Source organism: Stenotrophomonas sp. YJH_SMC_43 (assembly GCF_059372535.1).
The window spans coordinates 169,593-227,263 of sequence record NZ_JCAFVQ010000001.1; the positions used below are offsets into that span (position 1 = coordinate 169,593).

Here is a 57,671-nt window from a genome sequence, read left to right on the forward strand (position 1 = left end):
GCGCTGTGCGCGAACGGCCGGCAGGTCCGTATGATCGAGCGGGGACGCGTGGGTGCGGCGACTTCGCATGGCAACTGCGGCACCATCACCCCCAGCCACGCGCCACCGCTGGCAGCGCCTGGTGTGCCGTTACGGGCGCTGCGCTGGATGCTCGATCCGCGTGCGCCGCTGTACGTCCGTACACGCCTGGACCCTGCATTGTGGCGCTGGCTGCTGCAGTTCGGGGCGCGCTGCAACGCGCATGACTGGCTGCACTCCACGCGGGCACGCGGCGCACTGTTGAATGATTCACGGCTGCGCCTGGCGCAGTGGGTGCGGACGCATGCGCTGGACTGCGAGTTCGAGGCGCGCGGTCTGGACTATGTGTTCGGTGACGCCCGCAATTTCGATCACCATGCAGCCGAGTGTGAGGCGCTGAACGCGCAGGGCATCGCCACGGTGCGCATCGATGGGGCCGACTACGCGCGCGACAATCCAGCGTTCCATGATCGCCTTGCCGGTGCGATCCACTTCCCCGGCGATGCGCAGCTGCGTCCGGACCGCTACACCGCCGAACTGGCGCGCGTGCTGCGCGCACAGGGCGTGGTGATCGAAGAGCACTCGGACATGCGGGATTTCAGCGCCGACGCGCAGGGTGTGCGCGTGCACGTCGGCGAACGCACGCTGCACGCACGCGAGCTGGTGCTGGCGACCGGGCCGTGGTCACCGCGCTGGGCACGGCAACTGGATCTGCGCGTGCCGATCCAGCCCGGCAAGGGCTATTCGCTGACCTGGTCGCGACCGGCGCAGGTGCCGCAGCGCCCAGTCGTGCTGAAGGACCATTCCGTGTTCGTGATTGCCTGGCGTGAAGCACTGCGACTGGGCGGTACCATGGAATTCGCCGGTGCCGACCCGCAGCTGCGCACGACCCGCCTGCAGGCCCTGCAGCACGCTGCCGACCACTACCTGCGCGCGCCGCGTGGTGCGCAGCTGCAGGAGCAGTGGTGCGGTTGGCGTCCCATGAGCGTGGACGATGTGCCGTTGATCGGCCGCGCGCCCGCACATCCTCACGTCTGGCTTGCAGCGGGGCATGGCATGCTCGGCATCAGCATGAGCGCCGGCACCGGCCAGCTGATCGCCGATCTCGTCTGCGGCCGCACGCCGGCGATCGATCCTGCCCCTTACCGACCCGAGCGATTCCGATGAGCACTGCACCCTATGATTACGACCTGATCGTCCTTGGCGGCGGTTCCGCCGGCCTGGCTGGCGCGATCCGCGCCGCGCAGCACGGCAAGCGCGTGGCGATGCTGGAGCCTGGCGAACTGGGCGGGACCTGCGTCAATGTCGGCTGCGTGCCGAAGAAAGCCATGTGGCTGGCGGCCGACCTGCACGAGCGCATCGGCCTGGCCAGTGCGATGGGCTTCGATGTCGAAGCGCGCCCGGCGCTGTCGTGGAAGGAACTGGTGATCCATCGCCAGGCCTATATCAGCAACATCCACACCAGCTACCACAAGCGCCTGGACGAAACCGGCGTGGTGCGCATTCCGGCGCGTGGTCATCTGCTCGATGCCCACACCGTGGCCTGCAGCGATGGCGTGCGCTACAGCGCCGAGCACATCCTGATCGCCACCGGCGCGCACCCGCTGCGGCCCGACATTCCCGGCGCCGAACTGGGCCTGGTCTCCGATGATTTCTTCGATCTGCGCGCGGCACCGGCCGAGGTGGCGATCATCGGTGGCGGTTACATTGCGGTGGAGCTGGCCGGCCTGCTGCAGGCACTGGGCAGCAAGGTCAGCCTGCTGGTGCGCGGCCAGCGGCTGCTGGATCGCTTCGACTACGAGCTGACCGATCAGCTGGCCGAGAACCTGAAGCAGCAGGGCGTGCGCATCCATTTCGGCTATCGCCTGCGCGAACTGCAGCGCGATGGCGAGCGTGTGCGTGCATTCGGCCATGATGGTCCGCTCGACAGCGTATTCGATGCGGTGTTCTTCGCCACCGGCCGTCGCGGCAACAGTCGCGACCTGGGCCTGGAAGCGCTGGGCATCGGCATCGGTGAGCACCAGCAGGTGGAGGTGGACGAATGGCAGACCACCAGCGTGCCGAACGTGCATGCGGTGGGTGACATCGCAGGCAAGGTTGGCCTGACCCCGGTGGCGGTGGCTGCATCGCGGCGCCTGATGGATCGCCTGTTCGGCGGCCGCCCGCAGTCGAAGATGGACTATGAGAACGTCGCCAGCGTGGTGTTCTCGCATCCACCGCTGGGCGCGGTGGGCATGAGCGAAGAAGAGGCGCGCGCCCGTTTCGATCAGGTGAGCGTGTATCACAGCCGTTTCCGCCCGATGCTGCAGGCGCTGGCCAACGGCACCCAGCGCAGCCTGTTCAAGATGGTCTGTGCTGGTCCGGAAGAGCGGGTGGTGGGCATCCACCTTCTGGGCGAAGCGGCCGACGAGATCCTGCAGGGCTTCGCGGTGGCGGTGAAGATGGGGGCGACCAAGGCCCAGTTCGACGACACCGTGGCGATCCACCCGACCTCGGCCGAGGAAGTGGTGCTGATGCGCTGACCTGGGCGGTTGTAGAGCCGAGCCTATGCTCGGCTGCATTCCGTGCAGACATGGTGCAGCCGAGCGCAGGCTCGGCTCTACAGGGCACCTGGCGCCCCCATGCGATACTGGGCGCCCCCCAATGCGTTTCCGGGCCGCCCTATGCGGCCCGCCGTCGTCCTGATGTCCAGCCCCGCTTCCCGTATCGCCACCGCTTCCCCGCGCATCGCGCTGGGGGGTATCGGCCTGGCCGCGATCGGCGCCGTCGCCGCCTCCGGCAAGGCCATCATCGTCAAGCTCGGCCTGCGCCACGGCGTCGATGCCACCACGTTGCTCGCCCTGCGCATGCTGATGGCGCTGCCGCTGTTCGTGCTGATGGCACTGTGGGCTGCGCGCCGGGCAGAGCCGCTGTCCTGGGCCGACCGCGCCCGCGTGCTGTGGCTGGGCTTCACCGGCTACTACCTGTCCAGCCTGCTCGATTTCCAGGGCCTGCAGTACATCAGCGTGACCCTGGAGCGGCTGATTCTTTACTTGAACCCGACCCTGGTGCTGCTGATCAACGTGCTGCTGGCACGGCAGCGCCCGGGCCGCTGGCAGATCGGTGCGCTGGTGCTGAGCTATCTGGGCGTGCTGCTCGCCTTCGGCCACGATCTTCAGCGCGAGGGCGGGCAGATCATCGTCGGCAGCCTGCTGGTACTGGGCAGTGCGCTCAGCTACGCGCTGTACCTGTTCGGCAGTGGCCAGGTGGTCGCGCGCATCGGTGCGGTGCGCCTCACCGCCTACGCCAGCTGCGTGGCCAGCGTGCTGGTGCTGCTGCATTTCGCGGTGACCCATCCGCTGCCATTGCTGTGGCAGGCACCGGCGCCGGTGCAATGGCTGTCGCTGGTCAATGCCACCGTGTGCACGGTACTGCCCGTGCTGGCGATCATGCTGGCGGTGCAGCGCGTGGGTTCGTCGCTGGCCGCGCAGGTCGGTATGCTGGGCCCTGTTTCCACCATCGTGATGAGCCTATGGCTGCTCGACGAACCGATGGGGCCGGCACAGATCGCCGGCACCGTGCTGGTGCTGATCGGTGTACTACTGGTGACCCGCCTGCGGCGCTGACGCCGGAGCAGGCGCGGGCGCGCATCCTGGCGGTGATCCGCGCGATCCCGGCGGGGCAGGTGATGGGCTATGGCCAAGTGGCGATGCGTGCCGGCCTGCCGGGGCGTGCGCGCTTGACCGCGCGCATCCTCGGCCAGAACGACGATCCCGACCTGCCCTGGCATCGCGTGCTGCGTTCGGACGGGCGCATTGCCATGGAAGAAGGGTCGGCTGGTTGGCGCGAGCAGTCACAACGGCTGCGTGCCGAAGGTGTGGTGGTGGAGAACGGCCGGGTGCGGATGCCGGCCACCGATCCGGCCGCGGCGCTGGATGCCGCCGTGTGGGGCCCGGGCTGAGCACCGCTGGCGACTGAACAGGCTGCGCCTGCCGGTCGCCAACAACACACGGTGCTGCGGCTATGATGGAGGCCGTTCCATGCCGGTGCTCCCATGTTCCCGCGACTGCCTACCGTCACCAAGGCCCTGCTGATCGCCAACGCGATCCTGTTCCTGCTGCAGCAGCCGTTCCTGCTCGGCATGCAGACCTTCGAGCCGTTCATGCTGCAACCGCTGCAGCAGGGCTTCGATGCGTTCTCGCCGGGCGGCAACTTCCAGCCGTGGCAGCTGCTGACCTATGGCTTCCTGCATGGCAGCTTCGGCCACCTGTTCTTCAACATGCTGGCGGTCTTCATGTTCGGCGCGCCGCTGGAGCAGACCTGGGGCGAGAAGCGCTTCCTGCTGTACTACCTGGTGTGCGTGGCTGGCGCCGGTGTCTGCCAGCTGCTGGTGGGTACCCTGCTGGAGAATCCGGCCACGGTGCTGGGCGCCTCCGGCGGCGTGTTCGGCCTGCTGCTGGCCTACGGCATGCTGTTCCCGAACCAGCGGGTGATGCTGCTGTTCCCGCCGATCCCGATGAAGGCACGGACCTTCGTGATCCTGTTCGGTGTGGGTGAGCTGGTGCTGGGCATGACCGGCTGGCAGCCAGGCGTGGCCCACTTCGCGCATCTGGGCGGCATGCTGTTCGGTTGGCTGCTGATCCGCTACTGGCGTGGGCAGCCGCCATTCAACAAGCGTCGCCCGCCCGGCCCGCCGAAGCGCCCGAACCATCTGCGCAGCGTCAAATGATCTGAAGGGTCATTTGACGCTGTAGGTGCCAACCTTGATTGGCACACCTTGGCCAGGATCATTTGACGCGGTAGGTGCCGACCGTTGGTCGGCACGCCTTCAGAGATCCTGCAACACCACCTGAGCGGCGTTGTGCCCCGGCGCACCGGTGACGCCACCACCGGGATGGGTACCCGACCCGCATAGATACAACCCGGGCAGGGCACCGCGATAGCCGGCCTGGCCAACCATCGGCCGTGCCGAGAACAACTGGTTGGCACTGAGCGCACCGTGGAAGATGTCGCCCCCGATCAGCCCGAACGTGCGCTCCAGATCCAGCGGTGACAGGACCTGGCGGCCCAGCACGCTGTCAGCGAAACCCGGTGCATACCGCTCAACGGTGGCGATCATCAGATCGGCCACTGCTTCACGACGATCATCCCAGTGACGCCCGTCGGGCAGCACCGGCGCCACGTGCTGGCAGAACAGGCTGGCGACGTGCTGCCCCGCTGGCGCCAGTGAGTCATCCAGTGTGCTGGGAATCAGCATCTCCACGATCGGTTCGCGCGACCAGCCGTCGCGCCGCGCATCCAGCCACGCGCGATCCATGTAGTCCAGGCTGGGGGCCAGGATGATGCCCGCGCTCAGGTGCGGGCCGGGGCCGGGCAGGGCGCGGAAGTCCGGCAGCCGCGACAGCGCCACGTTCATCCGGAAGGTGCCCGAGCCACAGCGCCACTGCGCCATGCGCTCGCGTGTGGCAGCCGGTACCTGCGCCGGCTCCAGCAGCTGTTCGTACAGCAGCTTCGGATTGACGTTGGCGACCACCGCGCGTGCACGCAGGGTTTCGCCGTTAGCCAGTTCCACCCCCACGGCGCGGCCCTGTTCGGTCAGTACCCGTTGCACGCCGGCATCCACGCGCAGTTCCGCACCGGCCTCGCGTGCAGCGGCGGCGATGGCCTGGCTGATCGCGCCCATGCCACCGATCGCATGGCCCCACGCACCTTTCACGCCATTGCACTGGCCGAACACGTGATGCAGCAACACGTAGGCACTGCCCGGCGTGTACGGACTGGCGTAGTTGCCGACGATGCCATCGAAGCCGAACAGCGCCTTGATCGGCTCGCTCTCGAACCAGCGGTCCAGGTACTCCGCCGCCGACAGCGTGAACAGGTCCAGCAGCTCCTGCCGCAGTGGTGCATCCAACGCCGCCAGTTCGCGGCCGAGCTTTCCCATCTGCCACAGTGCGGGTAGTGCGCGCCAACCACCCGCCACGCCCAGGTCCGGTGGTGTACGCAGGGCCCACGCACGCAGCACGTCGGCGAAAATCTCCAGTCGCGCTTCATATGCGGGCAGGCGCTGTGCATCCCGCTCGGAAAATTTCGCCACCTCGGCTTGGGTGCGGCCGGGCGCCGACAACAGGTGGCGGCCGTCCGGCAATGGCAGGAAGTTGTTGACGGGGCGCGCGACGATGCGCAGCCCATGCGCATGCAGCTGCAGGTCGTCGATCACCTTCGGCTGCAGCAATGACACCGTGTACGACGCCACCGAGTTGCGGAAGCCGGGATGGAACTCCTCGGTGACCGCGGCGCCGCCGAGCACACCACGCCGTTCGAGCACCAGCACCTGCTTGCCGGCGCGTGCCAGATAGGCTGCACAGACCAACCCGTTGTGGCCACCGCCGATGATGATTGCATCCCAGGACATCAGCACCTCGGGAAAAGGGGACGGAGGGAATCAAGTCGCAATTCGCATGGGGTCACCGGCAATGGGGAAAAACGACTTAATCCCCTCCGTCCCCTTTTTTGATCGCTGCTTCGATGGTGGCGATGTCGATCTTCTTCATCGGCATCATCGCGTTGAAGGCGCGCTTGGCCAGTGCCTTGTCCTGGCTGGTCACCGCTTCGATCAACATGCGCGGGCTGATCTGCCAGGAGATGCCCCAGCGGTCCTTGCACCAGCCGCATTGGCTCTCCTGGCCGCCATTGCCCACGATCGCGTTCCACAGGCGGTCGGTCTCGGCCTGGTCCTCGGTCTGGATCTGGAAGGAGAAGGCTTCGTTGTGCTTGAACGCGGTGCCGCCGTTGAGGCCGACGCAGGGGATGCCGCAGACGGTGAATTCGACGGTCAGTACGTTGCCTTCCTTGCCGTCGGGATAGTCGCCCGGTGCGTGATGTACGGCAATTACTGCGCTGTCGGGCAGGATACTGGCGTAGAAGGTGGCGGCCTCGAGCGCGCCGTTGTCATACCAGACACAGATGGTGTTCTTGTGTGCCATGTCGGGGCTCCGCGATGGACGAAGCCGCAGCGATAGCATGCCGGGTGTTAACCCGGGATCGTGCTGCACCCGCAAAAAAGGGCGCCCGAAGGCGCCCTCTGCATCATCCGTGTGGCAGCAGGTTCAGCGCCAGACCTTGATCTGTTCCGCTTCGCTGCGCTGCATCGGCTGGCCGGCCTTGCAGCTGAAAGTAGCACCGAAGGCCGGCAGGTTGGCCAGCGTGCCGTTGCTGCGCCACAGGCCCGGTGCACGGATGTCGGCGGTCAGGCGGCGCACGGCCTCGTTCGGCGCCAGCTGCTGCGCCCACAGCGCAGACCAGGCGCGGAAGAAGCCCTGCTGCTGGGCCTGCTTGGCCTTCGGCTCCTGCGCGACATACGCCGCCCAGGCCAGTTCCAGGCCAGCGATGTCGGCCAGGTTCTCTTCCTGGGTGAGCGTGCCGTTGACCTTGGCACCCTTCACGCCCGGGAAGTCGTAGGCGCTGTACTGCGCGGCCACGCGGCCGCCGAGCAGGGTCCAGGCGGTCTTGTCGGCCGGGGTCCACCAGCTGCGCAGCTCGCCCTTGGCGTCGACCAGCGCGCCCTTGGCATCGATCGCGCGCGTCAGCTCATGGCCGACCAGGCCACCGAAGCTGCCGAACTTGTCGGCAGCATCGGCCTTGGCGTTGAACACCGGGCCCTGCAGGATCGCGGCGGTGACGATCAGGCGGTTCTGCGCCAGGTCGTAGGCCAGCGACGGCTGCTGCGGCAGCACGTCCCAGCGACGGTCGGCGTTGCCCTTGCCGATGCGCTTCATTTCTTCGCGATGGCGCCAGGTCGAAGCAATCAGCATGTTGCCGCCGAACGAGCCGCGGCCCATCGGCTGCACGCTGTAGTCGAGGTCGCGCAGCGGGGTGCCGATCTCGATCTTCAGCGCGGCCAGCTTGGCCTGCGCTTCGGTCTTGGCTTCGGCGCTCATCCAGCTGCTGTTCTTGACCGCCTCGATCTGCACTTCGCGCACCTTGTCGACGATCCACGCCGCCTGGCGGCGATCTTCGGCGGACAGGTAACGGGCAGCGTACTCGCGACCGACCATCGGGCCGGCGGCCACGTTGATCGCCTCCAGCACATCTTCCCAGCGCTGCGGCGGCAGGGTTTCGCCACGCAGCACGCGGCCGCGGAATTCGAACTCGGCGTCGCGATAGGCCTTGGACAGGTACGGTGCCATCGAGTCGCCCACGCGCCAGCGCAGGTAGGCCTTCCACTGGTCCGGCTTGAGCTTGGTGACCATGCCGTCGAGCTGCTTGAACAGGCCCGGGTCGGCCAGCGAGACCAGGTCGTCATCCACGCCCTGTGCCTTCAGGAAGGCATCCAGCTGCAGGTTGCGGTAGCGGCTGTTGAGCTCCTTGGTGGAGATCGGCGCGTAGTTGTTGAACGGGTTGTTGATGCCGGCCAGCGACTGCGCATTGCGTGCCAGCTCGGTTTCCAGCGCGATCACCGCCTGCGACTCGGCATCCAGCTTGGCAGCCGGGGTGCCGGTCAGCGCCAGGATCTGCTTGACGTAGTTGCGGTAGCGGCCCATCAGCGCCACGGTGTCGGCGTCGCTGCGGGTATAGAACGCCGGGTCCGGCAGGCCCATGCCGCCCTGCATGAAGTAGCCGATGTGGCGGTCCAGCGCCTTCAGATCCACGTCCGGGCCGAAGTTGAATGCCACCGGGATGCCGACCTGGTGCAGTGCGGCGATCGAGGCCGGCACATCCTTGGCCTTCTTGATGGCATTGATGCGGGTCAGCAGCGGAGCGATCGGGTTGGAGCCGTCTGCTTCCACGGCGGCTTCGTCCAGGCCGCTGGCCCAGAAGTCACCCAGCAGTTTCTGCACGTTGCCCTGCGGCGCCTTCATCGCGGCGTCGAGCAGTTCACGCTGCTGCTGGCGGCTGCGGTCGACAAGCTGGCCCAGCGCGGTGGTGGCGCCGGTCTGCGGCACCGGGTTGGCCTTCAGCCAGCCTGCATTGGTGGCGTCATAGAAGTCGCTGCACTGGGCACTGACAGCCGGGGCACGCGCAGCCTTTTTCTTGGCAGCGAACGCGTCGTGGGTCGGGACCAGGGTCGCCAGGCTGATGCCCAGGGCGATGGCAAGCGGACGGAAGTTGGGCATGTGGAACGAATCCGTGATGGATTGAGGGCGCGCGCACTATAGCAAGCCGGGCATCGACGCGGCATGCACGCGTCGCGGTGCATTCGCCGACCAAGGTCGGCAGCTACCGGGGAGCGCCGGGATCAGTAGATCCACGCCATGCGTGGATGAAAGACACCCCAGAAAAACAAAGGCCCGGGAATTCCCGGGCCTCTGCAGGTCTGCCTTGGCGTCAGCCGTGGCTTACCAGATCACCACCTGCTGCTCACCAGTGCGGGCCATCGGCGAACCGGCCTTGCACTGGAATGCCGCGGCGAAGGTCGGCAGGTTCGACGGCGCACCCATGGCGCGGAACTGCGCCGGCGCGTGCGGGTCGGTCGCGAGGCGGACCTTGGCGTTTTCCGGGGTGTACTTGGTGCGCCACACGGTAGCCCAGTTGAAGAAGAAGCGCTGGTCACGGGTGAAGCCATCGACCTTTGCATCTTCCTTGCCGGCGGAGGCCTTCTGCAGCGCGTCGTAGGCGGTAGCCAGGCCACCCAGGTCGGCGATGTTCTCGCCCAGGGTCAGGTGGCCGTTCACGGCCTGGCCGTCGACCTTGTACTGGTCGAACTGCTTGACCAGCTTGCCGGTCAGGCCTTCGAAGTTCTTCTTGTCAGCGGCGGTCCACCAGTCTTCCATGTTGCCGGTCGGCCCGAAGCGTGCGCCCTGGTCGTCGTAACCGTGGGTCATCTCGTGGCCGATCACCGCACCGATGCCGCCGTAGTTCAGCGCGTCATCGGCCTTCGGGTCAAAGAACGGCGGCTGCAGGATGGCGGCCGGGAACACGATCTCGTTCTGCAGCGGGTTGTAGTAGGCGTTGACCGTCTGCGGGGTCATGCCCCACTCGGTCTTGTCCACCGGCTTGCCGATCTTGGACAGGTTGAACTTGTAGTTGAACTCGCTGGCCGCGCGCACATTGCCCAGGTAGCTGTCGCGCTGGGTCTGCAGGCCCGCCCAGTCACGCCACTTGTCCGGGTAACCGATCTTCGGGGTGAAGGTTTCCCACTTGGCGATGGCCTTGGCCTTGGTTTCATCGCTCATCCAGCTCAGGCCCTGGATGCGTTCCTTCAGCGAGGCGGCCAGGTTCTTCACCAGCTCTTCCATCTTCGCCTTGGCTTCCGGCGAGAAGGCAACCTTCACGTACAGCTGGCCGAAGGCTTCGCCGGCATCGTTCTCGATGGTGCCCAGCACGCGCTTCCAGCGCGGCTTCTGTTCCTTCTGGCCGTTGAGGGTCTTGCCGTAGAACTCGTAGTTCTCCTGCACGAAGGCGTCGGCCAGATACGGCGAGGCGCTGTCCACGGTGTGGAAGCGCAGGTAGGCACGCCACACCGACGGATCTGTGTCGCCCAGTGCCTTGCTCACTTCCTCATGGAAGGCCGGCATCGCCAGCGAGAACTTCTCCGGTGCGGCCACGCCCTGCGACTTGAAGAACTCGGTCCAGCTGAAGTTCGGGGTCAGCTTGTCGGCGTCGGCCAGGGTGACCGGGTTGTAGTACAGCTCGACGTTGCGTGACAGCTCGACGCGCGACTTGGAGGCCTTGGCCAGGCGGGTCTCGAACTTGACCACGTCCTCGGCCTGCTTGGCAGCGTCGGCAGCGGCGACGCCGGACAGCTCCAGCACCTTGGCGACGTGCGCCTGGTAGGCCTTCAGCTTGTCGGCGTTCTTGGCATCGGTGTAGTAGGTGCTGTCCGGCAGGCCGAGGCCGCCCTGGCTGGCGTAGGCCAGGTTGACGGCCGAGTTCTTGAAGTCGGCTTCGGCGCCGAAGCCAAACAGGACGTTGTCACCCTTGGCCGCGCTGCTGCGCAGGTAGTCGGCGATGGCCGCCTTGTCCTGCAGGCCGTCGATCGCCGTCAGGTCGGCCTTCAGCGGCTCGATGCCCTGGGCATTGATCTTGGCCTCGTCCATGCCGGTGGCCCACAGGTCGCCGACGATCTTCTCGATGTGGTTCGGGTTCTTGACCTGCGCGACCTGTTCAGCCAGCTGGTGCTGCACGGCCACCGAACGCTCGTCGAGGATGGTGAACGCGCCCCAGCTGGTGCGGTCGCCCGGAATTTCATTGGCGGCCAGCCACTTGCTGTTGACGTAGTCGCCGAAGGCGCCGCAGGCGTCCTTGCTGGTATCCAGATCGCTGGGCTGGAAGGCGTTGTAGGCCGGCAGCTTGCTCTCGTCCAGGGTGTACTGGGTGGCTTCGGCCGCAGCCGGCGTGGAGGCGGTGGCGTCCTTGGCCGGGGTTTCGTTCTTGCCGCAGCCGACCAGCGCGGCCGAAACGGCCAGGGTCAGCAGCACGATCTTGGGAGTACGGGTCACTTTGATGGCCTCCAGGCCGAGTGAGTCAGGGAAGGGCCGCGGGGACGGCCGTGGGCCGAACAATACGCCGCCGGCCTGCCCTGCAAGGGTGTCGAAGGTCATGGCCGGGCGCAAGGGGGCCGTTTCGTGGCCCGGAAAAGACAGACCCGGCAAAAGCCGGGTCTGTCGGGGTACTGCGATCAGGCGTGGATCAGAACTTGTACTTCAGACGCACGAACGGGGTGCGGCCGTACAGGTCGTACTGGGTCGCGAATGCCGCAATGTTGCCGTAGCGGGCATCGCTGACGCCGGTGGAGATCAGCGGCGGGGTCTTGTTGAAGATGTTGCTGACACCCACCAGGATTTCCCAGTCGGCCTGCGAGTAGCTGACCGATGCGGTGTGGTAAGTACGCGAATCGACCACGATGTCACGGTAGGAGTTCGCACGGCCCTGGTAGATGAAGACCGGATCCAGGTCGATGTCCTTGGTCTTGTGGATGTAGGTGGTCAGCCAGTTGAAGGTCCAGTCTCCACGGGTCAGGCTGAGTGCCAGGTTGCCCACAACCTTCGGACGCCCGATGTCACCGAGAAGCTCATTGGACGAAAGGCCACTTTCTTCAGCGCTGGAGAAGACCTGCTGGGTATCCTCGATGGTGTAAGTGACCTGGGTTTCGGCAGAGAACTTGCCGAACGAGAAGTCGTGGTCGAAGTTCGCAGTCAGGTCGTAGCCGCGAGTGCGCTGCTTGTTGATGTTGACGTACTGGTTGTACACATCAGTGATGTTCCAAGCCTCGTCGCCGGTACCGGGGTTGCGGACCAGCAGGCCGCAGAAGGCGTTCGGATACACCGCAGCGCCATAGCAACCCTTGACGATGTCAGCCGTGGTGATCTGGCCGATCTCGTTCTTCACCTGATAATCGAAGTAATCGATTGCCACACTCAGATTGGCAAAAGTGGGGGTGAAAACGATACCTGCGGTCTTGGCACGGGAGGTTTCCGGAATCAGCTGGCCTGCACCGCCGCCCGAATACACAGTTGCACTGCTGCCGGCGCCTGCGTAGTCGGCAGGAATGCCTGCCGCGGCACAGTTGCGCTGGTAGTTGGTGTTGGAGCTCTCACCCCAGCGGATGCAGGGGTCGATGCCGGTCTGTCCCAGGAAACCGGTCTGGTTGCCCAGATAGAGCTCATACAGGCCCGGAGCACGGTAGGAGGTGCCGATCGAGCCGCGCAGCCGCAGCGACGGAATGACCTGCCAGTTGAGGCCCACCTTCCAGACCTCGTCGGTGCCATCCACCGAGTCGTACTGGAATGCGCGGCCGGACGCGTTCAGGCTCAGCGACTCGATCGCCGGCAGGCCCTTCAGCAGCGGGACATCGAATTCAACAAATGCTTCCTTGACCCTATCGTCGCCCTTGGTGACATTGGCCGAGCTCGAGCCCCAAAGGTCCTGTGCCTTTGACAGTTCACCCGGCTGATCATCGATCGAGTAGTAGCGGTACTCCAAGCCCGCGGCTACGCCCACAGCACCTGCCGGCAGCTCGAACAGGTCGCCGCTGACGACGGCATTGATCGTGGCCTGCTTGTAGATCGTCTTACCCCAATCCCACTGTCCCAGCAGATTACTGAGTTCATCGACTTTGGCCCCGCTCAGGTAGCCCGGATCGAGGTAGTTCAGTGTCGGCGCGTTGTCAGTGTAGTCAACGTCGCCGGTCTTGGAGGCCTGGATGCCAAAGTTGCCGTATTTGCCCTTGGAGTGGCTGAAGTTGGCATTGACTTCCCATGCCCAAGTGTCAGTGCCCTTGAACAGACCATCGAGCTTGGTGGCGCCGTAGAAGTAGTCGACCGTGACGTCCTGCTGTGACTTGAACGGCATGATCGGACGGATGACGCCGGTGAAGCCTGAACCTGCCGGTGCTTGGATCCGCGGGAAGAACTGGCGCCAGCGGAAGGATTCGGTCTCGCGACGGTTGAACAGCCACTGGGTCTTCCAGTTGACGGAGTCGAAGGCGAAATCGGTGGCTACGAAGACGCTCTTGCGCTCCTGCTGGTTGATGATCTGCTCTTCACCAAAGCGTGCGAAGTTCAGCGGCTCATCATAGTAGGCCTGGCCGCCGCCTGCGTAGGTACGGGTGGTACGCGGGCGATAGCCGGGCAGTGGGCCGATGGTGTTGCCTTCCGGTGAAGGAACATAACGGATGGCACCTACGTCGACGACGTTATGCAGCAGGTTGTTGCAGTTTGCCAGGTTGGTGCCGGCAGTGATCGAGCGATCCTGACGGTCGATGCGGTTGCCATCGGCATCCTTGACCAGATCATTGCTGCAGTTCAGGTAGTCACGGTCGTTGCGGTTCAGTTCGTAGTGCTTGTACCACTCTGCCGCAGCCACGATGCTGCCTTTCTCGAAGTTCCAGCCGTTGGCCAGCGAGGCAGCGAACACTTCGCCGCCGCCTTCGGTCGGCACGCGACCGGTGACGGTCAGCTCCGGGCGCTCGATGTTCTTCTTGGTGATCAGGTTGACCACACCGGCCACGGCGTCGGAACCATAGATGGAGGACGAACCGTCCTTCACGATCTCGGCACGCTGCAGGATGGCGGTGGGAATGACGTTCAGGTCGAAGGCGCCGACAGCACCACGGGTACCGGCCGGGCCGGGGCGCTGGCCATCGAGCAGCACCAGGGTGCGGTTGGCGCCCAGGCCACGCAGCGAAACCGTCTGCACACCGGTACCGCCGTCCACGACGAAGCCGCCGAACTGGTGGGTGATCTGGGTTTCGGCCGAACCGATGGCCGACTTCTGCAGGAACTCGGCCACGTTGACCTGGCCCTGCTTGGCATTGGTTTCGGCGTTGATGGTGAACACCGGCGAGGTGGTCTCGTAGTCCGCGCGGCGGATCAGGGAGCCGGTGACAGTAATCTTGTCAAGATCCGTCGCGCGCTGGGATGACGAGGAGGTGCTTGACGCCTTTGCTTCCTGCTGGGTGGATTCCTGGGCCAGAGCCGGTGCGACCTGCAGGCAGGCCAGCACAGCAAGAGTCAACGGGACGCGGCTTGGCTTGGTTTGGCGGTTGGCGGTGCGCATTTCGTTTTGATCCCCACTTGTTATGCTTCGGTTAATGGAGTGTATGTGTCGCGTAAAGTAAATGCAACATGAATGATAGGGATCCTTAACTTGTTGTTAGTAAGGGGAAATTCAGGGGTTCACGCATGAAAAAGCCCCTGCCGCGCGGGCAGGGGCTTGGAGGGAGATGCTGGATGCGGGGGAGAGATCAGAGGCCGCCGGGGCCGCAATCCTTGCTCAGGTAGTCGGCCATGAGCGTCAATGTCGTCCGGAAGTGCACGGGGTACCAGGGCATGCTGTGCGGCATGTCGGGGATCAGCTCGAACCGGGCCGGCACCTTGCCCTGTACGCCGTTGTAGAAGTTCCTTGCATGGAAGGACGGCGTGCGTACGTCACGGTCGCCGACAAACGTCAGCAGAGGAATCGTGGCCTTCGCGGTGTTCTGCATCGGGTCCATGCCCTTCACCGTGCGCCCCTGCAGGATGCGTTGCAGGCGGTTCTGGCTCCAGGAGGTGCCCAGCCGGCCAAGATCGGTGACCGGGGCACCAGCGATGGCGCACTGATAGGGCGATGGGCTCCGGACCGTTGCAGCGGCAGCCGCGAAACCGCCATAGGAATAGCCGAAGATCGCGATGCGGTCCTTGGCGGCGATGCCTTGCGAGACCAGCCAGGCAGCGCCGTCGTCCTTGTCGTCCTGCATCTTCTGGCCCCACTCGGCGTCACCTGCCAGCCAGAGCTTGCGGCCAAGGCCAGAGCTGCCGCGGTACTGCGGGCGCAACACGGCATAGCCTCGCGAAGTGAAGAACGGTACCCAGCCTGATGCATCCCAGCCGGTGTAGTCGCGCGCCCACGGCCCGCCGTGCGGATGCACGAGTGCCGGCAGCGGGCCGTCGCCCTGCTTCCAGCCCGGCGGGAGGTCCAGAATCGCCGGAATCTGCAGGCCATCGCGTGCGGTGTAGGTCACCCAGCGTTGTTCGCCAATCTGCTTGCTGTCCACCCAGGGCCGCTCATTGCCGAGCGGCACGACATCCTTGCGATCGGCCAGGATGAAGTAGCTCTTCGGGTTGCGGTTGCTCTCCGTGGTGAACAGGACGCGCGAAAGGTCGTCGTTGTAACCGGTGATGTAGACGCTCAGGCCGGGATAGGCTTTCTGCAGGCCCTCCTGCAGGGCTTTCATCTGCGGATCCACGTACACGGCCTGCCGCTGGGGGCCGTCTATATAGAAGCCGAGGACCTGGTTGAAGTTGCTCTTGCGCGTGCCCAGGATCAGTGAACTGATCGAGAAGGATGGATGGGCGGCCAAGGGCTCCTTGTCGAACTCCTTCTTGGCGGGATCGTACAGTCGCGCCTGCACCAGGTCAGAGAACTGGTCGGTCAGCACGTACAGCTTGCCGCTGTCATCGTCTATGCCGACGATTTCCACCGTATAGCGTTCGCTCAGTCGGGTGGTCAGGGGGGCGTGCACTTCGAACTGGCCGGCGCTGTTCTTGATCAGAATGCGCTGTTCGAAATCGTCGGAGCCGGCGGATTCGACCTGGGTCTGCGTCAGGACTTCACCTGTCCGGGGGTGGAACAGGCCAGGTGATGTGCGCGAGCTGCCCTTGAACAGCAGTTCGGTCTGGCCGGTGCGCAGGTTGAAGCGGTAGTAGTTGGCCTGCAGCGTGGCTTCGTTGAGCTGACTGATGATGACCCTGTCTGCATCCAGCGGCAGTCCATGGACCAGCGAGGCGGTACCCGCAAGTTCGAGGCAGCGAAGGGTCTCGGGGCTGACCCCGAGCGTGCGGGTGTTGTTGGCGAAAGCCTCGTCGAACTTGGTCTGGGTGGCGTCGGTGAGGTAGGCCTTGGTCAGGAAGGTCTTGGTGGCTCCCGTACTGTTGCCTTCACCGCAGCCGCCGAGTTTTCCTGTCCATTCCTGGCGTCCGATGACGAGGTTGCGTCCCGCCTTCAGTGCGCTTGCCGCGATGAACTTCATCCGGTCACCGGATGGCGTGATGGCGACTGGACCGGCGCCGAGGTTGTCCAGGTTCCAGTTGGCCAGAGCGGTATCACTGTTGTTGCTACCAGGCGCGGCGACGATGGCCACCAACTGCTTGCCGTCGGCGCTCATGGTGACCGACTGGATGGTTGGGATCTTGGCGAAATCCTCGGCTGGCAGAGGGCTTGCGAGGGCAGGGGCAATGCACAGCGCCGCCAGAGCGGCGGCGCCAAGGCGGGCGGGGGTCAAGCGCAGTTCCATGGTCGGCAGGGTCCTTGTGGCGGGCACATCAACATGACCTGAAGATGAACGAAGGCGTGGGGTTAGTCAACTTGGCGTGAAAGCCCTGTGGATTTGTCCTGCCGGGGGGAGTAAGCCCAAAGAAAGACCCCGCCGGGGCGGGGTCTTCGGTGTGGCGAGGGCGGAGATCAGTTGCCGCCGAACTCGTACTTGGCCTGGACGTAGATGGCACGCCCGTAGGCGTTGTACAGGTAATTGTTGTACGGCTGGCCGCTGGTCCCGGCGAAGCTGAAGCGCTGGTTGTCCGGCATCTTGTTGAACACGTTGTTGACCATCAGCGACAGGGTCAGGTTGTCCAGCGCGCGATAGTTCACGCTCAGGTTGTAGGTGGTGTAGGACCCCCACTTGCCTGCCTTGTAGCCGGAGCTGTGGACGTAGTCGTAGCCATTGCCCACGTAGGCCATGTAGTTCGGCGTCTTGCCGATGTAGTTGGCATACAGGGTGGTGGTCCACTTGTCCTTGGCCCAGCCGACCGAACCATCGGCGCGCACCTTGGCGTAGGAGTCATATACCCACATCGCGTACGGGTCACGCAGCAGGTCCAGGAACTCATCGCCCGGCTGCGGCTGCAGTTCGCGCTTGAGCATGTCGGTGTAGTTGCCCGAGAACTGCAACGAACCGAAGCGGCCCATGTCGTGCACGTACTTGAAGCTGGCGGTCAGCGCTTCCAGGTTCTGGCGGGCGACGTTCATCTTCGGGGTGTAGATCTCGTCCAGCACGCCGGACGCATCGCGGGTGATCCAGTCGTCGACGTTCTGGCAGCTGGCCGAGGTGTTGTTGGCCTGGCCGCCACGGCAGTAGTACTCGGCCAGCAGCAGCTGGTCGGAGCTGAGCGTATCGACCTCGTTCTTGATCTTCCAGTTGTAGTAGTCCACCGACAGCGACAGGTTGTTGATCGGTGCCCACACAACACCTGCGTTCCAGACGTCGGCGGTGATCGGTTCCAGGTCCGGATTGCCGGCGCGGGTGCCGAATACCGAGACGCTGTCATACGGGCAACCGGTGGTGTTGGCCGGGTCGTAGCCCAGCTGGCCGCAACGGTAGTAGTCGGTGGAGCCGTTGGCATAGTAGCCGCTGCGGCCCTGGAATGCGTCGGACAGGGTCGGCGCGCGGAAGGCAGTGCCGTACTTGCCGCGGAACAGCAGGCTCTCGATCGGGCGGAACTCGATGCCGATGCTGTAGGTGGACTTGTCGACGGTGTTGCTGCCGATCTTGAAGGCGTCGTAGCGGCCGGAGCCGGTGACTGTCAGCGTGTCATGCAGCGGCAGACGCAGCTCACCGGTCACCGCATAGTTGCTGCGGTGGCCGGCGCCGGAGACCGCCGTGGTGCCCCAGACGCTGCCATCCATCAGGCCCGGATCGGGGCTGTAGTCCCAGCCTTCACTGCCACCTTCAACGACCACGGCCAGGCCGGCGTCGCCGCCCGGCAGCTTGAACAGTGAGCCGTTGGTGACCTGTGCACGGGCCAGGTTCTGCCAGGTACGGCTCTGGCTGTAGCTGTAACCGGTGAAGGTCTGGAAGTCTCCGGCCGGCAGCGGCGCGTAGAAGGCTTCCCAGTTCGGGCTGTAGATGTCGTAACCGGTGCTGGTGGTGCCCAGCACCGGGCCGAGCACGCGCTGTTCGAAGTAATCGTTGATCGGGTCATTCCAGCGCACGAAGTTGCGCTCGGTCAGCTTGTACTCGCCGCGGGTGAAGCTGAGGCTGTAGTCCCAGTTGCCGGCCGTGCCGCGGCCGCCCAGCGTTACCTGGTAGGCCTTGTTGCGGTCGGTGTTCATGATGTCGCGGTAGCCGGCGCCACCGATGTCTTCCGGGGCGAACACCCGCTGCAGGTTCATGTACTGGCCGCTGGCCTGGTCATAGAAGCGGCCCCAGCCGGACGAGGTGCCCCACCAGGTGTAGCTGGAACCCGTCGCGTACTTGACCTCTTCCAGGCTGTACAGCGCATCGCCGAACAACTGGAAGTTGTCATTCACGTCGAAGGTGGCAGAACTGTAGATCTGCGCGCTTTCCTTGCCGTTCTTGATGGTCTTGTAGCCGGTGCCATAGGTGGAGCCACATGCTTGGCCGGTGGGCCGGGTGCCGAGCACCGTGGTGCCATCGAACTGCCCGGCCACATTGGCGCACAGGTTCGGGTCCATCATCGCGTAACGGTTGTTGTTGGCCGGCAACAGCACCAGGAAATCGTTGGAGACGTACTGCGGGCTGTAGCCGTCGGGATTGTTGACCTTGGTCAGGTCGCGCTGGTAACCCCAGATCGGGCTGGTCTTCTCATACTGCACGTTGACCAGCGCGTGGAAGCGATCATCCACGCCATTGAAGCCGCGGGCGCCGCTGAGGCGGAAGCTGTTGCCGCCGCCTTCACTGTAGGCGCCACCACGTACGTTGAGGACGCCACCATCCATGCGTTCCTTGAGGATGATGTTGACCACGCCAGCGATCGCATCGGAGCCATACAGTGAGGACTGGCCGCCCGGCAGGATCTCGATGCGCTCGACGATGTCGATCGGAATGCCGCTGATGTTGTTGAACGTATCGCCGCCGTTGTACAGCGCCGGATACGAAAGCATCGGGCGGCCGTTGATGAGGTACTTGGTGTAACCCGGGCTGAGGCCGAACATGCCGGCGGCTTCGGCGCCCTGGGTGAACGAGGCCGAGGTCTGGCCGCCCTGCAGGCCACCCGTGGACAGCGAGGACTGCTGCAGGACATCGGCAACGCTGGTGAAGCCGCGGGTCTGGATGTCCTCGGCGGTCACGGTCAGGACCGGCGTGTGGTTCTCGATCTCGGTCTGCGGAATCAGCGAACCGGTGACCGTCACGCGGTCAAGCTGGGTCGGCGCATTGTTGCTTTGCGCCAGGGCCGTGCCGGAGGCGAGCAGCGTGCCGAGGAGGGCGAGGGTCAGTGGGTGGCGCGAGAGTGTGGAACGATGGCGAGACATGGAAAATCCCCGTAGTGAGATGTCTTGGCGACCGGCTTCCATGTCGGTTTAACGATCTGTTCAGTTGCATTCCATTCAGCCGGACCGTAACACGCACTTAACGCAGAGTGCACACGATCGTCATTTCGTCAATCGGGGTTTGGCCTGAAAAATGCCGGCAGATCAATGGTTAACGCCAATTGTTTTGGTGTGTTTCAAAAGATGGCGATATGAAGGTCAATCTGTCGTAGTGCATTTGCTGCTTCTGCATCAGTGCTTTACCGAAGGCTTCCTGGAACCAAAAAAAAAGGCCCCGCCGAAGCGGGGCCTGGTCCAGACACGGAGTCCGGAAAACGACGGGATCAGAAGTTGTACTTGACCTGGGCCGAGATCTGGCGGCCGTAGACGCTGTAGAAGCCGTCGTTGAACGGGGTCGATTCGTTGCCCGGGTAGTTGTAGCGCTGGCCTTCCGGCAGCTTGTTGAACACGTTGTTGACCATCAGCGACAGGACCAGATCTTCCTGTGCCTGGTAGTTCATGCTCAGGTTGTACGTGGTGTACGAACCCCACTTGCCGGCCTTGGCGCCGGAGGAGTGGACGTAGCCGTAGCTGCGGCCGGTGTAGGCCAGGTAGTTCGGGGTGCTGCCGACGTAGTTGGCGTACACAGTGGTGGTGAACTTGGCGATGTTCCAGGCCACCGACAGATCGCCGCGGACCTTGGCGAAGTTGTCGTAGTACCACATGTTGTACGGGTCGCTCAGCAGGTCGAGCTTGGCGGCGCCCGGCATCGGCTGCACTTCACGCTTCAGCATGTTGGTGTAGTTGCCGGAGAACATCAGCGAGCCGAAGCGGCCGATATCCTGCTGGTACTTGGCCGCCACGGTCACCGCTTCCAGGTTCTGGCTGGCAACGTTGAGCTTCGGCGTGTATACGCGGGTCAGGTTGCCACCGGCGTCGCGGGATATCCAGTTGGTCACGTCACCGCAGCTGGCCGAGGTGTTGTTCGGCAGGCCGTTGTGGCACTGGTACTCGGCCAGCAGCAGCTGGTCCGAGCTCAGGGTCTTGACCTCGTTCTTGATCTTCCAGTTGTAGTAGTCGGCCGACAGCGAGAAGTTGCTGACCGGGGCCCACACCACACCTGCGCTCCAGACATCGGCGGTGATCGGCTTCAGGTCCGGGTTGCCGGACTTTTCGCTGTACACCGAGGTGTTCTTGTAGAACGAGCAGGCCTCATCACGCAGGCCGTAACCCATCTGGCTGCAGCGGTAGTAGTCGTTCTGGCCGGACGAGTACGAACCGCTCATGCCCTGGAAGGCATCGGACAGGGTCGGTGCGCGGAAGGCGGTACCGTACTTGCCGCGCAGCAGCAGGCTCTCGATCGGACGGAATTCCAGGCCGATGCTGTAGGTGGCCTTGTCGACGGTCTTGTCGGCGATCTTGAAGGCGTCATAGCGGCCCGAGGCGCTGACGGTCAGGGTGTCGTGCAGCGGCATGCGCAGTTCGCTGGTGACCGCGTAGTTGCTGCGGTGGCCGGCGCCGGCGACGGCGGTGGTGCCCCACACATTGCCATCAACGAACGCCTGGTCCGGCGAGTAATCCCAACCTTCGCTGCCACCTTCCAGCACGACGGCCAGGCCGGCATCACCGCCCGGCAGGCTGAACAGCGAGCCGTTGGTCACCTGCACGCGACCCAGGTTCTGCCAGGTCTTGCTGCGGTGGGTACCGTAGCCGGTGAAGCTGGCGAACTGGTCCGGGGTGATCGGCGAGTAGAAGGCCGCATAGTCCGGGTTGTAGATGCCGAAGCCGCCAGCCGAGGTGCCCAGGCGCGGGCCCAGCACGGTCTGGCCGAAGAAGTCTTCGATCTTGTCCTTCCAGCGCACGAAGCGGTTCTGGTCCAGGCGGTACTCGCCACGGGTGAAGCTGGCGCTGTAGTCCCAGTCGCCGACCATGCCCTTGCCGCCCAGGGTGACCTGGTAGGCACGGCTTTCGTCGGAGTTCATGATGTTGTTGTAGTGGCCCGGGCCGATTTCTTCCGGCGCGAAGGCGCGCTGCAGGTTCACGACCTTGCCCAGGCCCTGGTCGTAGAAGCCGCCCATGACCGACTTGGTGCCCCACCACAGGGCGCTCGAGCCGGAGGTGAACTCGGTCTTTTCCTTGCTGTACAGCACGTCGGCGAACAGCTGGAAGTTGTCGTTCACGTCGAAGGTCATCGACGAGTAGAACTGGCCGCTGTTCTTGCCGTTCTTCAGGGTCTTGTAGCCGGCGCTGTACACCGAACCGCAGGACTCGCCCGACGCGCGCTGGCCGACCACGGTGGTGCCGTCATACAGCCCAGCGACGTTGGCGCAACGGCTCGGGTCCATCATCAGCAGCTTGTTGTCAGCGTTGGTGATGACGGCGAAGTCGTTCGACGGAACCTGGGCGGTGTAGCCGACCGGGTTGTTCTGGCGGGTGATGTCGCGCTGGTAGCCCCAGATCGGGCTGCCGTTCTCGATCTGCACGTTGAACAGCGCATGGAAGCGGTCGTCGAAGGCGTTGATGCCCTTGGCAGCGCTGAAGCGGATGTTGCTGCCGCCGCCTTCGGTGTAGGTGCCGCCACGGAGGGTCATGGTGCCGCCGTCCATGCGCTCCTTCAGGATGATGTTGACCACACCGGCGATCGCGTCCGAGCCGTACAGCGAGGACTGGCCGCCCGGCAGCACTTCGATCCGCTCGACGATGTCGATCGGAATGCCGCTGATGTTGTTGAAGGTTTCGCTGCCGTTGTACAGCGCCGGATACGAGAGCATCGGGCGGCCGTTGATCAGGTACTTGGTGTAGCCCGGATTCAGGCCGAACATGCCGGCGGCTTCGGCGCCCTGGGTGAACGAACCCGAGGTCTGGCCGCCCTGCAGGCCGCCAGTGGTCAGCGACGACTGCTGCAGCACTTCAGCAACACTGCTGAAGCCGCGGGTCTGGATGTCTTCGGCGGTGATGGACATCACCGGGGTCTGGGTTTCAACCTGGGTCTGCGGGATCAGCGAACCGGTGACGGTGATCTTGTCCAGGTTGGTCGCCTTGTCCTGGGCCATTGCCGGGGCGGCGGCCATCAGAGCGGAAATCAGGGCGACGGCGAGCGTGTTGCGACGTGCGGTGTTGCTTACGTAGTTCATGTAGTTCCATTGGAGAGCAAAAACAAAAACGGCACTGCGCATGCGCCATCGCGCGGGCTGGAAATGCCAGCTCCGCAGCCCAAAACAGTGCGGGTCGAACGTAACATGAACTTAACAATCTGTGCACGAATCTGTAGCAATCCTGAATTTCAGTCAGGTTACGTCCAGCTTGTATGATGCTCGGTTATTCCCCCTGACCCCGCCGGTGCTCGTTGTGAACAGTTCTCCCCGCCGTCCCCATGCAAGCCAGGTCCAGAAGGGACTCACGCCGCATGCCCGCATCCGCAATGTGATCGCGGTTGGTTCGGGCAAGGGCGGCGTCGGCAAGTCGACCACCGCGGTCAATCTGGCCGTGGCGCTGCAGCAGCTCGGCGCGCGCGTGGGCGTGCTCGACGCCGACATCTATGGCCCCAGCGTGCCGGCCATGCTGGGCCTGTCCGGCCGTCCGGAAAGCCCGGACAACAAGAGCATCGAGCCGCTGCGTGCGTTCGGCGTCGACACCATGTCGATCGGCTACCTGATCGAAGAGGACACGCCGATGATCTGGCGTGGGCCGATGGCCACCTCGGCGATGACCCAGCTGTTCAACGACACCTTGTGGGACGACCTGGACTACCTGCTGATCGACCTGCCGCCGGGCACCGGCGACATCCAGCTGACCCTGACCCAGAAGATCCCGCTGGCCGGTGCGGTGATCGTCACCACGCCACAGGACATCGCCACGCTGGACGCGAAGAAGGCGCTGAAGATGTTCGAGAAGGTCGAGGTGCCGGTGCTGGGCATCGTCGAGAACATGGCGGTGCATACCTGCAGCAGCTGCGGGCATGTCGAGCACCTGTTCGGCGAGGGCGGCGGCGAGCGCATGGCCGCGCAGTACGGCGTGCCGTTGCTCGGTTCGCTGCCGCTGCAGATCGGCATCCGCGAGCAGGGCGATTCCGGTACCCCGATCACCGTGGCCCAGCCGGATTCGGTCCCGGCCCAGGCCTACCGCCATGCCGCGCAGCGCCTGATCGAGGAGGTTGGCAAGCGTCCGCGTGCCTCGATCCCGATCCTGTCGTCGCTGCTGTAAGTGCCCGGGCAGGGGCCGCCGGCGACGCCCGGCCCCCTGCTAGAATCCTCGCGCCCCCTCGTACCCCAGGACAAAGCATGAGCATCAAGAGTGACCGTTGGATCCGCCGCATGTCCGAGCAGCACGGCATGATCGAGCCGTTCGAGGCCGGGCAGGTCAAGCAGGCCAACGGCGAGCGCATCGTCAGCTATGGCACCTCCAGCTACGGCTACGACGTGCGCTGCTCGCGCGAGTTCAAGGTGTTCACCAACATCAACTCGACCATCGTCGATCCCAAGCACTTCGATCCGGGCAGCTTCGTCGATATCGTCGGCGATGAATGCATCATCCCGCCCAACAGCTTCGCGCTGGCGCGCACCGTGGAGTACTTCCGCATCCCGCGCGACACCCTGGTGGTGTGCCTGGGCAAGAGCACCTACGCGCGCTGCGGCATCATCGTCAACGTGACCCCGCTGGAACCGGAATGGGAAGGGCACGTGACCCTGGAATTCAGCAACACCACGCCGCTGCCGGCGCGCATCTACGCCAATGAAGGCGTAGCGCAGATGCTGTTCTTCCAGGCGGCCGCCGACGACATCTGCGAGACGTCGTACCGCGATCGTGGCGGCAAGTACCAGGGCCAGACCGGCGTGACGCTGCCGCGGACCTGAAGATTGCAGGCGATTTGTGAAGCCGAGCATGGCTCGGCTCTACATGAAGGAAGGCGGCGCAATGCGCCGCCTTCTTTATTTCCCGCGACCGAACAGCATCGCGATGCCGACACCCACCAATGCCACCGGCCACCAGGTCAGCAGCAGCTTGGACAGGTTCAGGTGCGTCCAGCCCAGGTTGCTGGCGAGCATGAACAGGCCGATCAGGATCAGCAGGACGGCGGCAACGAGGTTGAATCGCATCGGGTCGGCAAACGCTCAGGACTGGGCTGGATATCCTAGCCGTTCCTTCCAGTAGGCGACATGCTGGTCCAGCGCACCCGGCTCGTAGCGGTGCGCGGGGCCGCTGCCCCAGACCGGGCCCGGCCACGCGGGGTCGCCGTCATGGCGGCCGATCACATGGAAATGCAGCTGGCGCACGATGTTGCCCAGCGCACCGATATTGATCTTCTCCACCCCGTCGGCGCCCTTCAGGGCCTTGCAGGCGCGGTTGAGCTCGGTGCGCAGCTTGTCCTGCTGCTCGCCGTCCAGCTCGATCCACTCGGTCACCCCGGCCAAGCGCGGTACCAGCACCAGCCAGGGGAATCGTTCGTCGTTCATCAGCCGCACTTGCGACAACGGTCCTTCGGCCACCAGCACGCTATCGGTGGCCAGGCGTGAATCGAGTTCGAAATCGCTCATCCAAGATGCTCCGAGAAGAAGTCCAGGGTGCGTTGCAGCGCCAGGGTGGCGCTGTCTGGATCATACGCATGTCCGACCTCCCGGTTGAAGGCGTGGTCGGCCGGATAGACGAAGGTGGCCATCTGCGGCAGCTTCTCGCGATGGGCCTGGACCGCCTCCGGCGGGATGCTCTTGTCCTGGGCGCCGAAGTGGAAGATCACCGGGGCCTTGGGCGTCTCATCCAGGAACTGGACATTGCGCGCACCGTAATAGCTGACCGAGGGCAGGCCCAGGCGCAGGGCCGACAGCATCGCCACCGTGCCGCCCCAGCAGTAGCCCACCGTGCCGACCTTGCCTTGGGGCGCCAGCCGGGTGGCGGCTGCACGCACGACCTCCAGCGCCTTCTCCATGCCCAGTGCGGTCACCCGTTCCAGGCCCTGCTTCACGCCTTCGGCGTCATAGGGCAGGGCATCCGGATCGGCTTCTGCACCGTCGACCAGGTCGAAGAACGACGGCGCCAGCACCGCGTAGCCTTCGGCCGCGAAGCGCTCCGCTACGCCGCGGATGTGCGGGTTGGCGCCGAAAATTTCCTGCACCACCACCAGCCCGCCACGCGGGGTGCCCTCCGGCAGGGCCTGCCAGGCCCGTACCGGGCCGTGATGCGTATCCAGGGTGATCCACTCGGCCATCGTTTCCATCTCGTTGTGGGGAACAGAACGGCATTGTCGGTGCAGCGTGGGTTAGCGCGATGTCAGCGGCTGTGCGGGATCGGGCGGCTGGCCATTCAGAGCGCGGCCGCCAACCCCGGTATACTGGCGCCCTTTCAGGCCCCGGCCCCCAGGAACCCCTGCCACGGCGGCAGGGGCCCAGGCCCCCAGAGTCCCGCGATTCCATGTCCCAGCTGAACCCCAAAGTCGGCTTCGTCAGCCTTGGCTGCCCGAAGGCCCTTGTCGATTCCGAACGCATCCTTACCCAGCTCCGCTCGGAAGGCTACGACATCGTGCCGTCCTACGATTCGGCCGACGTGGTGGTGGTCAACACCTGCGGTTTCATCGATTCGGCAGTGACCGAATCGCTGGACGCGATCGGCGAGGCGATGAACCAGAACGGCAAGGTCATCGTCACCGGCTGCCTGGGCAAGCGCCCGGAGCAGATCCGCGAGGCGTACCCCAACGTGCTGGCGGTGTCCGGCCCGCAGGACTACCAGAGCGTGATGGAAGCGGTGCATGAAGCGCTGCCGCCCAAGCACGATCCGTTCGTGGACCTGGTGCCCGACTACGGCATCAAGCTGACCCCGCGCCACTACGCCTACCTGAAGATTTCCGAGGGCTGCAACCACAAGTGCAGCTTCTGCATCATCCCGTCGATGCGCGGCAAGCTGGTCTCGCGCCCGGTGGATGAGGTGCTGCGCGAAGCCGAGCGCCTGGTGCGGGGCGGCGTGCGCGAGCTGCTGGTGGTTTCGCAGGACACCTCGGCCTATGGCGTGGACGTGAAGTACGCCGAGAAGATGTGGCGCAACAAGGCCTACCAGACCCGCCTGAAGGCGCTGTGCGAAGGCCTGTCCGAGCTGGATGCGTGGGTGCGCATGCACTACGTCTACCCGTACCCGCACGTGGACGAGGTGGTGCCGCTGATGGCCGAGAACCGCATCCTGCCGTACCTGGACATTCCGTTCCAGCATGCCAGCCCGCGCATCCTGCGCCTGATGAAGCGCCCCGGCGCGGTCGAGAAGACCCTGGAGCGCGTACAGAACTGGCGCCGTATCGCCCCGGACATCACCGTGCGTTCGACCTTCATCGTTGGCTTCCCGGGCGAGACCGAGGCCGAGTTCGAAGAGCTGCTGTCGTTCCTCGACGAAGCGCAGCTGGACCGCGTCGGTGCGTTCGCCTATTCGCCAGTGGAAGGCGCCACCGCCAACGACCTGCCCGATGCGGTACCGGAGGAAGTGAAGCAGGAGCGGCTGGCCCGTTTCATGGAAAAGCAGGCGCAGATTTCCGCTGCGCGCCTGGAAGCCAAAATCGGCACCGTGCAGCAGTGCCTGGTCGACGCCATCGAAGGCGATATCGCCGTGGCCCGCTCAAAGGCCGATGCCCCGGAGATCGATGGCCTGGTGCACATCCAGAATGCCGACCAGGTGCCGCTGCGCGTGGGTGAATTCGTCGACGTGGAAATCACCGAGAGCGACGAGCACGACCTGTACGGTGACGCGCTGCCGGCCGCTACCCGCCCGGCATTCGATCTCAAGATGCTGTGACCACAGCGACGACCGCCGCCGGTGACGGCAGCGGTGTCCGCCGCTTCGTGCCGCCGCCGCGTGCGGCGGTCGATCCGCAAGTGTTCGCGCACCCGGTGTTTGCCGGATTGCGCGACGTTCGTGATCTGTTGGAAGGCCCGGAGTGGCCGTCCATTGCAGCGCTCGCGGCACGCCTCACGCTGCCCGGCAAGCACCTGGTCGAGCAGGATGCCGCGCTGCTGGCCGACGGCCTGCACTACGAAGCCCGCATCGCGCAGGGGCTTATCGCCACCCGCGCCGACAACTGGCACGACCTGTTCAATGCACTGGTGTGGGCCCGTTACCCGCAGCTCAAGCAGGCCCTCAATGTGCAGCAGTGCCGGCATATCGAGGCGATGCCGCCGGGCCAGCGCAACCGTGCGCAGGCCGCGTTGACCCAGTTCGACGAGACCGGCGTGATCGTGCGCGTGCGCGATGACTCGTTTATGCGTGCGTGGGATGGGCATGACTGGCATGCATTGTTCGAGCCAGCGCACTGGCTGAGCGGCGATATCGCCATCGCTGCGGTATTCGGGCACGCGCTGATGGAGCAGGCGCTGCTGCCGGAACGCCGTCTGGTGGGCAAGTGCGTGGTGGTGCGCGACGAAGTCGATGATGCCTGCGTTGACGCAGTGACCGCGGCCATCGCCGAGGGCAGGGCAGTGACCGATCCGCTGCAGCTGCGGCCCCTGCCATTGGCCGGTATTCCCGGCTGGCATGGCGTGCAGGATTCCGCCTTCTATCGCAATGCCGATTATTTCCGCCCGCTGCGTGCCGGTCGCCAGTATCCGTTGCCGCTGGTGGGGTTGCCGTTGTAGAGCCGAGCCCATGCTCGGCTGCGTTTGCCCATCAGCCGAGCATGGGTTCGGCTCTACAAAGGGCAGGCAGTCGAGCCATGCTCGACGCTACACAGGCTCGTACTCCACCCCGATCACCGCAAAGGTGAACTGCCCGCCGGGCAGCTCTACCGAGAACTCATCATCCAGCCGCTTCTTCAGCAGCGCACGTGCCAGCGGCGAATCGATGCTGATCCAACCCAGGCCTGCATCGGTCTCGTCCGGGCCGACAATGCGATAGCGGCTGGTGTCGCCACTGTCCACGTTCTCCAGTTCCACCCACGCGCCGAAAAACACCGCCTGCGGATCGGTCGGCGTGGTGTCGACCACGCGCAGCGATTCCAATCGCTTGGTCAGGTAGCGCACGCGACGGTCGATCTCGCCCAGCTGCTTCTTGCGGTAGGTGTACTCGGCGTTTTCCGAACGATCGCCTTCTGCGGCGGCTGCGGCCAGTGCCTTCACCACCTCGGGGCGGCGCACCCGCCACAGGTCATCCAGTTCGGCCTTCAGCCGTGCGTGGCCGGAGGCGGTGATCAGGGCCGTGCTTTTTTCTGCGGGGGGACGCCAACGGGACATGCGGTAAGACTTCTTTTCAGGGGAACGATGGGGTCGGAGCCCTTTCCCGTGGAAAGAGCTCTGACCGCCAGTGGCGGTGAATCAGCGCTTGCCGCCGAAGATGCCGCCCAACAGGCCACGCACGATCTGGTTGCCCAGCTTGGTGCCGACCGTGCGCGTGGTCTGCTTGGCCATCGTCTCGATCATGCCCTGGCGGCGCTTGGTGCCGAAAATCGCATCCTTGATCGCCTGGCCGAAACCGCCTTCCTGCGCTTCGTCCTGCTCGCGGCTGCGGGCGGCCGGCGCCTGCGCCTGCTCGACCGTCTTCTGCGCGCGCTGGGCCAGCAGTTCGGCGGCCGATTCACGGTTGATCGCCGTGTCGTAACGACTGCCGACCGGGCTGCCGGCACGCACCTGGGTACGCTCGGTCTCGGTGATCGGTCCCATCCGGCAGCGCGGCGGCGCGATCATCGTCTGCTGCACCGGCATCGGCACACCCTTGTCCTGCAGGGTGGATACCAGCGCTTCACCGGTGCCGAGCTGGCTCAGTACCTTCACCACGTCCAGTTTCGGATTGGGTACGAAGGTTTCGGCCGCGGTCTTCACCGCCTTTTGGTCGCGCGGGGTGAACGCACGCAACGCGTGCTGCACGCGGTTGCCCAGTTGGCCGAGGATGTTGCCCGGCACGTCGTCGGGGAACTGCGAGCAGAAATACACGCCCACGCCCTTGGAGCGGATCAGGCGCACCACCTGCTCGATGCGCTGCACCAGCGACGGCGGTGCGTCGTCGAACAGCAGGTGGGCCTCGTCGAAGATGAAGACCAGCTTCGGCTTGTCCAGGTCGCCCACCTCCGGCAGCTGCTCGAACAACTCCGACAGCAGCCACAGCAGGAAGGTGGAATACAGCTTGGGCTTGAGCACAAGCTGGTCGGCGGCGAGGATGCCGATCACGCCGCGGCCGTCGTGATTGACCCGCATGATGTCGGCCAGCTCAAGCGCCGGTTCGCCGAAGAAATTCTCGCCACCATCCTGCGCCAGGCGCAGCACCGAACGCTGGATCGCGGCGATCGACTGCGCACTGACCAGGCCGTACTCGGTGGATATGTCCTTGCGCTCCTCGGCCACCAGGCCGAGCAGGGCGCGCAGGTCGTCCATGTCCAGCAGCAGCAGGCCACGGTCATCGGCCAGCTTGAACACGATGTCGAGCACGCCGGACTGGGTGTCGTTCAACTCGAGGATGCGCGCCAGCAGGGTCGGGCCCATCTCGCTGACCGTGGTGCGCACCGGATGGCCGAGCTTGCCGTACAGGTCCCAGAAAATGGTGGGGCTGGCGGCCGGCGCATAGTCGGCCACGCCGATCTCGGCAGCACGCGTCAGCAGGTTCTCGGCACCGGTCCCGGGAACAGCCAGGCCGGACACATCGCCCTTAACATCGGCCAGGAACACCGGCACGCCCAGCCGCGAGAAGCCCTCGGCCAGGGTCATCAGGGTGACCGTCTTGCCGGTGCCGGTGGCGCCGGCCACCAGGCCGTGGCGGTTGCCGAGTTTCGGCAGCAGGGTGACGGCAATATCGTCGGTAATGCCTTTGCCGAGCAGAATCGGATCCATGGTCCAGCCCTTGTGGTGAATAGCCCAATGTTAACCGCCGGCGGTGACGGGCCGAAGGTCGGCTTGCCCGGACCTTGGCGGCGCCGCTACTCTGCCTGCCTGTTTCGCACACAGTGCCATCAATGCCCGTTCCTGTCCTGATTTCCCGCGGTTGGCCGCTGCTGGCCCTGGCCGGCCTGGTTTCCCTGGCGCCCGACGCCCATGCGCAGCGGGTTTCGGCCCGGGACAAGGTGAAGGTGGATGCGCTGCAGCAGCGCATGACCGTCGCCGAAAAGCGTTACAGCGACGCCCTGCTGCTGGTCGCCAATGCCGACCCCAAGGGCAGCAACGAGGCCGATGCCGCGCTGGAAGACATGGAAGATGTCCTCAACGACTGCGTGAAGCAGAAGGGCTGCCAGATGGGCACCCTGCTTGCCAGCTACAAGCGCCTGCTCAAGCACGACGCTGATGCCGCTGCCAGCGACGACGTGGCCGACGAGGGCGGTGACCGCCTGGAAGCCGACCCCGACCATATCGGCCCGCTCACCGCCGACGTGCCGGAGGCCGCGCGCGCCGCCGCGCTGCTCAACGACAAGCGGCATGCCTTCGACAGCATGGTCGAGTACAACCCGGCCGTGCAGGCCGGCATCCGCCGTTGGCTGACCGACATGCGTCCCGCGCTGCTGACCAGCTACGAGAACTACCAGAACCTGCGTGTGGTGATGTGGCCGGAGTGGGAGAAGCGCGGCCTGCCCGAGGCGCTGCTGTTCGGCATCATGGCCAAGGAGTCCAACGGCCGCGTGCATGCGTCCTCGCGCGCCGGCGCCGCCGGCCTGATGCAGTTCATGCCGGCCACCGGTCGCCGCTTCGGCCTCGGCCCGGACGGCACCGGCTTCGATACGCGCTTTGACGCGCGCAGCGCCGCCGAGGCCAGCGCCAGTTACCTCAACGAGCGTCTACGCGAGCTGAACAACAACGTGGAAATGTCGGTGGCCGCCTACAACGGTGGTGAAGGCCGTGCCGCGCGCGTGTTCAAGCAGAGTGCTGGCCAGAGCTTCTGGACCGACAGCGTCTACAACCAGTTCCCGGGCGAGACCAAGGACTACGTGCCGATGGTGATCGCCGCCGCCTGGATCTTCCTGCACCCGCAGCAGTACGGCGTGGAATTCCCGAAGATCAGCGCGCAGCCGGCCACGCTGCGCCTGGCCAAGTCCACTACCATCTACGAACTGACCATCTGCCTGGGCAGCCACGGCACCCGCGATGGCTACATGCGCGCGCTGCGCAACCTCAACCCGCGCTATGAAGCCGACGGCTGGATTCCGGCCGGCACGCTGATCAATGCCACCACCCGCATCGCCGGCCTGTACCAGCGCAACTGCGTCAGCGGCCCGCGTGCCGATCTGGCCCGCACGCTGATCACCGCCGATCTGAACGCAGCGATCAAGCGTCCGACCGCTGCCAGCTACACCGGCAGCGTGGCCGTGGGCGGTGTGGTGCCGGTGGCCGATGCCGCCGCGTCCACCAGCGTGCCGACCACACCGGCCGCTCCGGTAGCTACGCCGCGCCCGCCGGCACGGCCGAAGCCGGTGCGCAGCCACAAGGTGGGCCGGGGTGAGACCCTGGGCGCCATCGCCGCGAAATTCCAGTGCGACGTGCCGACCCTGGCCCGCGCCAACGGCCTGAAGGCCCCGGCCTACAGCCTGCGCCACGGCCAGACGCTGAAGCTGCAGGGCTGCGACAAGTAATCCTCCCGACCCCTGGAATCCGCATGGACCTCGAAGACACCCGCAACCTGTTCGCCAACCTCCGCGAAAACACCGACTGGGACATCACCGGCCCGTTGCTGTGGGGGTATTTCTTCGTGCATTCCACTGCTGAGCCGTTGCAGGTACTGGCTGACCATCTGCAGGCGCAGGGCTACTCCTTCGTGGAACTGTTCGAGCAGGAGCCGGAAGAAGGCGACGCGCCGTTCCACGTGCTGCATGTGGAGCGTGTGGAGATTCACGACGAAGCCTCGCTGGACCGTCGCAACCAGGAGTTCGCGGCGCTGGCCGCGGAGAAGGGCGTGGAAGACTACGACGGCATGGACGTAGGTCCAGCCCCGGCCCTGCAGTAACGCGCATGCCGGTCGTGCCGGCCGCTGGCCGGTATTCCGTTGATTCCCTCCACGCATGGCATGGAAAAGGGGACGGAGGGGATTGAGTCGTTGATGCATAAACGACTCAATCCCCTCCGTCCCCTTTTTGTCAGCGCAGCGTCGCCAGTGCCTGGCCCAGCTGCACCGGGCTTTCGGCGCCCAGCTGCGGCGCGAACTCGGCCACGCCCGGCGGCAGCAGCACGATCACGGTCGAACCGTAGTTGAAGCGCGCCATCTCGGCGAAGCGCTCCAGCTGGATGCCCTGGCCGCGGTAATCCTTGCGGGTGATGCGGTCACCGTAGGCCGGGATCTCCTCACCGCTCCATACGGTCTCCACGCCGGACACCAGCAGTGCACCGACCATCACGCTCACCATCGGGCCGAAGCTGGTATCGAAGTGGCAGACCAGGCGCTCGTTGCGGGCGAACAGGCGCGGCACGCCGTTCACCGCGGCCGGGCCGACGCTGAACAGGCGGCCCGGCACGTGCACGGTCTCGCGCAGGGTGCCGGTCCACGGCATGTGCACGCGGTGGTAATCGCGCGGCGACAGGTACACGGTGGCGTACAGGCCGTCGTTGTACGGCTTGGCGTCTTCGTCGCTGCCCAGCAGTTCGGCGGCGGTGAACGACTGGCCCTTGGCCTGGAAGATCCGGCCGGCCTCGATCTTCCCCAGCTGGCTGATGCGGCCGTCGGCCGGCATCACCAGGCTGCGCGGATCGGCATCGGCCACGCGCGCCCCCGGCTTCAGCGCACGCGTGAAGAACTGGTTGAAGGTGGCATAGCTGCGCGGGTCCGGGTTGGCCGCTTCGTCCAGGTTGACGTTGAACTTGCGGGTGACGGTGTCGATCAGCCAGCGCGACACGCGCGGATCGTCCGAGTACGCCAGCGAACGCGCCATCGAGGACAGCAGGCGGTGGGGCAGGGCGTACGTCAGGGCGGTGGTGAGGCTCATGGGGCGGTTTTCTCGGTCAGCTTCTGCAGGTCGCGGGCAATGGCCGGCGCGTTGAACGGGGGCCGCACCAGGCCGGCAAGGCGGCCCTGCGGGTCGAGCACGGCCAGGCTGGCCGAGTGCTCGACGGTGTAATCCTCAGGGTTCTCGTCGAAGTGCTTGCCCGGCACCTTCTGGAACACGAAACCCAGCGAAGTGGCAAAGCGCTCCAGCGACGGGATATCGGCGGTGGCGGCCAGGGTGTCCTTGTGGAAGCCGTGCACGTACTCGCCCAGGCGTGTGGCGCTGTCACGGTCCGGGTCGACCGAGATGAACAGCACGCGCGGGCGCAGGCTGTCGGGCAGGGCCTCCCACTGGTTCTGCGCGCCGGCCAGCTCGGCCAGAGTGGTGGGGCAGACGTCGGGGCAGAAGGTGAAGCCCAGGAACACCAGGGTCCAGTGGCCCTTCAGCTCGCCCGGAATCAGGCGGGTGCCGTCGGACTGGGCCAGGTTGAAGTCGGGCAGTTCGCGCGGCTGCGGGTACAGCGTGATCGCTTCGGTGGCCGGGGCGTTGGCCGGTGGCTTCGGCGCGAACACCTGCTGGGCGGCCAGCAGGCCCAGGCCCGCCGCCAGGGCGATCAGCAGGATGATGCCGGCGTTGCGATTGAACATGGGAGCCCCCGCGCGAAGTGGGCTCCATCATACCGGCTGCGGCCCGATCGTTTCTGCCGCAACGGATGCCGCCGCGGGCGCCAGCCCCTATAATCGAGGGCCACTTTGCCCGCAGTACCGCCATGACCGCTGAAACGGCCGCCGAACTCCACACGATCATCGATCTGATCCGCTACGGCACCAGCCGTTTCAACGAAGCCGGGCTGACCTTCGGTCACAGCTACGACAATGCGCTGGACGAGGCCACCCAGCTGGTGCTGCACAGCCTGCACCTGCCGCACGATCTGGGCCCGGCCTATGGCCAGGCGCGCCTGCTGCAGGCCGAAAAGCTGCGCGTGCTGGAACTGTTCCAGCGTCGCATCGATGAACGCATCCCGGCCGCCTACTTGACCGGTGAGGCCTGGTTCGCCGGCCTGAGCTTCAAGAGCGACAAGCGCGCGCTGGTGCCGCGTTCGCCGATCGCCGAACTGATCGAATGCGGCTTCGAGCCGTGGCTGGCCGGCCGCGATGTCAGCCGCGCGCTGGATCTTTGCACCGGTTCGGGCTGCATCGCCATCGCCATGGGCCATTACTACCCGAACTGGGAAGTGGATGGCGTCGACCTGAGCGACGACGCGCTGTCGCTGGCCGAAGAGAACAAGGAACGCCTGCAGGCGCACAACGTCACCCTGCTCAAGTCGGACCTGTTCAACGGCCTGACCGGCCGCCACTACGACCTGATCGTCACCAACCCGCCGTACGTCACCAACGACGAGACCGATGCCCTGCCGCAGGAATACTCCTACGAGCCGGAGATGGGTCTGCGTGCCGGCGATGACGGCCTGGACCTGGTGCTGAAGATCCTGCGCGATGCCCCGCTGCACCTGAGCGAAGACGGTCTGCTGATCTGTGAAGTGGGCGAGTCCGAACAGCATCTGGTCAAGCTGCTGCCGGAAGTCGATTTCGCCTGGATCGAATTCAAGGTCGGCCAGATGGGCATCTTCGCGGTCGAATGCCGCGAGCTGATCGCCCACAGCGCCCGCATCACCGAACTGGCGGCGCAGCGCCCGTGAGCTCCAATTCGTTCGGCAAGCTGTTCACCGTCACCACGTTCGGCGAGTCGCACGGGCCGGCCATCGGCTGCGTGATCGATGGCTGCCCGCCGGGGCTGGCGCTGGACGCGACCGAATTCGCCCACGACCTGCAGCGTCGCGCAACCGGCAAGAGCCGCCACACCTCGGCGCGTCGCGAAGCCGATGAGGTCGAGATCCTGTCCGGCGTGTACGAGGGCCTGACCACCGGCACCCCGATCGCGCTGCTGATCCGCAACACCGACCAGCGCAGCAAGGACTACGCCAACATCGGCCAGCAGTTCCGGCCGGGTCATGCCGACTACAGCTACTGGCACAAGTACGGCATCCGCGACCCGCGCGGTGGCGGCCGTTCCTCGGCACGCGAGACCACCATGCGCGTGGCCGCCGGCGTGGTCGCCAAGAAGTGGCTGGCCGAGCGCTTCGGCGTGACCGTGCGTGGCTACCTGTCGCAGCTGGGCGACATCACGCCGGCCGGTTTCGACTGGTCGGCGGTGGAAGATAATCCGTTCTTCTGGCCGCACGCCGCACAGGTGCCGGAACTGGAGGCGTACATGGATGCGCTGCGCAAGTCCGGTGATTCGGTCGGTGCGCGCGTGGACGTGGTCGCCGACAACGTGCCGCCGGGCTGGGGCGAGCCGATCTACGGCAAGCTCGATGGCGAACTGGCCGCCGCGCTGATGAGCATCAACGCGGTGAAGGGTGTGGAGATCGGTGACGGTTTCGCCAGCGCAGCGCAGAAGGGCACCGAGCACCGTGACCTGCTGACCCCGCAGGGCTTCGCCAGCAACCATGCCGGCGGCATCCTCGGTGGCATTTCCACCGGCCAGCCGGTGGTCGCCTCGATCGCGTTGAAGCCGACCTCCAGCCTGCGCCTGCCGGGTCCGTCGCTGGACACGGCCGGCAACGTGGTCGAGGTGGTCACCACCGGTCGCCACGATCCCTGCGTCGGCATCCGCGCCACACCGATCGCCGAGGCGATGGTGGCGATGGTGCTGATGGACCAGGCACTGCGCCATCGCGCGCAGTGCGGCGATGTCGGCACCATCACTCCGCGCATTCCCGGCCAGCTTGATGGCTGATACGCGGCCGACGGTATGGGTGAGCCAGCCGCTGATCGATGCGGCCATCGCGCCGCTGCGCGATCGCGTGCAGCTGCGCACCACCGACACCGTCACCGCCTGGTCGCCCGACCAGATCGCCGAACAGCTGGCCAGCGCCGACGGCGCCATCATCACCCTCAACGAGCGCATCGGTGCAGCGCAGGTGGCCGATGCCACGCAGCTGCAGGTGATCGCCAATGTCGGCGTTGGCTACAACAACCTGGATGTCGACGCGCTCAGTGCGGTCGGCATCCTCGCCAGCAACACGCCGGACGTCCTGACCGAGACCACCGCCGATCTCGGCTTCGCGTTGCTGATGGCCACTGCACGCCGCATCACTGAATCCGAGCGCTGGCTGCGCGAAGGGCAGTGGCAGCAGTGGTCGTTCCAGACCATGCTCGGTGCCGACATCCACGGCAGCACGCTGGGCATCCTCGGCATGGGCCGCATCGGCCAGGGCATTGCCCGCCGCGGTGCACACGGGTTCGGCATGAAGGTGCTGTACCACAACCGCTCGCAGCTGCCGGCCGCGACCGAAGCGGAAGTGGGCGCCACCTATGTGGACCTGGATACGCTGCTGGCACAGTCCGACCACCTGCTGCTGGTGCTGCCGTACACGCCGGCCTCGCACCATCTGATCGATGCCGCCGCGCTGGCGAAGATGAAGCCGTCGGCGACGCTGGTGAACATCGCCCGCGGTGGCCTGGTCGATGAGATCGCGCTGGCCGATGCGCTGGCCCACGGCCGCTTGGCCGCTGCCGGCCTGGATGTCTACGAAGGCGAGCCGAAGGTGCGCCCCGAACTGCTGGCGCTGCGCAATGTCGTGCTGACTCCGCATATCGGCAGCGCCTCGCTGGCCACGCGCACGGCGATGGTACAGCTGGCCGTGGATAATCTGGTTGCCGGGCTCGGTCTGGACGGCGGCCCGTCGCGCATGCCGAGCGCGATCAACGCTGACGCGGCGATGGCCGCGCGCGTGACTCTGGGCAAAAAAACCGGGAAACGATAGGGAACCTCCGCGCGCCCCGCTTGAGGAGGTTCCCCGAACCCAGCTGTCGTGCGTGTTTCTTCCCCATTCCCGTTTTCGTGAGAGTTTCCCCCATGAGCAATGCACAGCGCAGTTTCCACGTCGCCGTCGTCGGTGCCACCGGTGCGGTCGGCGAGACCATGTTGTCGATCCTGGCCGAGCGTGATTTCCCGGTCGGTACCCTGAGTGTTCTCGCTTCCGAGCGTTCGGCCGGCGGCGAGATCGAGTTCAACGGCCAGAAGGTCAAGGTCCAGGACCTGGCTACCTTTGATCCGAGCGGCGTCGAGATCGCCCTGTTCTCGGCCGGCGGCAGCGTGTCCAAGGAATACGCGCCGAAGTTCGCAGCAGCGGGCGCTGTGGTGATCGACAACTCCTCGGCCTTCCGTTACGACGATGACGTGCCGCTGGTGGTGTCCGAGGTCAACCCGGAGCAGGTCGCCAACCGTCCGCGCGGCATCATCGCCAACCCGAACTGCTCGACCATGCAGATGCTGGTGGCACTGGCACCGCTGCACCGCAAGTACGGCATCGAGCGCATCAACGTCTCCACCTACCAGTCGGTGTCTGGCGGCGGCCGTTCGGCAACCGAGGAACTGGGCAAGCAGACCGGCCAGCTGCTGAGCTTCCAGGAGATCGATCCGCAGCGCTTCCCGGTGCAGATCGCCTTCAACCTGATCCCGCACATCGATGACTTCCAGGACAACGGTTTCACCAAGGAAGAGATGAAGCTGATCTGGGAGACCCGCAAGATCCTCGGTGACGACAGCATCCTGGTGAACCCGACCGCGGTGCGCGTGCCGGTGTTCTACGGCCACTCCGAATCGGTGGCGATCGAAACCCGCGACAAGGTGACCGTGGCCGAAGCGCGCGCGCTGCTGGAACAGTCGCCGGGCGTGGAAGTGGTGGACCGCCATGAAGCCGGTGGTTATCCGACTCCGGTCACCCACGCCTCGGGCACCGATGCGGTGTATGTCGGCCGTATCCGTGAGGACCTGTCGCACCCGCGCGGCCTGAACCTGTGGATCGTGTCGGACAACGTGCGCAAGGGCGCGGCGTTGAATGCCGTGCAGCTGGCGGAGCTGGTCGCCGCCGAGCAGCGCTGATGGAGAGGCCGGGCAATGCCCGGCCTTTTCTGTAGAGCCGAGCCTACGCTCGGCTCAGGCCATGCAGCCGAGCATGGGCTCGGCTCTACATGGGTGCGGACCCCGGTCCGCACGCTTTATAGTGTCGCCCATGAATAAACGGGCCAAGGGCGCAAAGCGCCCGCTCACCTATCTGTCCGCCGCACTGCTCGCCTTGGCCAGCAGTTCGGCGCTCGCCCTGGGGTTGGGTGACATCCGGGTCCTGTCCAAGCCGGGCCAGCCCCTGCTGGCTGAAATCCCGGTGGTCTCGGCCGATCCGTCCGAGCTGGAAAACCTGCGCGTGGCGCTTGCCTCACCGGTCACCTTCGAACGTGTCGGCCTGCAGCGGCCAACCGGACTGGTCAGTGAACTGCAGTTCGAACTGACCCGCGACACGCAGGGCAGGGCAGTGGTGCGCGTCACCTCGCAGGCACCGGTGGAGACGCCGTCGCTGAGCTTCCTGATCGAAGCCGACTGGGGTCAGGGCCGCCTGGTGCGTGAGTACTCGGCGCTGGTCGATGCGCCGCCCAGTGCGCTGGCCGTGGCCGAGCCGGAGATCGTCGCACCGGCCGGCACGCTCTCCAACACCATCGTGCGCGAACCTGCACCGGCTTCGGCTTCGGCTTCGGCAACAGTGCCGGCAGCAGAGACGCCCGGTACGCCGCCATCTGCGGTGGTGCCTGCACCGCGTGCGGCCTCCGCGCCGGTTGCTGCACCGGCGGCCGATGGCAGCATCACCGTGCAGCGCGGGCAGACCCTGTCGCAGATCGCCAGTGCAGTGGCACGTGGCAACCAGGTCAGTCGCGACCGCGCGATGATCGCCCTGCTGCGTGCCAATCCCGAAGCCTTCATCCGGGGCAACGTCAACCTGCTCAAGCAGGGGGCGGTGCTGCGCATGCCAGGCAGCGATGCGCTTGCTGCGGTCGACGCCGCCGAAGCGGCGACGCTCGTGCGCGAGCACGCTGCGCAATGGCGGCAGGCGCGTACCGTGCCGCAACCCGCGGGTACCGTCGCCCCGGTCGCCAAGGCCGCAACCACGAACGCTTCTTCCCCGCCTGCCGCCAACGGGGCACGACTTGAGATCGCTCCGGCGCTGGCGTCCGACGCCGCGCACGCGGGCACAACCACCGGCACCGCTGCCGGCAGCGAGGGTGACATGCTGGGCAACGAACAACTGCGCCAGGCGCGTGAGGACATCGCCACCCGCGATGCCGAGATCGGCGAGCTGAAGCAGCGCGTGGCCGACCTTGAGAAACTCAAGGAACAGCAGCAGTCGCTGATCGCGATGAAGGACAACGACCTGGCCGCCGCGCAGCAGCGCCTGGCGCAGGCACCGGATGCCCGCGATGCGGCAACGCCGTGGTACTGGCTGGGGCTGCCGGTACTGCTGCTGGCGGCGGGCGCGGCCTGGCTGCTGCGTCGTCGCAAGCCGTCGCCGCTGCCGCCGCTGCGTGAGGAAGACGATGCCGCCGGCCTGACCGCGGCGGTGCCGGCGGGTGCGGCGCTGGATACGCTGGCCGAGCAGTCCTCATGGTCGTCGGCTGTTGCCGACAATGGCCGCCAGGAACCGGCGATGCCCACCTGGGCCACCGAAACCGAAGTGCATGACGTGGTGGTCGCCGAACCCGTTGCCGAGGACCTGGCGCGGGCCGGCTGGCAGACCGACACGCTGCGCGAGGAGGACGCGGTGGCATTGCCCGAAGCGGTGACCGATCTGCCGCGCTGGGACGATCCCGCAACCACCGGCGACGAGGGTGTCGTCGCCGAGCCGCTGCAGGACGAGCGCGTTGCACCGCAGGCGCCGGTCGAAGTGGTGGTGCCGGACTACGCACTGCATGCCGAACAGCAGCCGCAGTTCCGCGGCGTGTTCGATCTGCCGGCCGACGCGCATGAGAACGAGGCTCCGGTGGACGCCGCCCGTCGCGAAGCCATCGACGGCATCGACCATGGCGCCGTCGAGGCCTCTCATTCCGACGACATCGCGTCGAGCGCGGCTGCGCCTGCCGGCGACGCGGGCTGGTCGCCACGTGCCGGCCAGGAGCGCCTGGAACTGGCCATTGCCTACCTCGATCTGGGCGACGCACAGACCGCGCGCACCCTGTTGCTGGAAGTCGCCGAAGGCGGCGACCTGCACAGCCAGGCCCAGGCCCGCGAACTGCTGGCGCGCCTGCCGTGACCGAACCTGCCGACAAGGGCCTTGCCATGAGCCGCGAACGCCGCATCGACTACGTTGAATTCGCGTCCAGCGACCCGGCCGCCAGCCGCGCCTTCTTCGAGAAGGTGTTCGACTGGTCGTTCGTCGACTACGGCAGCGACTACACGGCGTTCGACGATGGCCGCCTGCAGGGCGGCTTCTTCCGTGGCCAGCCGCAGCGGGCCAGCGACAGCGGTGCACCGCTGCTGGTGCTGTATGCCGACCAGTTGGCACCGGTCGAGGCCGCCGTGCGCGACGCCGGCGGCGAGATCGTGCGCCCGGTGTTCTCCTTCCCCGGTGGCAGCCGCTTCCAGTTCGTCGAGCCCGGTGGCAACGAACTGGCGGTCTGGTCCGAACGCGATCCGGCCTGAGCGCCGCCCCATCCGCAACATCGAGGTAGCACATGCGTTATGCGCTTGGCGTCGAGTACGACGGCAGCGATTTCAGGGGCTGGCAGAACCTGGGCGAGGGTGGTCCCAGCGTGCAGGCCAGCCTCGAGCAGGCCCTGTCATCGGTGGCTGATGCGCCGCTGCAGGTGGTCTGCGCCGGCCGCACCGATGCCGGCGTGCATGGCCAGTGCCAGGTCGTGCATTTCGATACCGACGTGGTGCGCGATCCGCGCGCCTGGATGCTCGGCACCACCACCCGCCTGCCGCGCTCGATCGCGGTGCGCTGGTGCGTGCCGGTGGCCGATGATTTCCACGCCCGCTTCTCCGCACGTGCGCGCCGCTACCGCTATCGGCTGCTCAACCGTGAGGTACGGCCGGCACTGGACCGGCAGACCCTGAGCTGGGAGCGCCGGGCGCTGGACGAGACCCTGATGCACGCCGCCGGCCAGGCCCTGCTTGGCGAGAACGACTTCAGCGCGTTCCGTTCGGTGCAGTGCCAGGCGCTGCATGCGCGGCGTGAACTGCAGTCATTGCAGGTCAGCCGCGATGGCGAAGTGATCGAAGTCGCAGTACGTGGCAATGCATTTCTTCATCACATGGTCCGCAATATCGTCGGATCGTTGATCCTGGTGGGCAGCGGTGAAAAACCGGTGGAATGGATCGCCGAACTGCTGGCCGGGCGCGACCGCACCGTAGCTGGTCCCACCGCACCGCCGCAGGGCCTGGTGTTCCTTGGGCCCCTGTACCCCGACAACTGGCATCTGCCCGCCGAGGTCACGCTATGAGCCGTTCCTACTACCGTACGCGCATCAAGTTCTGTGGAATGACCCGTGCTGGCGACGTCCGCCTGGCCGGTGAGCTGGGCGTGGACGCAGTGGGTTTCATCTTTGCCCGCGAGAGCAGCCGCCGGGTCGCACCGGCTGAGGCCCGCGCGATGCGCCAGGCGATCGCACCGATGGTCGACGTGGTGGCGCTGTTCCGCAACAACAGCAAGGAAGAAGTGCGCGAGGTCCTGCGCACGGTGCGGCCGACCCTGCTGCAATTCCACGGTGAGGAAGACGAGAGCTTCTGCCGCAGCTTCAACATGCCTTACCTGAAGGCGATCGCCATGGGGGGCCGTGAAGAGGTCAACGCCCGCACCCTGCAGCTACGCTATCCCAGCGCTGCCGGCTTCCTGTTCGACAGCCACGCCCCGGGTGGTGGCGGCGGCACCGGCGTGGCATTCGACTGGGGCCGCGTTCCGACCGGATTGCACCGGCCGTTCCTGCTGGCCGGTGGCCTGAACCCGGAAAATGTCTACGACGCCGTGCTGGCGACGCTGCCGTGGGGCGTGGACGTCTCCAGTGGCATCGAACTGGAGCCGGGCATCAAGGACGGGTACAGGATGCGCACCTTCGTCGAGGAAGTGCGTCGCGCGGATTGCACCGTTCTGGAGTGATCCGCGTCACCTTAGTGTGATGTGAGTCACGCTTCCGGGCAATTCAGGTTCCAGCGCCAAAAAGTCGACACCCCCCGAACATCTGATCGGACACAATGCGCCCAGCCTTACCTGGCCGGGTGTGATGCCGTGTGCGTGTCGCTGGCCGCACCCATGAGATGTGCCCTACCTTTCGAACGAGGACGCAATGGATATGCCCCATCTTTCTTCCCACCGTCTCCGCCTGGCCCGCCTGACGCTCGTGCCCGGCCTGCTGCTCGCCTTGGGCGCATGTGCGGCCGGTGACTCATCCGTCCCGACAGCGTCGGCACCGGCCGCTGCAGCACCGGCGGCCGCACCTGCCGCAGCGCCGGCCACGGCTCCGGCTGCCGACGGCCTGGCTGCGCTGATCCAGGCCAGTGGCGTGAAATGCAGCAACGCCAGTACGGGCAGCGGCTGCACGGCCGGTGATGTGGACAGCGGCGATTTCTACGATGTTGAACTGTCGCCGGACTGTGGCGACAAGGGTTTCTTCGCCGGCGTAGCCGACGCCAAAGGCGTGGAAACGTTGAATGCGGTGCCATCCACCGGCAGCAAGGCCAGCGTGACCGCGAAGCTGTCGAAGGGGCAGCTGGTCTGCGTGCAGGGCATCGGGCGCACCGGACAGAATCCCCTGTTCTATTACGTCGTTGCGGTTCCCGCCGCGACGGTCGGCAAGTGCAAGGGCAACACGTTGTGTGACACCTATGGCGACAGGCCGATCACTGGCTTGGCCAGCACAGGGGGCGAGGCCTGCCATGCGGCGGCGCCGGGACGTTACGCCGGGAACTGCGCACAGGGCTGGGTCAGTGCGGACGTGCTCGACGTGTTTTCCAACGGAATGTAATCACCGCCAGGGGAGCGGTCCAATCAACCACTGGCAAAGGAACAGCTCATGTCGGATCCAAAAATCACCCGGCTGGTCAGCAGCGTAGGTACCACGCGCACGCTGGAAATGGACGATGGCAGTGTCATCGAACGATCAGGTGGCAGCGTCTCGTGGCGCAACAACAATCCTGGCAATCTCAAGTTTGAATTCGCCGGCAGCGCGGACAAGACGGTGACCAATCCGCGTACCCGCGAGCAGGCGCTGGAATCGGCGCAGGGGCGCTACAAGGGCGTGGTCGATCTCGACCAATGGGGCAACGCGGTCTTCGAAAGCTATGAAGCGGGCCGGGTGGCGAAGATCCAGCTGCTCGAACGCCGGTTCGGCGACAAGACCGTGGAGGAAATGCTGTCGAGCTACTCCACGAAGGATTACAGCGGCACCACCCACCACAAGGAGCAGGCGGCCACCATCTATGCCGAAGGCGATCGCCAGGGTGTCGATCTGCGTTCGAAGACCGTCGGCCAGATGAGCGTGCGCGAGCGTGAAGTGCTGGCCGACGGCATTCGCCGTTTCGAGGGCTGGCAGCCGGGTGAGGTTGCCACGCAGCAGCCACCCACGCGCACACTGGCGGCCACGCCCGTGCAGGCCCAGGCCCAAACGCAGGTACAGACGCCTTCGGCAGCTGCGCCCGCGGCGGGCCAGGCCGCGGCTGCAGTCGGCAGTGCCGCGCTCTACAACGAGGCCTATCAGCATTTCATGGCCTCGGGCCGCCAGTACGAATACGGGCGCCCCGACCATCCGCGTCCCGGTCGCGACAGCAGCCGGCTGGAGCGTGATCTCGATGGTGACGGACGCTTGGGCGTGGATTGCTCGGCATTCGTATGGCGTGGCCTGAAGAACGCGGGTTACGACGTGCGTGGCGAGAACGCCGCAGGGTTCACTACCTCGACGCTGTTCAATGGCGCGAACACGACCGCTTACGCACGCGAGCATTTCGACGTGACCTCGGCTGCCGAAGCACGCAAGCCGAACGGATCGCTGAAGCAGGGCGACATCCTGATGTTCTCCTCGTCGCAGGGCCAGCATGTCGGTATTTTCAAAGGCTACGACGCGCAGGGAAACATCCAGTTCATCGGTTCGCAGGGAAGCACGGGGCCGGCCGAAGTCACCATCCGGCCGGGCGGGTACTGGGATGGCGGAAGCACCCGCATCGTTGGTGCGCTGACACCGAAGCCGGAATTCCAGGTGCGCGCGCCGCTGCATGGCAATGGCGAACCTGCGCTGTCCCGGCCTGGCGCCACCGTGCAGCCGGCTGCATCACACCCTGCGGCCAGCGAGGTGATGAAGCAGGGGCAGCGTGGCACCGACGTGCAGGCGTTGCAGCAGACCCTCAATCAGCTCGGCGTGCGTGATGCGCAGGGCCATCGGTTGTCGGAGGATGGCCGTTTCGGTGACCACACCCGCGAAGCGGTGATCGCGTTCCAGAAGCAGCAGGGGCTGGCGGCCGATGGAATTGTCGGTCGCCAGACCACTGCCGCACTGGCGGCGGGCCGTGCGCAGGGCCATGAACCTGCAGCGGCTGCGCCGAAGGGGCCGTCGCTGAACGATGCATCGCATCCGGACCACGCACTGCACAACGCCGTCCGCAGCAAGCTTCCCAGCGTGTTTTCCGAAGAGGCTGCGGCCAATATCACCCTGCATGCAAAGCAGAACGGTATCGACGCGGCCGACAAGCTGCAGAGCATCACGGTGCAGGATGGCAAGGCGTTCGTGATGGGCACGACGCCGGGCTTCCGCACCGCTGTCGATCTGGCCCAGGCGCCGCCGTCGCTGGAGCAGACCAGTGCCAAGCTGCTGGCAGATCCCTCGCACCAGCAGCAGGTGCATGAGGAGCAGCAGCGGGTCTCGATGGGCGGTCGCTGAGGCCTGCGTTGCCGGCTCCGGGAGGTGAATGCCGCCCGGGGCCTCGTCTCATCGCAGTTGCGCTGCTGCCCACTCGGCCAGGGCGTCCACCCGTGCATCGGCCGGGCCATCCGGCCGCGCCAGCACCCAGAAGCCGCCGGTGGCGGCAAACCCCCACGGTGCGACCAGCCGGCCTGCTGCCAGATCTTCGGCTACCAGCGGCTCGGGCGCGATCGCCGGGCCCAGCCCGGCGACTGCTGCTTCCAGCAGGTAATAGAGATGTTCGAAAGCGGTGCCCAGCTGCAGCTTTGCTGGGTCCAGGCGATGTGCCTGCGCCCATGCCGGCCACGCCTGTGGCCGCGAGCTGGTGTGCAGCACTGTTTCCTGCAGCAGTGCCGAGGGCGGTGCCTGCCGCAGGCGCTGCGCCGCCGGATGTGACGGGGCCACCACCACGCCCACCCGCTCCGGTGCCAGCTCGCGGACCTGCCAGCCCCGTGGCCACGGACCCTGCGCCAGCAGCAGCACGGCGTCCAGCGCCGCCTGTGCTTCGGTGAAGCTGCCATCCAGCGCCGACCACTGCAGGCGCACGCCGGGCAGGGCGGCCTGCAGCACGGGCAGGCGCGGAATCATCCAGCGCGCCAGTACGCTGCCGCTGCAGCCCAGTACCAGTGCTGGGGAGGCCGCTGGCCGGCGCAGTTCGCGCACGCAGTCCTCGATCCCGCCGAAGGCCTCGCTGCACGCCGCCTGCAGGCGGGTGCCAGCCGCTGTCAGGCGCAGCCCGCGGCCGGCACGCTGGAACAGTGCCAGGCCCAGGTGATCCTCCAGCAGCTTCAGTTGCCGACTGACCGCACCGTGGGTGACGTGCAGGTCCTGTGCGGCGCGGCCCACGCCACCGAGGCGTGCGGTGGCCTCGAACGCGCGCAGTGCATTGAGCGGCGGAAGCAGGGAACGGCTCATGTGAGATTTCCTGACGATATGCGCCAGATAATATCCATTTTCCGGTCACGACCCGTGCGCTAGAGTATCCACCTGTCTGAACCACCGGTCGTATCCATGTCTGCCTCCCCCATTGCCGACTACCACGCCTTCCCGGATGCCCAGGGCCACTTCGGCCGCTACGGCGGCAGCTTCGTTGCCGAAACCCTGGTCGGCCCGCTGCAGGAACTGGCCCAGGCCTATGACCAGGCCCGCCAGGACCCCGAATTCCAGGCGGCCTATGACCGCGACCTGGCGCATTATGTGGGCCGGCCGAGCCCGATCTATCACGCCCAGCGCCTGAGCGATCACGTCGGCGGCGCGCAGATCCTGCTCAAGCGCGAGGACCTGAACCACACCGGCGCGCACAAGATCAACAACACCATCGGCCAGGCGCTGCTGGCCGCGCGCATGGGCAAGAAGCGCATCATTGCCGAGACCGGTGCCGGCCAGCATGGCGTGGCCAGTGCCACGGTTGCCGCGCGCCTGGGCCTGGAATGCGTGGTGTACATGGGCGCCACCGACATCGAGCGGCAGAAGATCAACGTCTACCGCATGAAGCTGCTGGGCGCGACGGTGGTACCGGTCACTTCCGGCTCGGCCACCCTGAAGGACGCGCTCAACGAAGCGATGCGCGACTGGGTGACCAACGTGCAGGACACCTTCTACATCATCGGCACCGTGGCCGGCCCCGATCCGTACCCGCGCATGGTGCGTGACTTCAACGCCATCGTCGGCCGCGAAGCGCGTGAGCAGATGCTGGCCGAATACGGTCGCCTGCCCGATGCGATCACCGCCTGCGTGGGCGGTGGCAGCAATGCCATCGGCCTGTTCCATGCTTTCCTCAACGATCGCCAGGTCGATATCGTCGGCGCCGAAGCTGCCGGTGATGGCATCAGCACCGGTCGCCATGCCGCCTCCATCGCGGCGGGTCGCCCCGGCGTGCTGCACGGCAACCGCACCTATGTGCTGTGCGACGACGACGGCCAGATCATCGAGACCCACTCGGTGTCGGCCGGCCTGGACTACCCGGGCGTCGGCCCGGAGCACGCATTCCTGGCCGATACCGGTCGTGCACGGTACCTCGGCATCACTGACGAGGAAGCGCTGCAGGCTTTCCACCTGCTGGCGCACACCGAAGGCATCCTGCCGGCACTGGAATCCAGCCATGCGCTGGCGCAGGCGATCAAGCTGGCGCGTGAGCGTCCGCGTGACCAGATCGTGCTCTGCAATCTGTCCGGCCGTGGCGACAAGGACGTGCATACCATCGCCGCGCGCGAAGGGCTGGTGCTGTGAGCGCGCTGCTGCGGAACAGTGGCGTGCTGCTGCTGGCACTGGGGTTGGCCGCGTGCCAGCCGCCGGAGCCGCCGGTGCTGGCACCGGCCGCCAAGGCCACCACGCAGCCTGTGCAGCAGGCTGCCAACGATGATCTTGACCCGATGGCGCGTACGCCCATTGTCGATGCCCCCTCCGAAGAAGGGACGAGCGGCGATGACGCGCCTGCGGTGGCTTCGGTGGCACTGGACCATGCCGGTGACGTGCTGGTTGGCCAGCACATGACTGACCTGAAGGCGCTGGGTCCCTGGAAGGCGCAGGGCGCGAAGGAATTCTTCGAAGGCGACTGCGAGTACTACGACGGCAAGGGGCTGCCGCCGGGCGTGTCGATGATGACCGACGACGACCGCGTGGTCCGTTTTGATCTTAAGCCGGGCGATGAGCCGGAACTGCCGGTCGAACAGCCGGGGCCGTTCGGCCTGCGCATCGGCATGACCCGAGCCCAGGCCGTGGCCCAGTTCCCGAAACCGCCGGTGTCCAGCCCGCATGCCTACGACGGTGACCAGGGCGAGTATCTCACCTGGCAGGACCCGGGTTCGGACCTGGGCATCCGCCTGGAACTGTTTGAAGGGAAGGTCACCCGGATGTACTGGGGGACCAGCGATGCGATTGAACTGATTGAAGGATGTGCCTGAGATGCCTGTATCCCGACTCGATGCCTGTTTCCAGCGACTGCGCGAGCAGCAGCGCAAGGCGCTGATTCCCTTCATCACTGCCGGTGATCCCTCGCTGGAGGCCACCGTGCCGGTCATGCATGCACTGGTCGATGCCGGCGCCGATGTGATCGAACTGGGCGTGCCGTTCTCCGACCCGATGGCCGATGGCCCGACCATCCAGCGCAGCTCCGAACGTGCACTGGCACGCGGGGCGGGCAGCCGCTACGTGCTGCAGGCCGTGGCGCAGTTCCGAGAGCGTGACGCGCAGACGCCGGTAGTACTGATGGGCTACCTGAACCCGGTGGAGATCCACGGCTACGCCGCCTTCGCCAAGGCGGCCGTGGAGGCCGGTGTGGATGGAGTGCTGCTGGTCGACCTGCCGCCGGAAGAAGCCGGTGAAGCGCAGCAGGCTTTCGATGCGGCCGGCCTGGCGTTGGTGCTGCTGGCCTCGCCGACCACCAGCGAGGCACGTGCCGACAAGCTGCTGGCGCTGGCCCGTGGCTATCTCTATTACGTCAGCTTTGCCGGTGTCACCGGCGCGTCCGAGCGGCTGGACAGTGATGCTGCCAGCGCCCGCCTGCAGGCCCTGCGTGCGCGCGCTTCGGTACCGGTGGTGGCTGGCTTCGGCATCAAGGATGCGGCCAGTGCGGCGGCGATGGCGCGCCAGGCCGATGGCGTGGTGGTCGGCAGTGCACTGGTGGCGGTGCTGGCCGAAGCGGGCTCGGCTGAAGAGGCCGCGCAGCGCGCTGGAGCCTTCCTGGCCCCGCTGCGGCAGGCGCTGGATGCGTAACGGTGGTGCCGGCCGCTGGCCGGCATCCTCCTGACGGCTCGCATGCAAGGGCTGCCGGCCAGCGGCCGGCACGACCCAGCACCTAAACGTACGTCCCAGCATGGTTTTTTCAGGCTGCCCCGTGGCCGGCAAGGGGGTGCACGGGCGGGGAAAGCGGAGCTAGACTGTCCGCCTTTGCGGCCCTTGGGCCGCCCTGAACGGAAGTGTCCTCCCGCATGAGTTGGCTCAGCAAGTTGATGCCGTCCGGCATCCGCACCGACAACACCCCCAGCAAGAAGCGCAGTGTCCCCGAGGGCCTGTGGGAAAAGTGCAGCAACTGCGGCAGCGCGTTGTACCGTCCGGAACTGGAAGAGAATCTGGAGGTCTGCCCGAAGTGCGGCCACCACATGGCGATCCGCGCGCGCGCGCGCCTGGCCGCCCTGTTCGACGCCGACAGCACCACCGAGATCGGTGCGCGCCTGGGGCCGACCGACCTGCTCAAGTTCAAGGACCAGAAGAAGTACAGCGAGCGCATCAAGATCGCGCAGAAGAACACCGGCGAATATGACGCGCTGATCGCCATGCGCGGCCTGCTCAAGGGCCGTGCGCTGGTGGCCTCGTCGTTCGACTTCGCCTTCATGGGCGGCTCGATGGGCTCGGTGGTGGGGGAGCGTTTCGCGCTGGCCGCCGAAACCGCAGTCGAGATCGGTGCCCCGTATGTGTGCTTCTCGCAGAGTGGCGGCGCGCGCATGCAGGAAGGCCTGTTCTCGCTGATGCAGATGGCCAAGACCTCGGCCGCGCTGGGCAAGCTGCGTGAAGCTGGCCTGCCGTACATCTCGGTGCTGACCCACCCGACCACCGGTGGCGTATCGGCCTCGTTCGCAATGCTGGGCGACATCAACATCGCCGAACCGCAGGCGCTGATCGGCTTCGCCGGCCCACGCGTGATCGAGCAGACCGTGCGCGAGAAGCTGCCGGAAGGCTTCCAGCGTTCGGAGTTCCTGCTGGAGCACGGTGCCATCGACCAGATCTGCGACCGCCGCGAGATGCGCGACCGCCTGTCCGATCTGCTGGCGATGCTGGGCCGTCAGCCGGCGCCGGAGGTGGCTTGATGGGAGGCCGCAAGTACTTCGGTACTGATGGCATCCGTGGGCGGGTCGGCCAGGGCGTGATCTCGGCCGACTTCGTGCTGCGCCTGGGCAACGCCCTGGGCCGTGTCCTGGTCGCCCAGCGCGGCCAGGACGGGCGCAGGCCGATCGTGGTGATCGGCAAGGACACCCGCATTTCCGGTTACATGTTCGAAGCGGCTCTGGAAGCAGGCCTGGTGGCCGCCGGTGCCGACGTGCAGCTGCTCGGCCCGATGCCGACCCCGGCGGTGGCATTCCTGACCCGTACGCTGGGTGTGGACGCCGGCATCGTCATCAGCGCCTCGCACAACCCGCATTACGACAACGGCATCAAGTTCTTCTCCGCCCAGGGCGAGAAACTCGACGACGCCACCGAACTGGCCCTGGAAGCGGCGCTGGACATTCCGTTCACCACCGCCGAATCGGAGAAGCTGGGCAAGGCGTCGCGCGCGCGCGAGGCGGTCGGCCGCTACATCGAGTTCTGCAAGGCCAGCGTGCCGCGCGCGTTCGACCTGCGTGGCGTGCGCCTGGTACTGGATTGCGCACACGGCGCCACGTACCAGATCGCACCGCTGCTGTTCCGCGAACTGGGTGCCGAAGTGATCGGCATCGGGGCCGAGCCCAATGGCGTCAACATCAACGCCGGCGTGGGCTCCACCCATATCGACAACCTGGCGGCCAAGGTCCGCGAGACCCGCGCCGATCTTGGCATCGCCTTCGATGGTGATGGCGACCGTGTGCTGATGGCCGACGACCAGGGCAACCCGGTCGACGGCGATGACCTGCTGTACATCCTGGCCCGCGCCTGGAAGGACGAAGGCCGCCTGCGCGGCCCGGTGGTCGGCACGCTGATGAGCAACTACGGTGTGGAGAAGGCCTTCGCCGATCTGCAGATCCCGTTCGTGCGCAGCAACGTCGGTGACCGCTACGTGCACCAGGCATTGGTCGAGGGCGGTGGTGTACTCGGTGGCGAAGCCTCGGGCCACTTGCTGTGCCTGGACCGGGCCACCACCGGCGATGGCATTGTCAGCGCCCTGCAGGTGCTGGTCGCGCTGCGCAACAGTGGGCAGACCCTGCGCCAGGCACTGAAGGGCCTGGTACGGGTGCCGCAGAAGACCGTCAACGTGCGCCTGGGCAATGTCTCGGCCAAGGCCACGGTGCAGTCTGAACGCGTGCAGTCCGCGCTGGCTGTGGCGCAGCAGGCCGTAGCCGGCCGTGGCCGCGCGTTCCTGCGTCCGTCCGGTACCGAGCCGGTGGTGCGGGTCACCGTGGAGGCCGATGACGCCACGCTGATGCAGCAGACGCTGGACCGCTTGTCCGCTGCGGTGCGTGAAGCCGCCAGTTGAGGCGCCTGCCCGTCGGTACAGGAAAAACGCCCCGGAATTCCGGGGCGTTTTCTTTTTGCGGGCAGGGCTGTGTCGCGCCTACGGCCCCGGCACCATCTTTTTCTGGCGTGCCTTGAACCCATTGAACAGCGGCGCGATCAGCGGGTTGTAACTCAGGCGGATGCGCTTGCGCAGCCAGTTGGCCGGCCGGTTGCGGATCGCGAAACGATAGATGCGTTCCGGGTCGCCGCCGATCACGTTGCGGCCGAACGGATGGGTGGTGTGCAGGTAGCGGAAGCCCTGCTCGCGCGCCACTTCGATGTGATCCTGGTCGAAATCACCGTACGGCCAGCACAGCGTATCGGACACGTCGCCGAGCTTGTCCTGCAGGACTTCGCGCGAGATCGCCAGATCCCGGCTGAGGCCTGCGCGGCGCTGCGCACGGTCCAGATCGTCGCGGCGCAGCCAGCGGGTATGGGTATGGGTGTGGCAATGCACTTCGAAGGTGCCGGCGGCGATGGCCGCACGTGCTTCGCTCCAGCGCATCATCACATCGTCACTGCGGTCCTGCTCGTAGATCGCGGCTTCGCAGCCACGATGGTCCGGCGTCGGCGGCAGCGTCGCCCCGGCAATGCCCGCGTGCGGACGTTCCGGGCCTTCGCCCATCCAGCCGGTGACCACGAACACCACCGCATGCATGCCGTACTTCTGCAGGATCGGATGGGCATACACCCAGTTGTCGAGGTAGCCATCGTCGAAGGTGATGACGATCGACCTGCGCGGCACCGGCTTGCCGGCCAGGAAGCCTGCGTACTGGTCCAGCGTCAGTGAGGTCCAGCCATTGCCTGCCAGCCACGCGATCTGGCTTTCGAAGTTTTCCGGCGACACGGTGATCATGCCCGGCGAGGGGCTGACATGGTGGTGCATCAGCACCGGAACGGTTCGCGCATCAGCCATGTCCCAGCTCCTTCAGCCACTGGTGGTAGTAGTGTTCGGTGGCTTCACCGTGGCCGTCCGGCGTGAAGCGATGTGCGCCGTGCATCCAGTCCCAGCCAGCGCGCCCCATCTGCCGCCGCCGTTCCGGGTCGTCCACCAGCAGGCGCAATGCACCTGTCAGGGCGGCATTGTCACCCAAACGGGTGAGGATCGCATTGCTGCCATCGACCACCATCTCCGGCACGCCACCCACTCGCGTGGCCACGATCGGTACGCCCACGTAAGCCGCTTCCAGGAACACGGTGCCGGCTGCTTCCTTGTGCGAGGCCAGTGCGAAGATGTCGAAGCCGGCCATCAGCCGGCAGGCTCCATCGCGGTAGCCGAGCAGGTGCACCTGGCGCTGCAGCCCGTGCTCGGCGCACATCGCCTGCAGTCGTTCCGTCACGGCCTGGCCATCGCCGACGATCACCAGGTGCAGGTCCGGGTTGGCCTTGCACAACGGCACCATCGCCTGCAGCAGGTCGGCGTGGCCCTTGGGCTCGCGCAGCACCGCCACGCAGCCGACCACGATGTCCTGTTCGCCGAAGCCGAGCTCGGCACGTACTTGCGTGCGCACCTCCTGCAGGCACTGCCAGGGATCGGCCTTGCGGATCTCGCTCCAGCGCGGCGGAACCGCGATCGGCGGCACGATGCCGATGCGTTCGGTCGGAATGCCGCGGTCGGCCAGCAGCTGCTTGACGAAGCTGCTGACGGTCAATACCCGGTGTGGAAGCCCGGTATAGGTCAGCAGCGAATTGACCGGGCTCATCAGATGGCGCGAGCGCACCACCAGCGGCGTGCCGCCCAGGCGTGCACCGGCGGCGGCGATCAGCGCATCGCGGCGGCTGGTGGTGTTGACCACGTCGTAATGCTCGCGGCGCACCAGTCGCGATACCGACCACACGCCACGCAGCAGGCGCGCCAGGCCTCCCATGCGCAACGTATGCACGGTGAAGCCGTCGTCGCGTGCCAGTGTGGCCAGGCGCGCATCGGGCTGGCACAGCAACGACACCTCATGGCCACGCGCGCGCATCACCTGCATGTGCCGGAAGATGTAGATCTCCTGCCCGCCCATCCCCTTGGCGGCTTCGGTATGCAGGATGCGCAGCGGACGGTTCATGCAGGATCGGCCCTTGAAAATCAGCGGTTGCGGAAGCGGGTCAGCGCTTCCCATGCGGAGCGGATGGCGGCGGCGTCCGGAGCCTGCTGCGGCAGCGGGCGGTAGTGCCGGTCGAGCGCGGTAGCGTTGCCGAACTTGTCGAACACGTAGATGGCATCGCCATGGCGTACCGCGCGCTGCGACCAGCTCTCCACCACCAGCGCACGTTTGCCGGTGGCGGGTGCTGCCAGCAGGTCCTGGCCGGTACTGAAGTCGCTCAATGCGTTCTCGCAGCCCAGTGCGTGGCGCATCAACGTCGGCACCCAGTCCTCATGCGAACTGGTGCGCGCCTCATGGCCGCTGGCCTGGCCTGGCCAGTGCAGCACGAACGGCACCTGCAGCTGGTAGTCGGAGAAGTTGCCGTTGTGGCCCCAGTAGTTCAGCTTGAGGTCGTTGAACTCTTCGGCATGGTCACCGGTGACCAGCACGATGGTGTCGTCGGCCAGGCCTTGCGCGCGAAGGTCGTCCAGCAGCGAGCCGATCAGGCTGTCGGCGTAGTGCACGGCGGTGTGGTAGCGGTTGAGCTCCGGCGTCGGGTCGTGGTCCGGTCCGAAGGACAGGAAGTCGATCTCCTTGGCCATCGGTGTGGCCACCGGCGGGTAGCCGGTGGGCAGGTGGTAGCCGGCGTGGGTGGAGTCGAGGAACACGAAGCCGAACCACGGGTGCTGCGCGGCCTGGCTGGTGCGGATGTCGGTCTGCAGTGCGGCGACGATGGCTGCGTCACGCTTGTCGGGCGTCAGGGCGGAGGGGCCCTGGTGCAGCTGGTCGCGCACGTCGGCGAAGGCCGTGCGATCGAACTCCGGACTGTACAGCGGTGCACTGCCGTACAGGTGCAGGTCGTAGCCCTGCTGGCCCAGCACCTGGAACAGCTGCGAGCCGCGCTGTTCGTCCAGCATGCTCTGCCAGTAGCCGCCGGGGAGGCCGTAGAGCAGGCCGAACAGGCCGTAGCGGGTGGCATTGCCGGTGCTGAAATGCTGGTCGTACACGCGCGCGGTCCGGGCCAGTGCCGTCGTGTTGGGCATCAGCTCGGGGGTCATGGCGTCCTGACGCAGCGACTCCAGCACCACCATCAGCACATTCGGCCGGTGTGGGTTCTGGCAGCGCAGGGGGTGCAGCGGATACAGCAGCTGCGCATGGCGCGGGTCGGGCAGGCCGGCCTGCTGTTCGCTGATGACCCCGAGCCTGCGCATGAAGCTCTTGGCGGTGATCGGCTGTGCCCAGGGCAGGTAGTTCCACTGCGCGATGACGTCGCGGTCGCCGCGGGCATCGTAGTAGGCCGTGGCGACCTGGCCGCCGGCCATCAGCAGTGCAACCACGGCCCAGGCCTGCAGGACCCGGCGGCGGCGCGGCGGGGCAGGCAGCAGCTTCCAGCAGGCCCAGGCCAACAAGCCTTCGGCAGCGAAGATGGCGGCTACCAGCAGTCCGGCCTGCAGCCAGGTTTTCCACGACAACGCGACCTGGTCCTGCAGCGCACCGCCGAACACCATGTTCACGACCATGGCATTGAGGTGGAACCGATACAGAGTGAAAACCTTCGCATCAACCAGCAACAGGCACAGCCACAGGCCCTGCAGCAGCACGGCGCTGATGCTCAGCGTGCGTGCGCTGCGCGGCCACAGGCCCAGCAGCAGAGGCAGCAGGCCGGCAAGGGCGCCGAAGGCCAGCAGGTGGCCGGGCAGGGCGACGGCCAGATAGGCCAGGCCCACGCTGCCACCCGGGTTGTCGGCCAACGGCACGTTGCCGAGCGTGATCGCCATGGCCAGCAATGCGTTGCCGGCCACGAACAGCGACCACCAGGCCAGTCGTTGCCAATGGCGTGCCGGGCCGGAGGGCAGGGAGGTGTCGGCAGAAGGAGCAGCAGGACGCATGAAGGACGGAGGGGGCAGGTGGAACAGGGCGGGAGTCCCGGTTGTGACGGGATCGTTAATCCGCGCGCGGGTTGCGCATTGTATCGGTTTGTTTCTTCGTATCGAGTGGCGTCCCCGGGGCGATCTGTCACAATGTTCAGGTGGGCCATGAATGCGCTGGCCCTCCCAGACCCAACGACAAGCCAGGAACCGCTGTGAGCCAGATCCCCACCCTCGACATCACCCGTTTTGACAGCGACCGCGAGGCCTTCGTGGCCGAGCTGGGCGCGGCCTACCGCCAATGGGGATTCGCGGGCATCCGCAACCACGGCATCCCGCAGGCCGACATCGACGCTGCCTACGATGCCTTCAAGGCCTTCTTTGCCCTGCCGGAGGAGGTCAAGCGCAAGTACCACGTGGCCGGCAGCGGCGGCGCCCGCGGCTATACCCCCTTCGGCGTGGAGACCGCCAAGGGCTCCAAGCACTTCGACCTGAAGGAGTTCTGGCACATCGGTCGCGAGATCGCCGACGACTCCAAGTATCGTGACGTGATGGCGCCGAACCTGTGGCCGACCGAGGTCGAGGGCTTCCGTGAGCGCGGTTACGGGCTGTACCAGGCGCTGGATAATCTGGGTTCGCGCGTGCTGTCGGCGCTGGCCCTGCACATCGGCCTGCCGGAAGACTTCTTCGCCGACAAGACCAACTTCGGCAATTCGATCCTGCGCCCGATCCATTACCCGCCGATCACCACCGACGACATCCCGAACGTGCGTGCCGGTGCCCATGGCGACATCAACTTCATCACCCTGCTGGTCGGTGCCAGCGCCGCGGGCCTGGAAGTGCAGTCGCATGAGGGCGAGTGGGTGCCGTTTACGTCAGACGCGGACACGATCGTGGTCAACATCGGCGACATGCTGCAGCGCCTGACCAACCACGTGTATCCGTCGACGATCCACCGTGTGGTCAATCCTCCGGGTGAGCTGGCGCGCCAGCCGCGCTACTCGGTGCCGTTCTTCCTGCACCCGAACCCGGACTTCCTGATCGACGTGCTGCCGTCCTGCATCACCCCGGAGAACCCGAGCCGGTACCCGGAGGCGATCACCGCCCACGGCTTCCTCGAGGAACGCCTGCGCGAGATCAAGCTGAAGTAAAGAGAAGTGAGGCCGCCGAAAGGCGGCCTTTTTCTTTGCAGGGCTGCGCCCTGCACCCGCCGAAGCCAAAGCCAAGGCCCAAAGCCAAAGCGGCTCTGGGTTTCTGCTGGTTGGGCGGGGCGGTGTGGGTTGGCAGGACACGCCGTAAACCCGTCCCTGGGGGCTCGATGGCGCCATCCGTGGCGCCAACGGTCCTGCCAACCCACACCGCCCCGCCTTCGACGGTTTCCCGGTGACGGTGGGTAGGTGTCGACCTTGGTCGACACGGTAGATCCACGCCATGCGTGGATGAGATCTGTCAGATCGAAGTGGGTTAGGGGGTTGGTCCAGCCGGCAGCAACCCGGAATGCAGCTTTTGCCTTTGCTCCTGCTCTTCTTTTTTTTCCGTGGCGGGCGGAGCCGCCGGAATGTGTCAAAGGCCGGGCGGGTGGGGCTGCGCAGGGGCGTGAGCCGCATGGATGCGGCGATCGAGCTTACATGGACGTACTTGCAGCGCCCCCTGCGCAGTCCCACCCGCCCGGCCAAACCCTAGATCTAGCCGGGCTCTCCGCGACCAACCCAACCCAACCCCCGCCACGAGGGGCTGCGCCGTTGGCTGAAAATCCATGTAACCGCTTACAAGGAAACGGATTTTTGCCGCAACGGGTATCATGACCGGCTGACTTCACACAGGAGCCACCCGCTCATGCGCCGCAAGATCGTCGCCGGAAACTGGAAGCTGCATGGCAGCCGTCAATTCGCCAATGAACTGCTGGGGCAGGTGGCCGCCGGGCTGCCGCTGGAGGGGGTGGACGTGGTGATCCTGCCGCCGCTGCCCTACCTGGGGGAGCTGGTCGAGGACTTCGGCGAGGCCGGCCTGGCCTTTGGCGCACAGGACGTGAGCAGCAACGAGAAGGGCGCCTACACCGGCGAAGTCTGCGCGGCCATGCTGGTCGAGGTCGGGGCCCGCTATGGCCTGGTCGGCCATTCCGAGCGTCGCCAGTACCACCATGAAAGCAGCGAGCTGGTCGCACGCAAGTTCGCCGCCGCCCAGCACGCCGGCCTGGTGCCGGTGCTGTGCGTGGGCGAGACCCTGGAAC

General features: G+C 66.1%; 47 protein-coding genes (2 of these 47 cut by a window edge). 28 read left to right on the forward strand and 19 right to left on the reverse strand.

What is annotated here, in order from left to right; all coding sequences use genetic code 11:
- The 5 genes from AC5QAH_RS00755 to AC5QAH_RS00775 all read left to right on the forward strand — a co-directional run.
- Positions 1 to 1,185, forward strand: the 3' portion of a protein-coding gene (locus AC5QAH_RS00755; RefSeq protein ID WP_049454974.1) for an FAD-dependent oxidoreductase. The gene continues 66 nt to the left of window position 1, outside the view; 1,185 of the gene's 1,251 nt are visible here — the last part of the coding sequence; its start codon lies beyond the left edge, outside the window; it ends in the stop codon at positions 1,183 to 1,185.
- Positions 1,182 to 2,540 carry a glutathione-disulfide reductase gene (gene gorA / locus AC5QAH_RS00760; RefSeq protein WP_049454972.1) on the forward strand — a complete coding sequence of 453 codons (1,359 nt, stop codon included), beginning with the start codon at positions 1,182 to 1,184 and terminating at the stop codon, positions 2,538 to 2,540. Before AC5QAH_RS00755 ends, gorA begins: the two co-directional genes overlap by 4 nt.
- Positions 2,541 to 2,702: 162 nt before the next feature.
- A complete protein-coding gene (locus AC5QAH_RS00765) occupies positions 2,703 to 3,623 on the forward strand; it encodes an EamA family transporter (RefSeq protein ID WP_049454982.1) in 921 nt (306 codons plus the stop codon).
- A complete protein-coding gene (locus AC5QAH_RS00770; protein ID WP_224329410.1) occupies positions 3,620 to 3,958 on the forward strand; it encodes an MGMT family protein in 339 nt (112 codons plus the stop codon). The genes AC5QAH_RS00765 and AC5QAH_RS00770 overlap by 4 nt, the downstream gene beginning before the upstream one ends.
- Positions 3,959 to 4,051: 93 nt before the next feature.
- Positions 4,052 to 4,726: a rhomboid family intramembrane serine protease gene (locus tag AC5QAH_RS00775; protein WP_005410509.1), complete on the forward strand. Its 675-nt coding sequence runs from the start codon at positions 4,052 to 4,054 to the stop codon at positions 4,724 to 4,726.
- Positions 4,727 to 4,825: 99 nt separating this feature from the next.
- On the opposite strand, the gene AC5QAH_RS00780 is transcribed toward AC5QAH_RS00775, so the two are convergent.
- The 8 genes from AC5QAH_RS00780 to AC5QAH_RS00815 all read right to left on the reverse strand — a co-directional run bounded on the left by AC5QAH_RS00780 (position 4,826) and on the right by AC5QAH_RS00815 (position 22,814).
- The gene (locus tag AC5QAH_RS00780) at positions 4,826 to 6,409 is read right to left on the reverse strand and encodes a phytoene desaturase family protein (protein ID WP_049454970.1); all 1,584 of its coding nucleotides are present in this window, start codon (positions 6,407 to 6,409) and stop codon (positions 4,826 to 4,828) included.
- 76 nt (positions 6,410 to 6,485) lie between these two features.
- Positions 6,486 to 6,980: a VOC family protein gene (locus AC5QAH_RS00785; RefSeq protein WP_010483004.1), complete on the reverse strand. Its 495-nt coding sequence runs from the start codon at positions 6,978 to 6,980 to the stop codon at positions 6,486 to 6,488.
- Positions 6,981 to 7,103: 123 nt separating this feature from the next.
- Positions 7,104 to 9,110, reverse strand: coding sequence for a M13-type metalloendopeptidase (locus AC5QAH_RS00790; RefSeq protein WP_049454968.1), 2,007 nt, complete (start codon positions 9,108 to 9,110; stop codon positions 7,104 to 7,106).
- 222 nt (positions 9,111 to 9,332) lie between these two features.
- Positions 9,333 to 11,435, reverse strand: coding sequence for a M13 family metallopeptidase (locus AC5QAH_RS00795; protein WP_019338610.1), 2,103 nt, complete (start codon positions 11,433 to 11,435; stop codon positions 9,333 to 9,335).
- Positions 11,436 to 11,625: 190 nt separating this feature from the next.
- On the reverse strand, positions 11,626 to 14,493 hold the full coding sequence (locus tag AC5QAH_RS00800) for a TonB-dependent receptor domain-containing protein (protein ID WP_049454966.1): 2,868 nt from the start codon (positions 14,491 to 14,493) through the stop codon (positions 11,626 to 11,628).
- Between the two features lie 187 nt (positions 14,494 to 14,680).
- Positions 14,681 to 16,708 carry an alpha/beta hydrolase family protein gene (locus AC5QAH_RS00805; protein ID WP_134958104.1) on the reverse strand — a complete coding sequence of 676 codons (2,028 nt, stop codon included), beginning with the start codon at positions 16,706 to 16,708 and terminating at the stop codon, positions 14,681 to 14,683.
- Positions 16,709 to 16,875: 167 nt separating this feature from the next.
- Positions 16,876 to 19,683 carry a TonB-dependent receptor domain-containing protein gene (locus AC5QAH_RS00810; RefSeq protein WP_049454963.1) on the reverse strand — a complete coding sequence of 936 codons (2,808 nt, stop codon included), beginning with the start codon at positions 19,681 to 19,683 and terminating at the stop codon, positions 16,876 to 16,878.
- A gap of 341 nt (positions 19,684 to 20,024) precedes the next feature.
- Positions 20,025 to 22,814, reverse strand: coding sequence for a TonB-dependent receptor plug domain-containing protein (locus AC5QAH_RS00815; RefSeq protein ID WP_010483016.1), 2,790 nt, complete (start codon positions 22,812 to 22,814; stop codon positions 20,025 to 20,027).
- A 214-nt stretch (positions 22,815 to 23,028) separates the two neighbouring features.
- Between AC5QAH_RS00815 and apbC the strand changes: the two genes are divergently transcribed.
- On the forward strand, positions 23,029 to 23,883 hold the full coding sequence (gene apbC, locus AC5QAH_RS00820) for an iron-sulfur cluster carrier protein ApbC (protein WP_026347084.1): 855 nt from the start codon (positions 23,029 to 23,031) through the stop codon (positions 23,881 to 23,883).
- Between the two features lie 77 nt (positions 23,884 to 23,960).
- On the forward strand, positions 23,961 to 24,533 hold the full coding sequence (gene dcd / locus AC5QAH_RS00825; RefSeq protein WP_010483020.1) for a dCTP deaminase: 573 nt from the start codon (positions 23,961 to 23,963) through the stop codon (positions 24,531 to 24,533).
- A gap of 75 nt (positions 24,534 to 24,608) precedes the next feature.
- Here the strand turns inward: dcd and AC5QAH_RS00830 are convergent, their stop codons facing one another.
- The 3 genes from AC5QAH_RS00830 to AC5QAH_RS00840 are packed head-to-tail and all read right to left on the reverse strand — an operon-like array spanning position 24,609 to position 25,882.
- Positions 24,609 to 24,776, reverse strand: coding sequence for a LiaI-LiaF-like domain-containing protein (locus AC5QAH_RS00830; protein WP_005418011.1), 168 nt, complete (start codon positions 24,774 to 24,776; stop codon positions 24,609 to 24,611).
- Positions 24,777 to 24,791: 15 nt separating this feature from the next.
- On the reverse strand, positions 24,792 to 25,214 hold the full coding sequence (locus AC5QAH_RS00835; protein ID WP_010483023.1) for an HIT domain-containing protein: 423 nt from the start codon (positions 25,212 to 25,214) through the stop codon (positions 24,792 to 24,794).
- Entirely contained in the window at positions 25,211 to 25,882 is a 672-nt protein-coding gene (locus AC5QAH_RS00840; protein ID WP_019338605.1) for a dienelactone hydrolase family protein, read from the reverse strand. Before AC5QAH_RS00840 ends, AC5QAH_RS00835 begins: the two co-directional genes overlap by 4 nt.
- A gap of 203 nt (positions 25,883 to 26,085) precedes the next feature.
- Between AC5QAH_RS00840 and rimO the strand changes: the two genes are divergently transcribed.
- Both rimO and AC5QAH_RS00850 read left to right on the forward strand, forming a co-directional pair.
- Entirely contained in the window at positions 26,086 to 27,447 is a 1,362-nt protein-coding gene (gene rimO / locus AC5QAH_RS00845) for a 30S ribosomal protein S12 methylthiotransferase RimO (RefSeq protein ID WP_012480900.1), read from the forward strand.
- A complete protein-coding gene (locus AC5QAH_RS00850; RefSeq protein ID WP_049454960.1) occupies positions 27,444 to 28,283 on the forward strand; it encodes a DUF3025 domain-containing protein in 840 nt (279 codons plus the stop codon). Before rimO ends, AC5QAH_RS00850 begins: the two co-directional genes overlap by 4 nt.
- 87 nt (positions 28,284 to 28,370) lie before the next feature.
- Here the strand turns inward: AC5QAH_RS00850 and greB are convergent, their stop codons facing one another.
- Positions 28,371 to 28,877, reverse strand: coding sequence for a transcription elongation factor GreB (greB, locus tag AC5QAH_RS00855; RefSeq protein ID WP_019336668.1), 507 nt, complete (start codon positions 28,875 to 28,877; stop codon positions 28,371 to 28,373).
- An 81-nt stretch (positions 28,878 to 28,958) separates the two neighbouring features.
- A complete protein-coding gene (locus tag AC5QAH_RS00860) occupies positions 28,959 to 30,464 on the reverse strand; it encodes a helicase HerA-like domain-containing protein (RefSeq protein WP_010483034.1) in 1,506 nt (501 codons plus the stop codon).
- A gap of 122 nt (positions 30,465 to 30,586) precedes the next feature.
- Between AC5QAH_RS00860 and AC5QAH_RS00865 the strand changes: the two genes are divergently transcribed.
- Both AC5QAH_RS00865 and AC5QAH_RS00870 read left to right on the forward strand, forming a co-directional pair.
- On the forward strand, positions 30,587 to 32,191 hold the full coding sequence (locus AC5QAH_RS00865) for a transglycosylase SLT domain-containing protein (protein WP_049454958.1): 1,605 nt from the start codon (positions 30,587 to 30,589) through the stop codon (positions 32,189 to 32,191).
- A gap of 23 nt (positions 32,192 to 32,214) precedes the next feature.
- Positions 32,215 to 32,562, forward strand: a complete 348-nt coding sequence (locus tag AC5QAH_RS00870) for a ribonuclease E inhibitor RraB (protein ID WP_010483037.1) — start codon at positions 32,215 to 32,217, stop codon at positions 32,560 to 32,562.
- A 130-nt stretch (positions 32,563 to 32,692) separates the two neighbouring features.
- Here AC5QAH_RS00870 and asd read toward each other — a convergent pair whose 3' ends face one another.
- Both asd and AC5QAH_RS00880 read right to left on the reverse strand, forming a co-directional pair.
- Positions 32,693 to 33,535 (reverse strand): archaetidylserine decarboxylase, encoded by an 843-nt coding sequence (gene asd / locus AC5QAH_RS00875; RefSeq protein WP_019336666.1) that lies wholly within the window; start codon positions 33,533 to 33,535, stop codon positions 32,693 to 32,695.
- Positions 33,532 to 34,182, reverse strand: coding sequence for an SCO family protein (locus AC5QAH_RS00880; protein WP_010483041.1), 651 nt, complete (start codon positions 34,180 to 34,182; stop codon positions 33,532 to 33,534). Before AC5QAH_RS00880 ends, asd begins: the two co-directional genes overlap by 4 nt.
- Before the next feature lie 122 nt (positions 34,183 to 34,304).
- Here AC5QAH_RS00880 and prmB point away from each other — a divergent pair, with 122 nt between their 5' ends.
- The 10 genes from prmB to AC5QAH_RS00930 all read left to right on the forward strand — a co-directional run bounded on the left by prmB (position 34,305) and on the right by AC5QAH_RS00930 (position 45,294).
- Positions 34,305 to 35,234, forward strand: coding sequence for a 50S ribosomal protein L3 N(5)-glutamine methyltransferase (prmB, locus tag AC5QAH_RS00885; protein WP_010483043.1), 930 nt, complete (start codon positions 34,305 to 34,307; stop codon positions 35,232 to 35,234).
- Positions 35,231 to 36,334 carry a chorismate synthase gene (gene aroC, locus AC5QAH_RS00890; protein WP_049454956.1) on the forward strand — a complete coding sequence of 368 codons (1,104 nt, stop codon included), beginning with the start codon at positions 35,231 to 35,233 and terminating at the stop codon, positions 36,332 to 36,334. Before prmB ends, aroC begins: the two co-directional genes overlap by 4 nt.
- Positions 36,327 to 37,364 carry an NAD(P)-dependent oxidoreductase gene (locus AC5QAH_RS00895; RefSeq protein WP_049454955.1) on the forward strand — a complete coding sequence of 346 codons (1,038 nt, stop codon included), beginning with the start codon at positions 36,327 to 36,329 and terminating at the stop codon, positions 37,362 to 37,364. The genes aroC and AC5QAH_RS00895 overlap by 8 nt, the downstream gene beginning before the upstream one ends.
- Before the next feature lie 92 nt (positions 37,365 to 37,456).
- Positions 37,457 to 38,485 (forward strand): aspartate-semialdehyde dehydrogenase, encoded by a 1,029-nt coding sequence (locus AC5QAH_RS00900; RefSeq protein WP_010483049.1) that lies wholly within the window; start codon positions 37,457 to 37,459, stop codon positions 38,483 to 38,485.
- Positions 38,486 to 38,615: 130 nt separating this feature from the next.
- The gene (locus tag AC5QAH_RS00905; protein ID WP_049454953.1) at positions 38,616 to 40,679 is read left to right on the forward strand and encodes a FimV/HubP family polar landmark protein; all 2,064 of its coding nucleotides are present in this window, start codon (positions 38,616 to 38,618) and stop codon (positions 40,677 to 40,679) included.
- 26 nt (positions 40,680 to 40,705) lie between these two features.
- On the forward strand, positions 40,706 to 41,068 hold the full coding sequence (locus tag AC5QAH_RS00910; RefSeq protein ID WP_032952441.1) for a VOC family protein: 363 nt from the start codon (positions 40,706 to 40,708) through the stop codon (positions 41,066 to 41,068).
- A gap of 32 nt (positions 41,069 to 41,100) precedes the next feature.
- Positions 41,101 to 41,871 carry a tRNA pseudouridine(38-40) synthase TruA gene (gene truA / locus AC5QAH_RS00915; protein ID WP_010483055.1) on the forward strand — a complete coding sequence of 257 codons (771 nt, stop codon included), beginning with the start codon at positions 41,101 to 41,103 and terminating at the stop codon, positions 41,869 to 41,871.
- Complete coding sequence (locus tag AC5QAH_RS00920; protein WP_010483057.1) at positions 41,868 to 42,524, forward strand: phosphoribosylanthranilate isomerase; 657 nt, start codon at positions 41,868 to 41,870, stop codon at positions 42,522 to 42,524. Before truA ends, AC5QAH_RS00920 begins: the two co-directional genes overlap by 4 nt.
- Before the next feature lie 187 nt (positions 42,525 to 42,711).
- On the forward strand, positions 42,712 to 43,389 hold the full coding sequence (locus AC5QAH_RS00925; protein ID WP_100050617.1) for a hypothetical protein: 678 nt from the start codon (positions 42,712 to 42,714) through the stop codon (positions 43,387 to 43,389).
- 48 nt (positions 43,390 to 43,437) lie between these two features.
- A complete protein-coding gene (locus AC5QAH_RS00930) occupies positions 43,438 to 45,294 on the forward strand; it encodes a C40 family peptidase (protein ID WP_392422011.1) in 1,857 nt (618 codons plus the stop codon).
- A 48-nt stretch (positions 45,295 to 45,342) separates the two neighbouring features.
- On the opposite strand, the gene AC5QAH_RS00935 is transcribed toward AC5QAH_RS00930, so the two are convergent.
- Positions 45,343 to 46,230 carry a LysR family transcriptional regulator gene (locus tag AC5QAH_RS00935; protein WP_019336661.1) on the reverse strand — a complete coding sequence of 296 codons (888 nt, stop codon included), beginning with the start codon at positions 46,228 to 46,230 and terminating at the stop codon, positions 45,343 to 45,345.
- 96 nt (positions 46,231 to 46,326) lie between these two features.
- On the opposite strand from AC5QAH_RS00935, the gene trpB reads away from it, so the two are divergent.
- The 5 genes from trpB (at position 46,327) to glmM (ending at position 51,481) form a co-directional block, all read left to right on the forward strand.
- Positions 46,327 to 47,544, forward strand: coding sequence for a tryptophan synthase subunit beta (gene trpB, locus AC5QAH_RS00940; protein ID WP_010483065.1), 1,218 nt, complete (start codon positions 46,327 to 46,329; stop codon positions 47,542 to 47,544).
- Positions 47,541 to 48,218 carry a hypothetical protein gene (locus tag AC5QAH_RS00945; protein ID WP_043400989.1) on the forward strand — a complete coding sequence of 226 codons (678 nt, stop codon included), beginning with the start codon at positions 47,541 to 47,543 and terminating at the stop codon, positions 48,216 to 48,218. Before trpB ends, AC5QAH_RS00945 begins: the two co-directional genes overlap by 4 nt.
- Position 48,219: 1 nt before the next feature.
- Positions 48,220 to 49,029: a tryptophan synthase subunit alpha gene (gene trpA, locus AC5QAH_RS00950; RefSeq protein ID WP_010483070.1), complete on the forward strand. Its 810-nt coding sequence runs from the start codon at positions 48,220 to 48,222 to the stop codon at positions 49,027 to 49,029.
- Between the two features lie 215 nt (positions 49,030 to 49,244).
- Complete coding sequence (gene accD / locus AC5QAH_RS00955; protein WP_005410473.1) at positions 49,245 to 50,120, forward strand: acetyl-CoA carboxylase, carboxyltransferase subunit beta; 876 nt, start codon at positions 49,245 to 49,247, stop codon at positions 50,118 to 50,120.
- Positions 50,120 to 51,481, forward strand: a complete 1,362-nt coding sequence (glmM, locus tag AC5QAH_RS00960; protein WP_392422014.1) for a phosphoglucosamine mutase — start codon at positions 50,120 to 50,122, stop codon at positions 51,479 to 51,481. The genes accD and glmM overlap by 1 nt, the downstream gene beginning before the upstream one ends.
- A gap of 78 nt (positions 51,482 to 51,559) precedes the next feature.
- Here glmM and AC5QAH_RS00965 read toward each other — a convergent pair whose 3' ends face one another.
- The 3 genes from AC5QAH_RS00965 to AC5QAH_RS00975 are packed head-to-tail and all read right to left on the reverse strand — an operon-like array spanning position 51,560 to position 55,462.
- Positions 51,560 to 52,417 (reverse strand): polysaccharide deacetylase family protein, encoded by an 858-nt coding sequence (locus tag AC5QAH_RS00965; RefSeq protein ID WP_010483075.1) that lies wholly within the window; start codon positions 52,415 to 52,417, stop codon positions 51,560 to 51,562.
- Entirely contained in the window at positions 52,410 to 53,555 is a 1,146-nt protein-coding gene (locus AC5QAH_RS00970; RefSeq protein ID WP_029379853.1) for a glycosyltransferase family 4 protein, read from the reverse strand. The genes AC5QAH_RS00965 and AC5QAH_RS00970 overlap by 8 nt, the downstream gene beginning before the upstream one ends.
- Before the next feature lie 20 nt (positions 53,556 to 53,575).
- Positions 53,576 to 55,462, reverse strand: coding sequence for a DUF3413 domain-containing protein (locus AC5QAH_RS00975; protein WP_049482133.1), 1,887 nt, complete (start codon positions 55,460 to 55,462; stop codon positions 53,576 to 53,578).
- A 194-nt stretch (positions 55,463 to 55,656) separates the two neighbouring features.
- On the opposite strand from AC5QAH_RS00975, the gene AC5QAH_RS00980 reads away from it, so the two are divergent.
- Together AC5QAH_RS00980 and tpiA are read left to right on the forward strand one after the other, a co-directional pair.
- A complete protein-coding gene (locus tag AC5QAH_RS00980) occupies positions 55,657 to 56,592 on the forward strand; it encodes an isopenicillin N synthase family dioxygenase (protein WP_010483082.1) in 936 nt (311 codons plus the stop codon).
- Positions 56,593 to 57,277: 685 nt separating this feature from the next.
- Positions 57,278 to 57,671, forward strand: partial view of a triose-phosphate isomerase gene (gene tpiA / locus AC5QAH_RS00985; RefSeq protein WP_010486422.1) — the 5' portion only. Its footprint extends 362 nt past the window's final position; 394 of the gene's 756 nt are visible here — the first part of the coding sequence; it begins with the start codon at positions 57,278 to 57,280; its stop codon lies beyond the right edge, outside the window.

Bases quoted from the DNA above. Each gene is read 5' to 3' on its own strand.
- AC5QAH_RS00905 (WP_049454953.1), top strand. From the start codon at position 38,616: ATGAATAAACGGGCCAAGGGCGCAAAGCGCCCGCTCACCTATCTGTCC.
- AC5QAH_RS00895 (WP_049454955.1), top strand. From the start codon at position 36,327: ATGGCTGATACGCGGCCGACGGTATGGGTGAGCCAGCCGCTGATCGAT.
- AC5QAH_RS00865 (WP_049454958.1), top strand. From the start codon at position 30,587: ATGCCCGTTCCTGTCCTGATTTCCCGCGGTTGGCCGCTGCTGGCCCTG.
- trpB (WP_010483065.1), top strand. From the start codon at position 46,327: ATGTCTGCCTCCCCCATTGCCGACTACCACGCCTTCCCGGATGCCCAG.
- AC5QAH_RS00935 (WP_019336661.1), bottom strand. From the start codon at position 46,230: ATGAGCCGTTCCCTGCTTCCGCCGCTCAATGCACTGCGCGCGTTCGAG.
- AC5QAH_RS00840 (WP_019338605.1), bottom strand. From the start codon at position 25,882: ATGGCCGAGTGGATCACCCTGGATACGCATCACGGCCCGGTACGGGCC.
- AC5QAH_RS00965 (WP_010483075.1), bottom strand. From the start codon at position 52,417: ATGGCTGATGCGCGAACCGTTCCGGTGCTGATGCACCACCATGTCAGC.
- AC5QAH_RS00815 (WP_010483016.1), bottom strand. From the start codon at position 22,814: ATGAACTACGTAAGCAACACCGCACGTCGCAACACGCTCGCCGTCGCC.
- AC5QAH_RS00970 (WP_029379853.1), bottom strand. From the start codon at position 53,555: ATGAACCGTCCGCTGCGCATCCTGCATACCGAAGCCGCCAAGGGGATG.
- AC5QAH_RS00805 (WP_134958104.1), bottom strand. From the start codon at position 16,708: ATGGAACTGCGCTTGACCCCCGCCCGCCTTGGCGCCGCCGCTCTGGCG.
- AC5QAH_RS00910 (WP_032952441.1), top strand. From the start codon at position 40,706: ATGAGCCGCGAACGCCGCATCGACTACGTTGAATTCGCGTCCAGCGAC.
- AC5QAH_RS00880 (WP_010483041.1), bottom strand. From the start codon at position 34,182: ATGTTCAATCGCAACGCCGGCATCATCCTGCTGATCGCCCTGGCGGCG.
- AC5QAH_RS00780 (WP_049454970.1), bottom strand. From the start codon at position 6,409: ATGTCCTGGGATGCAATCATCATCGGCGGTGGCCACAACGGGTTGGTC.
- AC5QAH_RS00925 (WP_100050617.1), top strand. From the start codon at position 42,712: ATGGATATGCCCCATCTTTCTTCCCACCGTCTCCGCCTGGCCCGCCTG.
- AC5QAH_RS00785 (WP_010483004.1), bottom strand. From the start codon at position 6,980: ATGGCACACAAGAACACCATCTGTGTCTGGTATGACAACGGCGCGCTC.
- prmB (WP_010483043.1), top strand. From the start codon at position 34,305: ATGACCGCTGAAACGGCCGCCGAACTCCACACGATCATCGATCTGATC.
- AC5QAH_RS00870 (WP_010483037.1), top strand. From the start codon at position 32,215: ATGGACCTCGAAGACACCCGCAACCTGTTCGCCAACCTCCGCGAAAAC.
- accD (WP_005410473.1), top strand. From the start codon at position 49,245: ATGAGTTGGCTCAGCAAGTTGATGCCGTCCGGCATCCGCACCGACAAC.
- AC5QAH_RS00810 (WP_049454963.1), bottom strand. From the start codon at position 19,683: ATGTCTCGCCATCGTTCCACACTCTCGCGCCACCCACTGACCCTCGCC.
- trpA (WP_010483070.1), top strand. From the start codon at position 48,220: ATGCCTGTATCCCGACTCGATGCCTGTTTCCAGCGACTGCGCGAGCAG.
- AC5QAH_RS00900 (WP_010483049.1), top strand. From the start codon at position 37,457: ATGAGCAATGCACAGCGCAGTTTCCACGTCGCCGTCGTCGGTGCCACC.
- AC5QAH_RS00835 (WP_010483023.1), bottom strand. From the start codon at position 25,214: ATGAGCGATTTCGAACTCGATTCACGCCTGGCCACCGATAGCGTGCTG.
- asd (WP_019336666.1), bottom strand. From the start codon at position 33,535: ATGAGCCTCACCACCGCCCTGACGTACGCCCTGCCCCACCGCCTGCTG.
- dcd (WP_010483020.1), top strand. From the start codon at position 23,961: ATGAGCATCAAGAGTGACCGTTGGATCCGCCGCATGTCCGAGCAGCAC.
- AC5QAH_RS00790 (WP_049454968.1), bottom strand. From the start codon at position 9,110: ATGCCCAACTTCCGTCCGCTTGCCATCGCCCTGGGCATCAGCCTGGCG.
- gorA (WP_049454972.1), top strand. From the start codon at position 1,182: ATGAGCACTGCACCCTATGATTACGACCTGATCGTCCTTGGCGGCGGT.
- AC5QAH_RS00930 (WP_392422011.1), top strand. From the start codon at position 43,438: ATGTCGGATCCAAAAATCACCCGGCTGGTCAGCAGCGTAGGTACCACG.
- AC5QAH_RS00860 (WP_010483034.1), bottom strand. From the start codon at position 30,464: ATGGATCCGATTCTGCTCGGCAAAGGCATTACCGACGATATTGCCGTC.
- AC5QAH_RS00775 (WP_005410509.1), top strand. From the start codon at position 4,052: ATGTTCCCGCGACTGCCTACCGTCACCAAGGCCCTGCTGATCGCCAAC.
- glmM (WP_392422014.1), top strand. From the start codon at position 50,120: ATGGGAGGCCGCAAGTACTTCGGTACTGATGGCATCCGTGGGCGGGTC.
- AC5QAH_RS00765 (WP_049454982.1), top strand. From the start codon at position 2,703: ATGTCCAGCCCCGCTTCCCGTATCGCCACCGCTTCCCCGCGCATCGCG.
- AC5QAH_RS00920 (WP_010483057.1), top strand. From the start codon at position 41,868: ATGAGCCGTTCCTACTACCGTACGCGCATCAAGTTCTGTGGAATGACC.
- AC5QAH_RS00800 (WP_049454966.1), bottom strand. From the start codon at position 14,493: ATGCGCACCGCCAACCGCCAAACCAAGCCAAGCCGCGTCCCGTTGACT.
- greB (WP_019336668.1), bottom strand. From the start codon at position 28,877: ATGTCCCGTTGGCGTCCCCCCGCAGAAAAAAGCACGGCCCTGATCACC.
- rimO (WP_012480900.1), top strand. From the start codon at position 26,086: ATGTCCCAGCTGAACCCCAAAGTCGGCTTCGTCAGCCTTGGCTGCCCG.
- truA (WP_010483055.1), top strand. From the start codon at position 41,101: ATGCGTTATGCGCTTGGCGTCGAGTACGACGGCAGCGATTTCAGGGGC.
- AC5QAH_RS00830 (WP_005418011.1), bottom strand. From the start codon at position 24,776: ATGCGATTCAACCTCGTTGCCGCCGTCCTGCTGATCCTGATCGGCCTG.
- AC5QAH_RS00975 (WP_049482133.1), bottom strand. From the start codon at position 55,462: ATGCGTCCTGCTGCTCCTTCTGCCGACACCTCCCTGCCCTCCGGCCCG.